The 57,671-nt window shown below is 50.9% G+C and carries 53 protein-coding genes (1 of these 53 only partly in view); 32 read left to right on the top strand and 21 right to left on the bottom strand.

The annotated features are described in order from the left end of the window. Nucleotides 1-562: 562 nt before the first annotated feature. Complete coding sequence (locus P9L94_02090) at nt 563-2,701, top strand: hypothetical protein (protein MDP8242842.1); 2,139 nt, start codon at nt 563-565, stop codon at nt 2,699-2,701. Between the two features lie 240 nt (nt 2,702-2,941). Here P9L94_02090 and P9L94_02085 read toward each other — a convergent pair whose 3' ends face one another. After that, a complete protein-coding gene (locus tag P9L94_02085; protein MDP8242841.1) occupies nt 2,942-4,600 on the bottom strand; it encodes a glycosyltransferase family 39 protein in 1,659 nt (552 codons plus the stop codon). Between the two features lie 204 nt (nt 4,601-4,804). On the opposite strand from P9L94_02085, the gene P9L94_02080 reads away from it, so the two are divergent. Next, nucleotides 4,805-5,560: a YdcF family protein gene (locus tag P9L94_02080; GenBank protein MDP8242840.1), complete on the top strand. Its 756-nt coding sequence runs from the start codon at nt 4,805-4,807 to the stop codon at nt 5,558-5,560. A gap of 105 nt (nt 5,561-5,665) precedes the next feature. Here P9L94_02080 and P9L94_02075 read toward each other — a convergent pair whose 3' ends face one another. Both P9L94_02075 and P9L94_02070 read right to left on the bottom strand, forming a co-directional pair. Continuing rightward, nucleotides 5,666-6,076, bottom strand: a complete 411-nt coding sequence (locus P9L94_02075; protein ID MDP8242839.1) for a secondary thiamine-phosphate synthase enzyme YjbQ — start codon at nt 6,074-6,076, stop codon at nt 5,666-5,668. Between the two features lie 179 nt (nt 6,077-6,255). Continuing rightward, nucleotides 6,256-7,206: a hypothetical protein gene (locus P9L94_02070; protein ID MDP8242838.1), complete on the bottom strand. Its 951-nt coding sequence runs from the start codon at nt 7,204-7,206 to the stop codon at nt 6,256-6,258. A gap of 203 nt (nt 7,207-7,409) precedes the next feature. Between P9L94_02070 and P9L94_02065 the strand changes: the two genes are divergently transcribed. Continuing rightward, nucleotides 7,410-8,039 carry a prepilin-type N-terminal cleavage/methylation domain-containing protein gene (locus P9L94_02065; protein ID MDP8242837.1) on the top strand — a complete coding sequence of 210 codons (630 nt, stop codon included), beginning with the start codon at nt 7,410-7,412 and terminating at the stop codon, nt 8,037-8,039. Here P9L94_02065 and P9L94_02060 read toward each other — a convergent pair. Next, on the bottom strand, nt 8,036-8,398 hold the full coding sequence (locus tag P9L94_02060; protein ID MDP8242836.1) for a cupin domain-containing protein: 363 nt from the start codon (nt 8,396-8,398) through the stop codon (nt 8,036-8,038). The genes P9L94_02065 and P9L94_02060 overlap by 4 nt on opposite strands. Further along, nucleotides 8,395-9,339, bottom strand: a complete 945-nt coding sequence (locus P9L94_02055) for a cation diffusion facilitator family transporter (GenBank protein ID MDP8242835.1) — start codon at nt 9,337-9,339, stop codon at nt 8,395-8,397. The genes P9L94_02060 and P9L94_02055 overlap by 4 nt, the downstream gene beginning before the upstream one ends. 217 nt (nt 9,340-9,556) lie before the next feature. Between P9L94_02055 and P9L94_02050 the strand changes: the two genes are divergently transcribed. The 4 genes from P9L94_02050 (at nt 9,557) to yihA (ending at nt 12,665) form a co-directional block, all read left to right on the top strand. After that, nucleotides 9,557-10,174, top strand: a complete 618-nt coding sequence (locus P9L94_02050) for an adenylate kinase (GenBank protein ID MDP8242834.1) — start codon at nt 9,557-9,559, stop codon at nt 10,172-10,174. 72 nt (nt 10,175-10,246) lie between these two features. After that, on the top strand, nt 10,247-10,810 hold the full coding sequence (locus P9L94_02045; GenBank protein ID MDP8242833.1) for a hypothetical protein: 564 nt from the start codon (nt 10,247-10,249) through the stop codon (nt 10,808-10,810). Next, nucleotides 10,807-11,742 (top strand): UDP-N-acetylmuramate dehydrogenase, encoded by a 936-nt coding sequence (murB, locus tag P9L94_02040; GenBank protein MDP8242832.1) that lies wholly within the window; start codon nt 10,807-10,809, stop codon nt 11,740-11,742. The genes P9L94_02045 and murB overlap by 4 nt, the downstream gene beginning before the upstream one ends. A 278-nt stretch (nt 11,743-12,020) precedes the next feature. Next, nucleotides 12,021-12,665 (top strand): ribosome biogenesis GTP-binding protein YihA/YsxC, encoded by a 645-nt coding sequence (gene yihA, locus P9L94_02035; protein MDP8242831.1) that lies wholly within the window; start codon nt 12,021-12,023, stop codon nt 12,663-12,665. Here the strand turns inward: yihA and P9L94_02030 are convergent. Then, entirely contained in the window at nt 12,643-13,737 is a 1,095-nt protein-coding gene (locus tag P9L94_02030; protein MDP8242830.1) for a polyprenyl synthetase family protein, read from the bottom strand. The genes yihA and P9L94_02030 overlap by 23 nt on opposite strands. Before the next feature lie 155 nt (nt 13,738-13,892). On the opposite strand from P9L94_02030, the gene mutM reads away from it, so the two are divergent. Continuing rightward, entirely contained in the window at nt 13,893-14,708 is an 816-nt protein-coding gene (gene mutM, locus P9L94_02025) for a bifunctional DNA-formamidopyrimidine glycosylase/DNA-(apurinic or apyrimidinic site) lyase (protein MDP8242829.1), read from the top strand. 18 nt (nt 14,709-14,726) lie between these two features. Here mutM and P9L94_02020 read toward each other — a convergent pair whose 3' ends face one another. Further along, nucleotides 14,727-15,167, bottom strand: coding sequence for a hypothetical protein (locus P9L94_02020; GenBank protein MDP8242828.1), 441 nt, complete (start codon nt 15,165-15,167; stop codon nt 14,727-14,729). A 509-nt stretch (nt 15,168-15,676) separates the two neighbouring features. Between P9L94_02020 and ligA the strand changes: the two genes are divergently transcribed. The 3 genes from ligA to P9L94_02005 all read left to right on the top strand — a co-directional run bounded on the left by ligA (nt 15,677) and on the right by P9L94_02005 (nt 18,670). Further along, nucleotides 15,677-17,683 (top strand): NAD-dependent DNA ligase LigA, encoded by a 2,007-nt coding sequence (gene ligA / locus P9L94_02015; protein ID MDP8242827.1) that lies wholly within the window; start codon nt 15,677-15,679, stop codon nt 17,681-17,683. An 85-nt stretch (nt 17,684-17,768) separates the two neighbouring features. Next, nucleotides 17,769-18,068 (top strand): nucleotidyltransferase domain-containing protein, encoded by a 300-nt coding sequence (locus P9L94_02010; protein ID MDP8242826.1) that lies wholly within the window; start codon nt 17,769-17,771, stop codon nt 18,066-18,068. Nucleotides 18,069-18,463: 395 nt separating this feature from the next. Beyond that, nucleotides 18,464-18,670 carry a cold-shock protein gene (locus P9L94_02005; GenBank protein MDP8242825.1) on the top strand — a complete coding sequence of 69 codons (207 nt, stop codon included), beginning with the start codon at nt 18,464-18,466 and terminating at the stop codon, nt 18,668-18,670. A 164-nt stretch (nt 18,671-18,834) separates the two neighbouring features. On the opposite strand, the gene P9L94_02000 is transcribed toward P9L94_02005, so the two are convergent. The 4 genes from P9L94_02000 to P9L94_01985 form a co-directional block, all read right to left on the bottom strand. Next, nucleotides 18,835-19,212 (bottom strand): type II toxin-antitoxin system VapC family toxin, encoded by a 378-nt coding sequence (locus P9L94_02000; protein MDP8242824.1) that lies wholly within the window; start codon nt 19,210-19,212, stop codon nt 18,835-18,837. After that, entirely contained in the window at nt 19,206-19,448 is a 243-nt protein-coding gene (locus P9L94_01995; GenBank protein MDP8242823.1) for a type II toxin-antitoxin system prevent-host-death family antitoxin, read from the bottom strand. The genes P9L94_02000 and P9L94_01995 overlap by 7 nt, the downstream gene beginning before the upstream one ends. 298 nt (nt 19,449-19,746) lie before the next feature. Then, the gene (locus P9L94_01990) at nt 19,747-21,192 is read right to left on the bottom strand and encodes a Gfo/Idh/MocA family oxidoreductase (protein MDP8242822.1); all 1,446 of its coding nucleotides are present in this window, start codon (nt 21,190-21,192) and stop codon (nt 19,747-19,749) included. Nucleotides 21,193-21,322: 130 nt separating this feature from the next. Next, nucleotides 21,323-22,348, bottom strand: a complete 1,026-nt coding sequence (locus P9L94_01985; protein MDP8242821.1) for an aldo/keto reductase — start codon at nt 22,346-22,348, stop codon at nt 21,323-21,325. 686 nt (nt 22,349-23,034) lie between these two features. Between P9L94_01985 and murJ the strand changes: the two genes are divergently transcribed. The 4 genes from murJ to P9L94_01965 all read left to right on the top strand — a co-directional run bounded on the left by murJ (nt 23,035) and on the right by P9L94_01965 (nt 28,277). Then, a complete protein-coding gene (murJ, locus tag P9L94_01980) occupies nt 23,035-24,588 on the top strand; it encodes a murein biosynthesis integral membrane protein MurJ (GenBank protein MDP8242820.1) in 1,554 nt (517 codons plus the stop codon). A 132-nt stretch (nt 24,589-24,720) separates the two neighbouring features. Then, nucleotides 24,721-25,296: a thioredoxin family protein gene (locus P9L94_01975; GenBank protein ID MDP8242819.1), complete on the top strand. Its 576-nt coding sequence runs from the start codon at nt 24,721-24,723 to the stop codon at nt 25,294-25,296. Between the two features lie 17 nt (nt 25,297-25,313). Beyond that, the gene (locus P9L94_01970; protein ID MDP8242818.1) at nt 25,314-26,123 is read left to right on the top strand and encodes a hypothetical protein; all 810 of its coding nucleotides are present in this window, start codon (nt 25,314-25,316) and stop codon (nt 26,121-26,123) included. A gap of 120 nt (nt 26,124-26,243) precedes the next feature. Then, entirely contained in the window at nt 26,244-28,277 is a 2,034-nt protein-coding gene (locus P9L94_01965) for a thioredoxin-like domain-containing protein (protein ID MDP8242817.1), read from the top strand. Between the two features lie 105 nt (nt 28,278-28,382). Here P9L94_01965 and P9L94_01960 read toward each other — a convergent pair whose 3' ends face one another. Continuing rightward, nucleotides 28,383-29,801: a sulfatase gene (locus P9L94_01960; GenBank protein ID MDP8242816.1), complete on the bottom strand. Its 1,419-nt coding sequence runs from the start codon at nt 29,799-29,801 to the stop codon at nt 28,383-28,385. Between the two features lie 216 nt (nt 29,802-30,017). Between P9L94_01960 and P9L94_01955 the strand changes: the two genes are divergently transcribed. The 15 genes from P9L94_01955 (at nt 30,018) to P9L94_01885 (ending at nt 46,196) form a co-directional block, all read left to right on the top strand. After that, complete coding sequence (locus P9L94_01955) at nt 30,018-31,211, top strand: Re/Si-specific NAD(P)(+) transhydrogenase subunit alpha (GenBank protein ID MDP8242815.1); 1,194 nt, start codon at nt 30,018-30,020, stop codon at nt 31,209-31,211. Further along, complete coding sequence (locus P9L94_01950) at nt 31,212-31,490, top strand: NAD(P) transhydrogenase subunit alpha (GenBank protein ID MDP8242814.1); 279 nt, start codon at nt 31,212-31,214, stop codon at nt 31,488-31,490. 30 nt (nt 31,491-31,520) lie between these two features. Further along, nucleotides 31,521-32,906 (top strand): NAD(P)(+) transhydrogenase (Re/Si-specific) subunit beta, encoded by a 1,386-nt coding sequence (locus P9L94_01945; GenBank protein ID MDP8242813.1) that lies wholly within the window; start codon nt 31,521-31,523, stop codon nt 32,904-32,906. 206 nt (nt 32,907-33,112) lie between these two features. Next, nucleotides 33,113-34,069 carry an arsenosugar biosynthesis radical SAM protein ArsS gene (arsS, locus tag P9L94_01940; protein ID MDP8242812.1) on the top strand — a complete coding sequence of 319 codons (957 nt, stop codon included), beginning with the start codon at nt 33,113-33,115 and terminating at the stop codon, nt 34,067-34,069. 53 nt (nt 34,070-34,122) lie between these two features. Continuing rightward, nucleotides 34,123-34,968, top strand: coding sequence for a DUF547 domain-containing protein (locus P9L94_01935; GenBank protein ID MDP8242811.1), 846 nt, complete (start codon nt 34,123-34,125; stop codon nt 34,966-34,968). Nucleotides 34,969-34,977: 9 nt separating this feature from the next. After that, complete coding sequence (locus tag P9L94_01930) at nt 34,978-35,718, top strand: TVP38/TMEM64 family protein (GenBank protein ID MDP8242810.1); 741 nt, start codon at nt 34,978-34,980, stop codon at nt 35,716-35,718. A 70-nt stretch (nt 35,719-35,788) separates the two neighbouring features. After that, nucleotides 35,789-37,315 (top strand): mercuric reductase, encoded by a 1,527-nt coding sequence (locus tag P9L94_01925; protein ID MDP8242809.1) that lies wholly within the window; start codon nt 35,789-35,791, stop codon nt 37,313-37,315. Between the two features lie 271 nt (nt 37,316-37,586). Further along, nucleotides 37,587-38,786 (top strand): hypothetical protein, encoded by a 1,200-nt coding sequence (locus P9L94_01920; protein MDP8242808.1) that lies wholly within the window; start codon nt 37,587-37,589, stop codon nt 38,784-38,786. Between the two features lie 108 nt (nt 38,787-38,894). Next, nucleotides 38,895-40,226, top strand: a complete 1,332-nt coding sequence (aroA, locus tag P9L94_01915) for a 3-phosphoshikimate 1-carboxyvinyltransferase (protein MDP8242807.1) — start codon at nt 38,895-38,897, stop codon at nt 40,224-40,226. Then, nucleotides 40,223-40,918 carry a (d)CMP kinase gene (gene cmk, locus P9L94_01910; GenBank protein ID MDP8242806.1) on the top strand — a complete coding sequence of 232 codons (696 nt, stop codon included), beginning with the start codon at nt 40,223-40,225 and terminating at the stop codon, nt 40,916-40,918. Before aroA ends, cmk begins: the two co-directional genes overlap by 4 nt. Nucleotides 40,919-40,950: 32 nt before the next feature. Further along, nucleotides 40,951-41,331, top strand: coding sequence for a holo-ACP synthase (gene acpS, locus P9L94_01905; GenBank protein ID MDP8242805.1), 381 nt, complete (start codon nt 40,951-40,953; stop codon nt 41,329-41,331). Nucleotides 41,332-41,352: 21 nt separating this feature from the next. Further along, nucleotides 41,353-42,603 carry a dicarboxylate/amino acid:cation symporter gene (locus P9L94_01900; protein ID MDP8242804.1) on the top strand — a complete coding sequence of 417 codons (1,251 nt, stop codon included), beginning with the start codon at nt 41,353-41,355 and terminating at the stop codon, nt 42,601-42,603. 117 nt (nt 42,604-42,720) lie between these two features. Beyond that, complete coding sequence (locus tag P9L94_01895; GenBank protein MDP8242803.1) at nt 42,721-43,977, top strand: tetratricopeptide repeat protein; 1,257 nt, start codon at nt 42,721-42,723, stop codon at nt 43,975-43,977. 21 nt (nt 43,978-43,998) lie between these two features. After that, nucleotides 43,999-45,474 (top strand): radical SAM protein, encoded by a 1,476-nt coding sequence (locus P9L94_01890; protein MDP8242802.1) that lies wholly within the window; start codon nt 43,999-44,001, stop codon nt 45,472-45,474. 20 nt (nt 45,475-45,494) lie between these two features. Next, complete coding sequence (locus P9L94_01885; GenBank protein MDP8242801.1) at nt 45,495-46,196, top strand: flavodoxin-dependent (E)-4-hydroxy-3-methylbut-2-enyl-diphosphate synthase; 702 nt, start codon at nt 45,495-45,497, stop codon at nt 46,194-46,196. A gap of 218 nt (nt 46,197-46,414) precedes the next feature. Here the strand turns inward: P9L94_01885 and P9L94_01880 are convergent, their stop codons facing one another. From P9L94_01880 to P9L94_01860, 5 genes are all read right to left on the bottom strand, one after another. After that, on the bottom strand, nt 46,415-46,849 hold the full coding sequence (locus tag P9L94_01880; protein MDP8242800.1) for a VOC family protein: 435 nt from the start codon (nt 46,847-46,849) through the stop codon (nt 46,415-46,417). Between the two features lie 128 nt (nt 46,850-46,977). Next, on the bottom strand, nt 46,978-47,190 hold the full coding sequence (locus tag P9L94_01875; protein MDP8242799.1) for a hypothetical protein: 213 nt from the start codon (nt 47,188-47,190) through the stop codon (nt 46,978-46,980). Between the two features lie 243 nt (nt 47,191-47,433). After that, nucleotides 47,434-48,510 (bottom strand): radical SAM protein, encoded by a 1,077-nt coding sequence (locus P9L94_01870; protein ID MDP8242798.1) that lies wholly within the window; start codon nt 48,508-48,510, stop codon nt 47,434-47,436. A gap of 116 nt (nt 48,511-48,626) precedes the next feature. Beyond that, nucleotides 48,627-50,459 carry a LysM peptidoglycan-binding domain-containing protein gene (locus tag P9L94_01865; protein MDP8242797.1) on the bottom strand — a complete coding sequence of 611 codons (1,833 nt, stop codon included), beginning with the start codon at nt 50,457-50,459 and terminating at the stop codon, nt 48,627-48,629. Between the two features lie 366 nt (nt 50,460-50,825). After that, nucleotides 50,826-51,269, bottom strand: a complete 444-nt coding sequence (locus tag P9L94_01860; GenBank protein MDP8242796.1) for a hypothetical protein — start codon at nt 51,267-51,269, stop codon at nt 50,826-50,828. 147 nt (nt 51,270-51,416) lie between these two features. Here P9L94_01860 and P9L94_01855 point away from each other — a divergent pair, with 147 nt between their 5' ends. After that, complete coding sequence (locus P9L94_01855) at nt 51,417-52,391, top strand: glycosyltransferase family 2 protein (GenBank protein ID MDP8242795.1); 975 nt, start codon at nt 51,417-51,419, stop codon at nt 52,389-52,391. 328 nt (nt 52,392-52,719) lie between these two features. Here the strand turns inward: P9L94_01855 and P9L94_01850 are convergent, their stop codons facing one another. From P9L94_01850 to P9L94_01835, 4 genes are all read right to left on the bottom strand, one after another. Next, complete coding sequence (locus P9L94_01850) at nt 52,720-53,229, bottom strand: DinB family protein (GenBank protein ID MDP8242794.1); 510 nt, start codon at nt 53,227-53,229, stop codon at nt 52,720-52,722. Between the two features lie 9 nt (nt 53,230-53,238). Next, nucleotides 53,239-53,901: an isoprenoid biosynthesis glyoxalase ElbB gene (gene elbB, locus P9L94_01845; protein ID MDP8242793.1), complete on the bottom strand. Its 663-nt coding sequence runs from the start codon at nt 53,899-53,901 to the stop codon at nt 53,239-53,241. 23 nt (nt 53,902-53,924) lie between these two features. After that, nucleotides 53,925-55,544, bottom strand: coding sequence for a sodium:proton antiporter (locus tag P9L94_01840; protein ID MDP8242792.1), 1,620 nt, complete (start codon nt 55,542-55,544; stop codon nt 53,925-53,927). Nucleotides 55,545-55,958: 414 nt separating this feature from the next. After that, nucleotides 55,959-57,044, bottom strand: a complete 1,086-nt coding sequence (locus tag P9L94_01835; GenBank protein ID MDP8242791.1) for a 3-isopropylmalate dehydrogenase — start codon at nt 57,042-57,044, stop codon at nt 55,959-55,961. A gap of 173 nt (nt 57,045-57,217) precedes the next feature. Here P9L94_01835 and P9L94_01830 point away from each other — a divergent pair, with 173 nt between their 5' ends. After that, on the top strand, nt 57,218-57,671 hold the 5' portion of the coding sequence (locus P9L94_01830; protein MDP8242790.1) for a chemotaxis protein CheD. 68 nt of this gene lie beyond the right edge of the window; only the first 454 of its 522 coding nucleotides appear in the window; its start codon is at nt 57,218-57,220; its stop codon lies off the right edge, out of view.

Raw genomic sequence — 57,671 nt, 5'->3', positions numbered from 1 at the left:
GAGTAGAAAAGTGAGAAAGCCGCCAAGATCCCCATACATAAAATAATACAGACATGAAAAAATTACAAAAAAAACACGCCAAAGTCAATGGGGACAACCTGTTCATCGAATGAATCCCTGTATAGCCACGTCCGTAGAATTATCCCTGCGATCTTTTGGGTTAATTCACGCTACATTTGGTCAAATGTTCAAAAAAAATCGCTAGATGGATTTTTTAGATCAATCGGTTTTGTATCTGCGTATTGGGGGAAAATAATTCATTCGGTTAAATGGTTACTTGACTTATTTGCGCATTTTATATTAAAATGTGCTAAGTTTCCTACTAATGAATATTTCTATGGTTGTTGATGTGATCGGGAGGTGATGAATATCGGGGAGAATTAATCTTTGAATTTTTTTGTGGGTAGGATGAGTCATAGTCCATAATCTATTGTTTAAATGCAAGCATTTTAAGAATTTCATCTATGCAAACCCAACATGTCTATCTGTGCTCATAGACATCATCCTTATTTCTATTGTTCACCAGAATAATTTAATGTGGAAAACACATTGGGAGGCATTTATGTTACAAAGAAAATCTAGTTTTTTAGTTTTTGCATTTGCTCTATTGATTGCCACGCCTGCGTTTGCTCAATTAGGCGCTTTCGATGTTAGTACGGATATCGGTGATGTTGGCGCAGCCGGTTCGGCCGAAGCAGTTAACACTGGCCCCGGGGATTTCGATGCGGCGGTTTATGAGTATGAGATCCAAGCCAGCGGCGCGGATATCTGGGGAACGGCTGACGAATTTCATTATGTCTACATGGAAGCCGAAGGCGATTTCAAGATTTTCGGTCGCGTCGATCTTAACAATGGTCCTGGCGCATCAGATTGGGCGAAAGCGGGTCTTATGGTTCGTAATAACCTGACCCCTGGTTCCGCCTTTGCCTTTGGTCTGATACGGACGAACTTGGACTACATGGCGCAGTGGCGTGATGAGCAGGACACTGATGCTAATTCGAGCGGCGACGATTTAATTCTTCCAGCCGCTCAAATGCAAGAATTTTTTGCTGAAGGCGCTACCTATACCATGGCGTTAGAACGCCGTGGCAACACCTTCAACTATTATTATATTTCCGCAGAAACAGGAGAAGAAATTCTCCACGAAACCCACGTTGTTCCCGACATGCAAGACCCTGTATATGTTGGTATGGCCGTTACTTCACACGAAGATGGTCAAATTGCAACGGGTTACTTCCAAAATGTGGGTATTGCCTTCCGTTCCTTCAATACCTATGAAACATTCTCCTATCTAGATGAATCTGAAGGTACGGGTCTGGATGCGATTGCTGTTGGCGGCGGCCCCGGTTGGGCCAGTGAATGGACAGCTTCCGGCGCGAATTCACCCAGTGCATTGAGTACCACGATCCTCGAAGCGGGTCTTGTTGTGAATCAACCCTCGCCAGAGTTAAACACAGGCGGTTATTCTGTCGAAATCGCTGGTGATGCAGGTGATGGCGTTAGTCGGATGTTAGGAGAAGTTGAAAACGCTGGCGATATTTGGATCTCGTTCGTCTACCAAGAAACAGGCCCTGCGGCCGACCATTGGTCTGGTATGACCCTTTACGATTCAGAAGGCGGCGAATCCAGTTTCATTGGTAAACCCTTCAATTCAGAGTTCTGTGGAATCGGCAATTTATCCGATGCTGACAGCCTAACGGATATCGATTATACCGTACCGAACCACTTCCTGGTTCGTATCGATATGGATCCGACGCCTGGTCAAAACGACAGCGTCTATCTCTGGGTCAATCCAGATGAAACCGACCGTTTGGATACATATTTAGCAGGCGGTCCGGGTAATGACGATATTCTTGATATTGCCGAACTTCGCTTGCGTCGTGGTGGAGCCGCTGGCTCTTCCTTCTTCGACAACATCTGGATCAGTTCAGACGCCGCACTGCCGCCTGCTGGCGCTGGTCGCGTCGATTTGACCTTTAACAATCCAGATCGTGATCCTGCAATACCCGTTTGGGACGTTATTTCCCTCGATAAGTATGAAGATGGTATAACAGGCGTCGTTGGTTTTGGTCATGACCAAGGCAACGACCACTATCTCGTCGTTTCTGGTTATATTTATGACGACAACACCAATATCTTTGTTGCTAACGGTTTGCCGCCAGATCGCATGAGCGGTTTGAACGGTCACGTCTTTGGTCCTTACAACAATGCCGCTCTTGAACAAGGATTAAAGAACTCCGTCAAGTTCATGTTAAACGATACACAGCGCGGTCCCTTCACGTTTGATGTGGTCCCTCCAGGGAACTACAGAGAACTGCGTATGTCCGCGACCGTTGGTAATGGGTTTGGTGAGTTAATCACTACACTCAACTTCGATGACGGCAGTTCAGAAGAGACTGCACTTCACGCTGACGACTGGTTCCGTGATCCAGCAGATAGTTCCTGGCAGTATGCTGATGTACGTCAGTTGATCGATGGCATGGATCGTCTTGGCGGCGGCGAAAGCAACTTCCAAAACTCCAATGACCCATCTGTGAATGAAGACAAGGCTCCTGTCAATCCAGACAAAGTTCTTGTTTCCGTTACATTGGAATTGGCTGACCCACCACGAAGCGCTAGCAACCCAGGCTTCAACTTGTATGACATCTGGGCATTGCCAGCAGATAGCGGTACTCCAGTCATGGATTGGGCGTTGTACTAAACCCAAACCAACTGGATTCTTTATTGTGTTAAACAACTTCCCCCAGGGCGCTCGCTCTGGGGGATTTCTTTTGTCAGGTTTAGGAAAAATAATTCTCGCTCTAAGGCGAAGGCTGTAGTTTGATAATCCTGGTTGTGTCATCGCGAGCGCAGCGAAGCGATCTCGTTTTTCGAATAATGAGATTGCTTCGCTCGTTTCACTCACTCGCAATGACACCTCGGTTGAGTCGTCAAACCAGCGCTATGGCTCAACCGAACCATCAATCTTGAATAACAGAAACTCGTTGCGTTTCGTGCGCCAGCGGTTCATTAAGGGATAATCGTGCACGGCATCGAGCGGCATCTTTTTTTGGGTGATTAACAGATAGCGACCTTCCAGTTTGTTATCCTGCTCAAGCGCTTTAAATTCTTCCCAGGCGCTCACATGCTGAAATGGATGCTTGATTGGATATTGTACAAACGCGCGATAGATGCCAACGCTAACCAGCGGCTCGCCCTCGTTGAGATACTCGGCGATCTCATGGCCCATTTTGGCGTAAGGATAACTGTGTTGCCGTTCATTCATATAGGACTCGCTCCAGAAGCCTTTGAAGCCGAGCAGCGTTATGAATAAAGCGAATAGCAGCCAACGGGGACGGTTGCGCCGGACGGCGACGCCGATGTTCATCACGCCAATGATGAGTAAGCCATAAAATAGATACGCGATGGCGTAGGTGGTTGCGGGGTGAAAAATGAGCATGACGATCAGTGCGCCTACGTAGACGATCGCGGGCAGCATCCATTGGGCGGCAAAATCCATGGTGTTTCGATAGGCGTTCGGCCAACCTTCCGCCGGCAGGGCTGACCAACCCCACGCCAAGAGAAGCGCCCAGGCGGGGTAGGTGGAAATCAGGTAACGGGTTTCTTTACCGGAAAAAAAACTAAACAATAACGCTGAACCAATCGCCCAACCAACGATCATGCAAAAAAACGCCCGGCCTTGTTGCGACCGCCACGGCAGAAAATACAACCCCGGCGCGAGTAGGCTCCAGGGGAACAAGCCTTTGGCCAATGATTTGATGTAATACCAAAACGGCTCTTGAATAATTTCGCGCTCGCTGACGGTGCGCTCGAAAATTTCCCAATACAAGGTTTCGTACAGTTGCTCCCAACCGAAGCGCGATAACAGCGCCAGCCCCCACGGAGCCAGACAGAGCAGGGAGACGATAACGGCTAGCGCTCCGCTGAGCGCCGCTTGTTTTCGATTGCTTGTCCCGACCATCAAGCCCGCCCAAGCGGTCGCAAAAATCAACCAGGGAACCGGCCCTTTGATGAGCGCGGCGCATCCAAGCGCGAGGCCGGACGCAAGCGTCCAACGCATCCATGATGATTGAGAGGCTTTCCACAAACAGAAGACAGCGGCTGCGACGGCGACGGTGAGCGGCGCTTCGAGTTCTGCGCGGGGGCCTTTTTCAAAAATAAGCGGAGACAGCGCAAAGATCACGCAGGCGAAAAAGGCGATGCGGGCGTTGAGTTGCGCCTTGGCTAAATGAAAGAGCAGCCAGACCGTAAACAGAATAGAAAGCGCAGACAGGCTCCGCGCGATGAAGGTCGTCACTTCGCCCCAGGGCAGCGCAAGCAGACAGATCACCCAATATTGCAGGGGCGGTTTCGCCAGATACGATTCACCGTTTAATGTAGGAACCACCCAGTCGCCGCTATGCAGCATTTCCCACGAGGCTTGCACCCGGTTCGCTTCGATGTGGGTCCGCAACGGCTCCGCGTTCAGCCAGGTGAAATACAAAACGCCGCATAAAATAAACAGGCAAATCGCTGGGCGTTTTTCTGAGCAGAAATGAAATGCGGACTGAGAGGCGCTTTGTTGAGAATTCACGTTTTCGTTTGCGGTCGAATTTTTCATGTTGTATTTAACGTATTTCCGTTATAATAAACGTCTTAGCAACAGAATTGCTTTAAATTCATTATCGGCTCTGCGGCGTTGAAAACCAACCCCATTCAGTTATTGCGCCGCAAATATCAAGTCGCTTTTGGCGATGTCTTTGAAAAATAGTCATTCTATTTTTTTGAACTCATACATTTTTTCTCGTTAATTTTGGGCTGAATAATGAATGCGCGGTTAAAACTTCCAAAACAGACGCCATCCGCTAAACGCGGTCGCTATCGCGTCCCGTTGCCTCCCTTTGCGTGGTATCGCAAAGGAACGCCCGCATCTCATTCGAAATCGCGCCTCAAATTTTTTCTGTGGATGCTATTGGTTGTCGCGGCAATCACGGTTGTATTATACGCCTTTCGCAAGCCCATACTCATCACCTTGGGTGAAGCGATCGTCTATGAAACAGAGATTCAGCCCGCCGATGTGATTATCGTTTTGGGGGGCGGAAATACCTTCCGCGCCGAACAGGCGTCGAAACTATACCGGGAAAATTATGCGCCGCGCATTTTGGTTATGCTTCCGCAATCAATTTCTGACGGTACGCCCTATCGTGATTTGTTTTTGATGGAGCAACGCTTGGTCAAAGCGGTGTTTGATTATCACAACGTGCCGCAGCGCGTCATCGCCTGGACCGAACGGCCCGTGTTTAGCACGTATGAAGAAACCCAAATCATGAAGCAATGGATGCAATCCAATTCCGCCAAATCCGCCCTGGTTGTGTCGGGCTATTTTCAATCCAGCCGGGCGCAATGGGTGTTCGACCGGGCGTTAGTGGATACGGACATTCGCGTACAAGTTGTCCCTGCGCCTGAACCCGGATTAAGCGCGGGCAATTGGTGGACGGACGTGGATGGGATTCTAGACGTTCAAAACGAGTATATTAAATACGCCTACTACCGCTTAAGAGGCCTCTTGGGCCGGGAATAATCGAGAAGCCGTCTCAAAAACATTGAGTCTGAAAATTACGGCCTAAAAGCCCGCACGGAAGCGAGCAGAGTTGTACCCATGCTGCTTGCAGCGAAAGGATGGCTTCTACTCGCCAATGACTTTTACAATGACGCGCTTGCGGCGGCGCCCGTCAAATTCCGCATAATAAATCTGCTGCCAGGGGCCGAAGTCGAGCGCGCCTTCGGTGATGGGCGCCAGCACCTGATGGTGCATCAGCAAGCTTTTCAGGTGGGCGTCTCCGTTGTCTTCGCCTGTGTGGTGATGGCGGTAGTCGGCGAACGGCGCGAGTTTCTCCAACCATTCGTCGATATCTTCGATCAGCCCGCTCTCAGCGTCGTTGACGTAAACCGACGCCGTAATGTGCATAGCGGACACCATGACGAAGCCCTCTTGCACGCCGCTCTTTGTCACAATTTCAGAAACCGTATGAGTGATATTGATATAGTCGCGTCGTTTTTGCGTACTAAAATAAAGATATTCGGTATGTGATTTCATGGCTGCCCCTTCTTCGAAGTTTCTATAACTTAACACATGATAAAGTGAAGTGAAAAGCGCCGTTGTAAGATGGAGGTTCATAATGGCTCGTCGGAGACTCGCCCTCCCCAAATTGAGATGTAATAAAAAAACGCCGTTGTTAGACGGCGCTTACTAGCAGTATTGCTGAAAAGAGTTGTTTATGCCCGCGCGTGCATCCATGGCTTCGATGACGCATAACGGCGGCTCGAACGGCTGCTGGTTTCCGTCGCTTGCGCGAATTGTGGTTGATCGGGCTGCTTGGCGTTCATGCTGTTGGTTACGCTGTTGGCAATGCTGGTCGGCGTATCAACAATCAATGACTTGGGCGCATCCCACAATAATTTTTTGAATGGATACGCTGCGCGCATCAATCCGCTTGGCGCTGGCTCGTTATTCGGGCGGTAGAATCCCAGCGTCGCAAAACTGGCGACGTTTTTAAAGAAGCCGAAGAACGATTCACTCACGCCTTTTTCATTTCCTGTCGCGCTGGTTTGCGCTTGGCTGGCTTGCGTCGTGATAGAAGCCGAATCCTCTGACCACATCACGCGGCTGGGCGCTGTTGTATTCGAGTTGAGCAAAGGATTATCGTTTCGGGCCGGTTCGATCACGGGTTGTAATTGGCCTTGCATCGGCTGGGAATAGAGCGTCTCCGCAGGCAAAGGCGACGACCCAATCGGCGCAGCGGAGAACGATTGCCCAAACGCGGAATTAAACGCGGAGGTCGGGCCGCTGGCGATCTGCTGCGGCGCGGTTGGTTGTTGTGTTGCTGGCTGCGGCTCAGATTTCGCGGCCTTCATGCTTTGGTATTCGCGTTGGCTTTGTAGAATTTTGTCTTGAAAATTCTCTCCCGGCTGCATCCGGTGCGGCATGTTTTCCATCAGTTCCAGCGTTTCTTTTTGAAACTGAGGCGGCAGTGCGCTGGAGATGGGGGCGGATGACTGTGCGATCGTTGATGTCGGGGCGCTGTTTGTCGGTTGCTGTTGCTGGCTCAATATCGACTGAAACGAAGCCGCCTGAGAATTAATTTGGGCTCTGGTCGCCCGCGCCGGATACGAGCTATAACTTCCCGCAGGAACATTTTGCCCGATTGGATAGCTTGAATCACCCATTTTTACCGCTCCTCATATCAATAAAGGTACTGTCGAGAGGATAAAAAGCAGATTCTGTGCCAAAAAATCAATCGAAAGTTTATATTTTTTGTAGAATTTATTTGTGATTCATTGTAATGTAGGCCTAACAAAAGTTCTTTATAGTTTCTCCTCATCATGAATTTTCCAAAACAAATCAAACCGGTTTCTAATGTGAGGGTGAAATGAAAACACGTGGATTTACATTAATTGAACTGTTGATCGTTGTTGCAATCATTGGAATTTTGGCGGCGATTGCCGTGCCGAATTTCCTCAATGCTCAAGTCCGGGCCAAGATTGCACGTTCTCAATCCGACATACGTTCATTGCGTGATGTGGTGCGAATGAGGAACCTCGATACCAACTTATGGCTGGTTGATGGCAATGACTGCGGCGGCGAAGACGAATGTTGTTTTGAAGGCTCATTCTTCGGGAAAAAGCCAATTGACGCCGGGCTGTCTGTATTGAAAGGCGATAACCACTTCAATGGACAAATATATCTGCCATTGACAACGCCAGTCAATTATATGGGATCAATACCTATTGATCCATTCGGCAATGGCGTTTTTTATTCGTATGAAGATTGGGGATGCGCCAATTCTCCCAATGGCGTGTTTGGACTCTTAGCCGCAGCGGGACCGGATTTTGACAGCGGCGACTGGCACCCTGACCTATTGTCGATTGCGTATAATGCGTCTAACGGGGTCGCCAGCAATGGCGACATGTGGCATGTCTGGAAGTTCCGCGATTCGAGCAACAGCCAGGGCGAAAAATACTACGACCAGTATTTCCGCGACAATCCTTGGGGATTTTAAGAGGCGTCGTCCGTAAAGAAGATATCATCCTCAGCGATGTCAGGAATGCCGATTACCAGCACTTCATGGTCGCCTTCGGATGAATGGACGCAACCCGGATCAATTTGAATCAACATCCCTTTTTTTAATGGAAACGAGGCCCCATCCAATGTGATGGAGCCTTCGCCATTTAACACATAATAGAATTCAGTCGCCCGATTGTGGTAATGCGCCTTTGAGCCATTAATATGAACGGTGTGTAGGTACGCTGGCGTTTTATCTTCTCGTGAAACCAGTCGCTTTCGCCAGCCGCAGGTGCTTTTTTCGGTTTCGACTTCTTCTTCATATCGAACCATAAATCGCTTATTTTCCGTTGTCATGACGGCGTCTCCTTGATTTCGGCGTGCGGGTCTTTATCGGCTTCTTTGCCTTCTGGCTCGAGGTGCGTTGTTACCGTAACGGGTTGGTCGAGTGCTTGGCGAAGTTCATCTTCTAAATGGCTGGCTTCGTCGTGCGCCTCATCAAGCGAGACATCCGGCTTGAAGACGAGATGCAACTCTACCCAATGTTTGTCGCCTTCTGAGCGGTGCCGCAGCGCGTGGTAATCCCAACTGTGTTCTTCCGACTCGACTTTAAGAACTTTGCGTACGATGCGGTCAACATCTGAATCAGCCTCATCAAGCAGGCCGCCGACCGATTGACGTACAAGCTTTAGCCCGACGGTCAGGATATACGCGCCTGCAAGAATCGCGGCCAACGTGTCTAGGACGATCCATCCCGTCAGCCAGGCGCAGACGGCGCCAGTGAGCGTGGCGGCGGTGGTAACGAAATCGGAGAGAATATGCTTGCCGTCAGCAATCAGAATGAAGGAATTCACCCGCTTGCCGGTACGGATCAAATACCACCCGACAAAGCCATTCAAGCCTGCCGCGATGATAGAAAACACGGCTGCGAGCTTCATGTCGTCTAATTCATAGCCGTGCGCGATGGCTACTCCTGTTTCATACCAGATTAACATCGCCGCCGCAATGACGAGTCCGCCTTCAAGCGCGGCCGATATAAATTGAATTTTTCCATGGCCGTACAAGTGGTTTTCATCCGGCGGGCGGTGTTTTAATGAGAGTGAATAAGCGGCGAATACGATAACGGGGAGTTGGATGGCGGATTCGATGAAATCCGAAAAAATGGCGAGCGATCCTGATTGGAAGTAAGCCGCGCCTTTGATAAAAATAATTATCACCGCCATAAATAAAGACAGCAACATGGCGCGGCCTTCGACTGACCCGGTATAAGAAAACTCAGACTGCGAATGCTGGTCCATACAAAAAATCTCCCGGCAAATACTGTATCGTTTTCGACTGCGCCTACGAAGCCTTTAATTTCAATTCAAAAAATGATGAACGAATCCCTTTGAAAATTGGCCCAAATTCTTACAATGTGTAGGCTTATAATAGAATAATGCATAATAGCGATTTTCTGACTCGATCAAAGAAAATCGTAATCAATCATCGTGACATTCCACGAAAGGACGAACACCCATGACAGATACATCCCAATCTATTCCGACATTTTCCATCCTTGGACCTCCGGGGTGCGGTAAAGGCACTCAGGCTGAATTCATCAAATCCGATTTGGGGTTTTTGCATGTGAGTTCGGGCGACATTTTTCGTCATGCGCTGGCCCGCGGCGACGAGAACGCCGCCGCCGCCCAAGATTTGATGCAACGCGGCGAACTGGTTCCTGATGAAATGATTAAAACGATGGTTCACGATGAGTTGCAAGATGTTCTTCGTGAAGCGGGCAAACCCAAGGGCGTCTTGTTAGACGGGTTCCCCCGTACGGTTGGCCAGGCGGAAATGATGGACGATCTACTTTCAGACCTTGGTTTGTATTTCGTCGGCATGTTAAACCTGGAAGTTCCCGAATCATTGCTCATCGAACGCTTGCTCAAGCGCGGACAAGGCGCCGAAAAACGCCCCGACGACAACGAAGACGTGATCCGTGAACGTATGCGCGTGTGGAAAGAAAAAACCTTCCCGCTAGAAGATTACTACAAAAAACACGGCAACCTGTTTTCATTTGACGGCGTTGGATCACCGGAAGACGTATTCGGCCGCTTGAAACCAATCATGGTGGAAAACGCCAAGTTAGCCTAACGCCATGCGCGGCGTTTGATTTCGTCTATAATAAGTAATTCCCGTAACGATTCGAATAGAACGCAGGCGCTTATGAAGATTCGCTTTTGGCTTTGTCTCGTCGTATTTTGCACTAGTTCATTTATTGCTGCGGCGCAGGAAACCCCTACGTCGCAGCTTCTCGTTTCATTTGAAGAAATCAACTCGGCTTCGCCTATTGTGTCTCACGCCACGATGACGGTTGCTCTCGCCAAAGCCTTTGTCAACGCAATGCCCGATAAATGGAGCGCGGAAATCAAAGACAGCGGATTCGATTTGGCGACGATTACAACTTTGGTCGAGTCGCTTCGCGTTGATGATTCCATTGAAAACGAATCTGAAAAATACCGGCTCGAAGTTGTGAAAAAAAATCTTCCTAAAGATGCGAACGCCGCGCCTGGGTACTTGGTGATCCACTCCAATAAACTCCGACTGCCGGTTCCGTTGTTGGTGACCTCTGTAGCTGTGGGCGCGATTCAACTGGCGTTTCGCGACTTCAAAGACAAACAGGCTGAGCTGACGGCGCTGGTCGAAGAAATAAAGCAGTCGCCGAAAGGGATGCTGTATGACCAGCACGACGTCTATGACGGCTCGTGGCTGCGCTTGAGTTTAGAATGACCGATTGCGTTTCTTCTATCGAACAAACATTACGCGACGCGTTGGGAGACGGCCTGCGAACCCAGGTTCCGCTCGCCCCGTACACGACGTTGCAAATTGGCGGCCCGGCGGAGTTCTTTTTGGAAGCGACTTCGCAAGACCAACTGATCGCGGCCTATCGGGCGGCGAATGAGTTAGGGCTTCGCTTTATTTTTCTGGCGGGCTGTTCCAACGTGTTGATTGATGACGCAGGGCTCAAGGGCCTGGTCGTCGTGAATAAGACGCAAGAAATTCATTGGCATGATGATTTCACCGTCCATGTAGACGGTGGCTACAATCTCGACCAGTTTGTCACCGACGCATCGCAGCGCGGTTGGGCGGATATTACATTTGCGGCGGGCATCCCCGGTTCGATCGGCGGCGCCATTGTCGGCGGCGCGGGCGCGTTTGGAAACCTGGTACATGAATTTGTGCTGGAAGCCCGCGTACTTCGTAAGGACGGCGGCATTGAGAATGTCCCCGTTGAGTCGTTGGGAATTACCTATCGTAACAGTGAAGCGCGCAAACGCGGCGATATTTTGCTCGGGGCTTATTTGGGGAAATTTGAATCCGGCGACGATGAGGCGCTGCTTGAAAACATTAAGAAAATCAAAGAGCAGCGCGAAGTCAAACACCCTGGCGTCGATGAGCCGTCCGCTGGGTCGTTTTTTAAGAACTTACCGCCCGCCGAACCCGGCGGATGGAGAACCCCCGCAGGCAAGTATTTAGATGAAGCGGGCGTGAAGGGAATGCGCGTCGGCAATGCGGGCGTGTTCGACAAACACGCCAATATCATCATCAATTTAGGCGGGGCGACCTGTGACGACGTGAACCAACTGGCGCAGCAAATGGCTGAGCGGGTCAACGAAAAATTTAACATCAAACTCGAACGCGAAGTTCAATACCTAAAGTAAGGTTCATCCGGTAAGTGAGTACTTACATTGATGGATGGGCATAATATTGATTCAGAAACAGGCTCCGGCATTTCATAAATTGACAAACCAATCAGGCGTGGGTGGAACTCTGGGAGCGCCTGTGCATAAGGGCCTGAAAGCCCGCACTGAAGCGAGCAGAGTTGTACCCATGCCTGATACAGCGAAAGATCAAGGATTTACGAAAAAGCGTCAAAAAAACGCAATTCAATTTGTGATAAAGTATCCAAATACCGGAAGAACCTAAAGTAAACCTAATTATGAGCTATCGAATTGTTGAAGCATCCTTTGTAACCACGGCGCCGACGATGAAATTTTGTCCGCCCGCCGACCGCGTCGAAATCGCGGTTGCGGGGCGTTCAAACGTCGGGAAATCCAGTTTGATTAACGCGCTGTGCAACCACAAGTCGCTGGCTAAAACCTCCGGCACTCCAGGCAAGACGCGCGCCATCAATTATTTTAGTCTGCGCATAGAGCCTGGCTCGATGAAATTCTATCTGGTTGATCTGCCTGGATACGGCTATGCGAAAGTCTCCAAAAGCGAGCAGGGTGAATGGGGGAAATCCATGGCGGATTTCCTGCACCGCCGCGAACCATTGGTTTCCGTCATCCATCTGATTGATTGCCGACACGACCCATCCAAACAGGACGTGCAAATGAGAGATTGGATTCTCACGACTGGTTTGGTTCCGATAACGGTTTTCACAAAAGCGGACAAACTCAAACGCGGCGCGTTGAATCAACAGATCAAACGTATGGAAAAGTTATTGTTGTTTGGGGAGAATGAACGCTGGATCACAACATCCGCCGTCAAAAAAGACGGACTTAAAGAGCTCAGCGTGATGATTGGCGAATTGGTTGAGTCCGTACCCGAGGGCCGTATTAGCAATCCCGACGAAGAATAAAGTCAATTAACATCTGCAATGATTGTATGCATTCCGGTGATTTAACGTGCGGCGCAACTGCGTTTAAATGTTCTGACGCCAAGTCGCCGTATTTGCGTCCAACGGAATAAGCATACTCAATTGAACCCAACTCGTTCATTAAACCCAACAGCGCTTCGCGTTTTTCTTCGACGCTGGCGTCGCCATCCAGGATGGCTTCCGCTTTTTGGCTTTCACGTTCGAAGAGGTGAATTAATGGCAACGTCGCCTTGCCGTTGCGAACATCAACGCCTTGTTCTTTGCCAAGGGTCGAGAGATGGGCGGTATAATCCAGCACGTCGTCCGTGATCTGAAACGCCATGCCGATGCAGTGGCCGTAGCCGTGCATGTGTTCGACGGTCTCTTCGTCCAGTTCGGCTAACTCCGCGCCGGAGGCGGTCGCCGCTGCCATCAGCGAAGCCGTTTTGCAGGAAATCATTTCTAAATAATCGGCTTCATTGACGCCGTTATGGTAGGAATATTCTAACTCGCGAATCTCGCCTAAACACATCTGCCCGGTGGCATGAGTCAACATGGTTTGCGCCTGGATGCACTTGCTGGCGAGCAGCAACTTGAATGCTTTGCAAAATAAAAAGTCGCCGAGAAGCACGGCAATTGAGTTGCCCCAATTATTTGAAACTGTTTCAACGCCGCGCCGCATGGGGGCTTCGTCGATAATATCGTCATGTACAAGAGTCGCGAGGTGTACCAGTTCGACGCCGGTTGCGATCTGCCGGGCGGATTCATTTTCAATGCCGAACGAGCTCGCGCTCAATAACGCCATTGCGGCCCGCACCCATTTGCCTTCGCCTTTGAGCAAGTGTTCAGAAATTGCATCTACCACCGAAACGCGAAACGGTTCAGGAATAAATAAACGCCCGTCACCACTGACCAGTTTTTCTAACAAATTTCGTTCAGAGGTCGCGAGTATCGTGTTTTCGTATAAATTCTTGGTCAGGTCTAATTCGGATTGAATCGGCGAACAAATCTGTTGAATCGAAATTTCGGTCGATTGGGACGTCCCATCCGAATAAGCAGGAATGGTCGAACTCATAAAATTGGTCGGCCCTTACTCAAAAATGATCTTCGATATCCTCAGTTGGAACGGTGGAATCGAAATGCGTTATGATGCTATATCATAGGGTGTTATAACATTCTCGCTGCTTTCGTTAGAGAGTCAAGGAAAAGGGAAGGAACTTCTACGTTGTTATGCCTGAATTACCCGAAATCGAAACGGTGCGTCTCGCTGTCGAACGCCTTGCGTTGGGGCGTACCATCGCATATTACAAAGTCATGCGGGCAGATTATTTTCAGCAGGGCGCGGAGTTTGCATCAAAACTCAAAGGCGCAAAGATTACCGCCGTTGTGCGCCGGGGAAAATTTCTATCAATTGTATTGGACAGAGGTTATGTGTTGATGCACCATTTGGGGATGAGCGGGCGTTTTCTCCATGTTCCAACTAAAACACCGATTGAGACGCACACCCATTTGCGCATAGGGCTTGATGATGGGGGCTCTGAGTTCCGGCAGCGCGACCCGCGCCGGTTCGGGTTTGCAGCGATTTTTCAGCCGGGGCAGTTAGAGATGTTTGATTCCTGGAGCTGTCTTGGTCCGGATGCGCTGGAAATCCGCCTCAATATATTTCAGAAAATTCTGCATGGACGAACAGCGCCAATCAAAAACGTATTGCTAAACCAGCGGCGAATTGCCGGGCTGGGCAATATCTATGTTGATGAGGGGTTGTTTCGCGCAAACATTTTACCGACCCGGAGGGCTGGTGATGTTAGCGAAACCGAAAGCAAATTGCTTTTACGTTCGCTCAAGCAGGTATTAAAAGAGTCGATCCGTGCAGGAGGATCAACAACCAATGATTTTCAACAATTGGATGGGCGCTTCGGCGAGTTCCAACATGCGCATCGCGTTTATGGAAGGCAAGGCCAGCCGTGTTTGAACTGTAGAAAGGAGATACATAAAGTCGTTTTAGGTGGTCGCGGAACGCACTTCTGCCCCTCTTGTCAAAAATAGATTGAAAAAAGGGGGAGATTATGACCAGGTGTCGTCTTGCGGAGTGCTTGCGCCGTTGTTGATTCCCTGAACATGCGCTTCACCAAAGATGAGACGGTGCATGTGCCGTTGATAGCGTTCCATCTCTTCATGGTTGGTGGAGCGGATGGCAAGACGAAATTCAAACCGTTCTGAGCGGGACCAACTCCAAAAGCCCTTTTTCATTTCCGCCCGGGAAACAATATCAACAGGAATCTCAAGCGGGTCTTCGCTGCCGCGCAAAATGAAAATCAACTTGCCGCGCGCAGGAATGGGGATTCTGCGGTCGCATTCAAAATGCAACATATTCAGGCTGAAATTAATTATCCGCCCTTGCACGTCGATTGGTGGAATCTGTGTGCCATTGATGTGGATTGATGCGTTGATTGCTGCATCAAACCGATACACGACATTAGTTCCGTTGCCCGATGCGCCGATCATGGTTTACCTCCATGTTACCGATGCAGACTGAACGACAATGTCTGACGGCAAGAATGGCTTTTAAAATGTTCAACCCTGGGCAATAGTAAGAGAATTCAGCACGCATGTCCATAGCATATATAGGTCTATGTTACATTGCCTAATATTATATATCAATACTTTTTTTGTAAAATTTTCTTCTGAGTGTTAAGATTTTTTTTACTCTTGTTGAATTCGATACACATTGAATATATTGCTCTGCCTCTATAAAAATGAAAAAAAGGGAAAAATCCCTATAATAATCAAGGTTTTTGCAATTTTATTCGAAACAAAATGTCTTACAACAACTATTTTAACTTTCGTTTATCAGTTTACTATAGATAAATAATTTTCTATTTCAACCTTACGATTACGTCATGCTTTACTTTTTCACAGACTGTGGAAGAAAAAGTGAGAGGTGAAAGCGCTGCTTGTGCGGTGGGGCAATCGGCGCAAAAATCTGTCTCATACCAAAAGAGAGGTCGTCTTGTATGTCAGCCAGCGTCAAACGCGAGATAGAAACCTTGCGCGCGAACATTCGTCGCCACGAGTATTTATACTACATCACGGCTCAGCCTGAGATTAGCGACCAGGAATTCGATGCGCTGATGAAACAACTGGAGACGCTGGAGGCGGAGCATCCACAATATGCGTCGCCTGATTCTCCTACTCAACAAGTCGGCGGGGAACCGCTAAGCGAATTTGAAACAATTGCCCATCGCGTGCCGATGCTGTCAATCAGCAATACCTATTCGGAAGAAGAACTGCGCGATTTTCATACGCGCTTGCTCAAGACTCTCGAAGTGGATGACATGGAATACGTCGTGCAACCCAAAGTCGACGGCGTCGCGATTTCGCTGATTTACCAGGAAGGCAAACTCGTACGCGCACTAACACGCGGCGACGGAAAACAAGGCGATGACGTAACCCAAAATGTGCGCACCATTCGTTCGCTACAGCAAACGCTCAACGGCGCACCTGCGTATTTAGATGTGCGTGGGGAAATTTTTCTACACGCCAAGGGGTTTGAGCGTATGAACTGTGAGCGTGAAGAGTCAGGCGAGGCGCCGTTTGCAAACCCTCGCAACGCCACCGCCGGGACGCTGAAAATGCTCGATTCGAGCATCGTTCGGAAACGCCCGCTCGATTTGTTCGTCCATACGCTGGGAGAACTCGACGGGACGACATTCGATACTGATGCCGATTTCATGCGAGACTGCGAGTCGTGGGGATTTAACCTGGTTCCTAATTGGAGCGTGAAGCAGGGAATCGAAGCCTTGCTCCAAGCCGTCCAAGAGTGGGACCAAAGACGCCATGAACTCGACTTTGAAGTTGACGGTCTCGTTATCAAAGCCAATTCATTTAAACATCGCCATCAGGCGGGATTTACGTCAAAGAGTCCGCGTTGGGCGATTGCCTACAAATTCACCGCCGAAGAAGCCGAGACGAAATTGTTAAGCATCGACCTCAATGTCGGGCGAACCGGCGCCATTACTCCTAGGGCGAATTTAGGCCCGGTATTGCTCGCGGGAACGACCATTAGCCATGCGACCTTACACAACTTCGATGAAATCAAGCGAAAAGATATCCGCATTGGCGACCAAGTCATCATTCAAAAAGGCGGAGAGATTATCCCCAAAGTGGTTCGCGTTTTGACCGAAAAGCGGGATGGCTCGCAACTGGAATATAAGCCAGAGTTGAAATGCCCGTCATGCGGCGACGAGATTCAAAAGAGCAAAGACGATGACGTCGTCTATCGCTGCATTAACTTGAACTGCCCCGATCAGTTGAAACGCCGTATTGAACATTTTGTGCAGCGTAACGCGATGGACATAGACGGCGTGGGGAAAAAATTGATTGAAGCGCTTTGCGATTTGAATATGACAACCTGCCTGTCTGATTTATATCACCTCGATAAAGACGCGCTGGCGAACCTTGAGCGCATGGGCGAAAAGTCAGCGCAAAATGTGATCGACGGGTTGGAGCGCAGCAAACAGCGCCCGGTAGACCGGTTTCTTTTCGCGATTGGAGTGCGCCATGTTGGTAGTCATGTCGCGGAGGTCTTGATGCGCGGGCGTTCAAACCTATGGGACCTGAAAGAGTTGAACGAAGACGAATTGGCGGCCATTCATGAAGTCGGCCCGACGGTTGCTGAAAGCGTGTATCAGTTTTTTCAACAACCACACAATATTGATGAACTCAAACGACTTCAAGAATACGGGTTGAAATTTGAGCAGGAGCCTAGCGAGTCTGCGGCGCCTGTTGATTCACCGTTCAATGATAAGACCTTTGTTTTGACGGGGACGTTAGAAAACTATACCCGCAACCAAGCCGCAGAAATGGTGCGCGCGCGCGGCGGGCGCGTTACGGGTTCGGTCAGCAAGAGCACCGATTATGTGATCTGCGGTGAAAACCCTGGCTCAAAGCGCGACAAAGCCGAAAAACTGGGCGTGACCATCCTCACCGAAACAGAATTTGCTTCATGGTTGGAGCCTTAACATCTAAACTATGAATAGGCCTTCTTTTTATTGAACCCATGCTGGTACAGTAAAAGCCTGTTCTGTTGACATGCGAGGTCATTCGATGAATCTTACAATTGATCAAGACAAAATTAAACATTTCTGCGATAAGTGGCATATCAAATCGCTCTATTTATTCGGCTCCGTTCTTCGTGATGACTTTCATTCTGACAGCGATGTCGATGTGCTGGTCAAAATGAGAGACTATGAAGGCATCGGACTGTATGAATGGCAGGACATGACTGACGAGTTAGAAAACCTATTCGGTCGCCCGGTCGATCTGGTATCAGCTGATGGAGTTCGAAATCCATTCGTGCGACGCGCCATTGCGCAGAACCGGAGGCTGATTCATGCCTCCGAATAAAGACGACCGGGCTTTTCTATTTGATATGTTAACCGCCGTCAGAGATTCCTGATATAGAACTCTAATGGAACTACGCCAATCCAAAACAGCCATCATCTTGTAGGGCATTACTTGGGGATTTTTTTGTAAATGCTTTATAAAGAGAAACTTAATTAAGGATAGTACCAATATTATCATTCATCTGAATCCGAATATCGGACTCGCGTTTTTTTTACATTTTCTATAGGCGCCGCCCAAAAATAGTGTAATATATGCCGGAAGAGGCAGGACCGAAGTACCTGATTACGCCGGATTCGCATTTCCCCAAACAACCTGCATGGTCTGGAAAAGCGCCGGAGAGACAGGATCTGAGGGCGCCCCAAAATCAGACAGTTTGTTTGAAAGGAGACCGTGCAATGGTGACCGGTCGAGTCAAGTGGTTTAACGAGCAAAAAGGGTATGGGTTTATTGAGCATGATGGCGGAAAAGACCTTTTCGTTCATCACACCGGAATATCAGGGGATGGTTTTAAAAACCTGTATGAAGGCCAAACCGTAGAGTTTGAAATCGAAGATGGAGACAAAGGCCCCAAGGCGGTAAACGTCTCCATCACTGGCGAGTAACCTACTACTTTTCTTCCATTGCATATTTAGCCGCCCGCTCTAATCGAACGGGCGGTTTTTGTTTTATAGTGGTTGCCAGAATCCTGTGCGGGTTGAGTTTTCATAACTGTATCTATCGCTGAGCCCTACGGGTGCGCTTAACGCACAGTATTTTATCAAACGCTCTAAGCGGGAATCGTATTGATTTTGAACTTGGCGAGTTTTGTGTTGTGAGAAACCAGCGTTAAGTTTTCGCATTGGGCTTGCGCAACCAGCATCCGTTCAAACTGGGCGTTGTCCATGCCCGAAATCGCTCCCGCCGCAACCGCGTGTTCCGAGGTGACGGGCAACGGCAAAAATTGTTCAGCTTCGATATCCGAATAACTGTCAGGAATCTTGATCTTGCCCGTCTTGCGATTGATGGAAATCTCCCAGATGGTCGCCGCGCTGATAAAGACGACGTTATGGCTTTTGCGAATTTCCGCCTTGGCTTGATCTGACAATTGCGGGTCGTCCATTAACCACCAGAGATACACTTGCGTGTCGAGTAACAGTTTCACCATTCGATCCCCTGAAATACGTTTTGGCGTTCATCTTCGGGTTCATCGCGGTTGTCTTTAATCACGATTTTCCCTTTTAAGCGTCCGGGCTTGCGAGGTTCGGTTGGGCCGTCAGAGTAGGGAACCAATTTGGCGACGGGTTTTCCGGCTTTTGCAATGATAATTTCTTCGCCGTTTTCAACATCGACAAGTAGTTTCGATAAGTGCGTTTTCGCCGCGTGAATATTTGAAATTTTCATCCATCTCTCCCTTAAGACCAACTTAGTCTACCCAGTAGAGTCTTGAAAATGAAGGTGTTAAGAGAAAATAAGGCCCATTTTTCTGTGTTTATTGAATCAGAATAGTTTAACTAAGTTTAGTTGTTATGTTTGAACACAAAGAAAAACCGACTGCATTCATATAGAACACAGTCGGCTGAGATTCTTACTTATGTGTATTACTTTTACGCCTTTACATCTGATCGGTTCAGCGCGCCCGAAGTGGCTCAGCGATAAATACGATTAATGTCTGAGTCAGGACAGGTCGCTACGTTACACACTAAACGTCTTTGATCTTCATGTTGGCTTTGTCCCACTCCACGCGGCGTCCGGTGGTAAATGAGACGGTGCCCATGTTTGAGATGACCGCGCCGTCGAAGCCGTGCTGCACGGTGCAGTTCGGGGTTTCGCGGGTTTGCATGCACTCGACCCAGTTTTGCATGTGGGTACGGACGGCGAGGTTGACTGCGTCGCCGACGTTGCGGCCAAATTTCATTTCCTTATAGGTCAATTCGTTATCAGGCCAGATATGCGTTGGTTCGGGCCAGACGTGCAGGCGGTGATGAGTGATGACTTCGATGGCGCCCTTTACGCCGCAGAAGCGAACGCCGTAGTCGTCAATAGGTTCACCTAACAACTTCATTTCGTCCATAATGTCGAGCGCGTCGAGGGCGTCGCCCTGGTCGTCTTCGTCAAGATTATCAATGCGGTAGTTCATGGCCATCTTGAGGTCGTGGCGGCCAATGTTGCTGAAGCGCGAGTTGTAGTTCAACTGGAAGCCTTCCTCGAATTCCATGACGGAACTCCAGGTGTCAGGCGTGGTGCGCCCATCGTCCCAGCGGTAGATGCCGCCAGACGCGACCAATGTTTTGGGGATGCCAACGTCCATGGTGCAGCAGATGGCGTCGACTTGGTGAACCATCAAGTCGCTGCCGATGCCGTTCGAGTAATCGAAGTAGCAGCGCCATTGGAAGTAGCGTTCTTTGTCGAAGTCGTGTTTCTTGGCGTCATAGTGGAACTCGTCCCAGTTGATCGAGTCGGGCGAGGCGTCTTCGGGGATCGCATAGCGCCAGGCGTGACCGACTTGGTCGGGGCGGAAGTTGCGGTGCCACCAGCCTTCACAGTACGTGACGTCGCCAATGTCGCCGTTTTTAATCATATCGCGGGCGTCATAAAACAGAGGCACGCTGCGGCGTTGGGTGCCAACCTGGACGACTTGTTTGCTGCCTTTGCAGGCGTTCAAAACTTTTACGCCTTGGGCGATGTTCTGCACCATCGGCTTTTCGCAATAAACGTCTTTACCCGCTTGGACGGCGTCAATCAATTGCACCGCGTGTTGGTGTTCGGGGGTGGCGATGATGACCGCGTCGACGTTCTTATCTTCTAATAATTTTTTGTGGTGGTCGTATTGAGCGACTTTGCCTGCGCGATCAAAGGCGTCTTCATTCATTTGTTCGCCCTTGAGTGCAGCGCGTTCGCGCCAGCCTTTAAAAATATCCGCCGCTGCAGTGTATTGGATGGGCAGTTCTTCGCGCATGGCGACTTCTGTCAGCATCTGCATTAAGTAACTGCCGCGCTGGCCGGGGCCGATCACGCCGATGCGGATGACGTCGTTGGCGCCCATCACATTGATGGCGGGGCCGGCAATCGCCGCAGCGCTGGCGACGGCTGAAATCTTACCGGATTTGTTGAAAAATTCGCGCCGGGTTAAATTCGAGTCAGACATTCTATTTCTCCCAATAAATTTCGTATGATGTTTCCCTACGGAGAGTATCGTAAGGCAAGTCGTATGAGCTGAAACCAATTATACAGAAGCGGCTACTTGTGAGTAAGGTAGGCGAACCGCTTCCACACGCCTAATCGCAATGGTTTTGCCAATCGGCGCTGGTTTGCAAGCCGTCGGCTTTGTAGAATTCGACGCCGCTGTCAGGCGTTAGATCAACGACCTTGTCGATCAGTTGCTGACGCTCGTCTTCGCTCATTCCGGTATAGGAACGGGCGAGGTCAATTTTCTCCTGCATTTGTTCTACCGAATTCGGCCCGGTTACTAACACGCTGACCGGCATTGACCACACAAAATGGATCGCCTCTTGAACACTCATGCGCGTCGGGCATATCTTGGGTTTCGGCCCGTTTTGGAACCAGGTGGTTCCACCAAAAAAGCCGCCGCAGGCCAGCGTCTTCATGGCGATGACGCCAAAATCGCGGGGGACCAGTTCGGGCAGGACGCTTCGGATAAAACTACCGTAACTCGGGTCGGCGCAATTGATCGGCATTTGGCAGGTTTGAAATATGTCGGTCTCACCGAGTACGCGCAGGTGGGCGGCGGGATCTCGGTGTCCAGTAAATCCGATGTATCGAACCTTGCCTTCATCTTTCGCTTTAACGAATTCCTCTAACACGCCGTGAGCGATGCGGTCGTCGGCGTCGTCGGCGGACATCACCTGGTGCATCTGCCACAGATCGAGGTAGTCGGTATTCAGCCGCCGAAGCGTGTCTTCGAGTTGTTGGCGTACTTTGGCGGCGGTATTGAGTTCGGCCTTTGACATGATGAAGACGTGTTCGCGGTATTTCGGAGTGAGGAAGCGTCCGTATCGTTCTTCGCTTCTGCCACCGCCATAGGAATGGGCGGTGTCAAAGAAGCGTACGCCGCCCGCCAGGCTTGTCTCGATAATCTCTTGGGCGCCGCTTTCATTAAATTGCGAGTCAACGTGGGCGCCGCCCAGCCCCAACATGGTGACGTATTCATCGGTCTTGCCCAGGCGCCGTTGAGGCAGAAGGTCGCCCAGTATGTCAGAATCTTGAGCATTTGCCTTTTGGGGCAATGAAAGCGCTGATGTCATTGCTGTAAGTGAATGTAGAAATGAGCGTCGATTGAACATGGTGATTTTCTCCTCCAACCATAGTAGAGGATTCAAACAGGAATTCATATATCAGTTATGTAGGGGCGCAACGCGTTGCGCCCGAATCCCCCCGGCGCCAAAGACGCCACCCCCTTAATGTAAAGGGGGGCATAAACTTCATTGGTCATGGGGAGGGCGAACCTCCTGGTGAGCCGGATAATACCGAAAGTTTGCTCCCTCTCCCCACTGGGAGAGGGTTGGGGTGAGGGCTTGGATATCGTTTTTATAATGCAAAAATTAAACCCTCATCCTAGCCTTCTCCCAGAGGGAGAAGGGATATGTTGCGGCGCATTGTGGACGGCTCGGCGGGAGCCTCGCCCTCCCCGCCCGCGCCGAGATTTTCTTGTCTCGAATCCCCCCGGCGTCTTTGACGCCTCCCCCCTTAATAAGGGGGGCGTTTACCTCGACGGCATTGGTTTCATAATCACCTGGGGGGATCACGGCAGCCCTATAGTTTGGCTCGCGCCAGCAGCCCACCGAATTGTTGTCTGAATCTGGATTTTCAGGATGAAAGGATATTCAAAATATAATGCCGTGTTAATGGAACGCCGTTGTCCACAACGGCAATGTATGCGCGTATGGACGCGCGCGCTCCGAAGGCGCTTTGGAATAACAAGCCGTGAGCATACAAACCCAGCCGCAACTCGCCTACAATTCCAACCAGAATGAAACAAGACTCCTTACTCCGCTCAACCAGTTTATTTAGTATCGCGACCTTTATCAGCCGCATTCTCGGTTTGGTTCGCGATGCGTGTATTTCAAATTTTTTCCCGCTTTCAGTACAGGCCGCGTTTTGGATTGGGTTTCGCATCCCCAGCACGTTTCGCCAATTGTTCGCCGAAGGGGCGCTTTCTGCTGCGTTTATTCCACTGCTGACCCGCGTTCGAGAGAGAGAAGGCGAAGAAAAAGCCCGGGAAGTGAGTTTTGCCGTATTTAACTTGCTCTCGATGGTGGTTACGTTGGTGACGTTGGCGTGCATCGTTCTTGCGCCCTATTTTGTTCCGTTGTTTCTCGATTTTCCTGGGCAAGACCCGTCAAAAGATGCGCAGGCGGTGCAGGCGACGCGCATTATGTTTCCGTTTCTGATTTTTATTGCGATGTCTGCGTGGTCGATGGGCGTGTTAAACACGTATCGCGTTTTTTTTGTCCCTGCGTTGGCGTCGGCGTTTTTTAATATCAGTGTAATAACTGGCGCGTTGATCGCGTGGCGATATCATGGACAGGTAAATACGATTGCCGTGCTTGGCGGTTCCGTTATCATCGGAGGGTTTTTGCAGTACGCAGTACAAATGGGCCCCTGTTGGAAACTCGGTTATTTTCCGCCGAGGGGTATCTCGCCGTTTCATCCTGCCGTGCTGCAATTTTTAAGAAACTTGGCGCCGAGCATTTTTGGTTTGGCGATTTATCAATTTAACGCCTTGATTACGCAAACCTATTTTGCTTCAAAGTACGGCGATGTCGGGATTAGTTCCATCACCTATGCGCACCGCTTGATTCAATTTCCGCTAGGTCTTGTCGGCGTTGCATTGGCGACGGCTTCGTTTCCGCGCATTGCCCAATATCTCGAACAGGACCGAAGCGAAGACGCGGCGCGGACGTTAACAGATGTGTTGAAATATTTGCTATTATTGATGCTTCCAGCGGCGGCGGGGTTGATCGTGATGGGACAAGATATTATCGGCGTGATCTTTAACCGCATCGAATTTTTATCCAATGGCTTATTGACGCCAACCTACGAACTGTTGATTTTTTATTGCAGCGGATTGTTTTTTTACGCGACCTTCGGCGTGATGGTTCGCACCTTTCAAGCGCACCACGATTTTCGCACGCCAGTGATAACCGGTTCGATCGGCGTGGCGGCGAACATTGCCCTGTGCGCCTATTTTTCGACGTTTCTTGGGTTGTGGTCGATGGCGCTGGCGTCATCATTGGCGAGTATGATTAACGTGACCTTGCTGCTGATTTTGATTCGGCGCAAAATGCCGACCTTGCGTTATACGCCGCTTGTTTTCTTCGGTATGAAGTCGCTTACGGCTTCGATTGGCATGGCAGGGGTTTGTTGGCTCTTTTGCCAGATGTTTCCTCCCGCTGAAGCCAAATTTTTGATGTATCTTGTGCGTACGCTCATTGGTTGCGGGTTGGGCGTCATCACGTTCTTTGGCTTGGGGTGGCTGCTGTTCCATGATGAACTTCTCAAACTGGTTCGAAGAAAACGATAAGCCGCCTTCGATAAGTTCAACTTGCATGTTTCATAAATAAATTGTAAGAAAAACATATAGAATCCGACACATAATAGATTCCAAATCTTTGCGAATTAAACGATTGCATTGAATTTGGAAGGAGGTTGAAAGATGGCGCTTAAAAATTCGACGATGCTGCCTTTGGGGACGCTGATGCCCGACTTTTCGCTGCAAGACACCGACGGCGAATATGTCTCGGCGGGTGATTTTCTCGATGCGAAAGCCGTGCTGGTGATGTTTATCTGCAATCATTGCCCCTATGTGGTTCATGTCCGCGATGAGATCAAGCAAATTGCGGAACAATACCAAGCGAAGGGCGTCGCGGTCGTTGGCGTTTCAGCGAACAGCATCCAGACCCATCCGCAAGACGGGCCGGACAAGATGAACGAAGAAAAAGCGGCGGTGGGCTACACGTTCCCGTATTTATATGACGAAACCCAAGACGTCGCCAAAGTATTTCGCGCTGCGTGTACTCCTGATTTTTATGTGTTCGACGGCGGTCAGAAATTGACGTACCGTGGTCAACTCGACGATAGCCGACCCGGCAACGACCAGGCTGTCACCGGCGCCGATTTGCGCGCTGCGTTAGATGCTGCCTTGGCGGGTAACGAACCGCTGGTCGATCAGCGCCCCAGCGCAGGCTGCAACATCAAGTGGCATCCCGGCAACGAGCCGGACTATTTTTAAGTAAACTTAAAAGGTGAATGATGAACCTGCATATAAAGTATTGTATTCTCCCACTCGCATTCATGCTGTCCGGCGCCGTTTATGTCGATGGCCTTGAGAACCTGATTCATGCGCATTCGCATAATGATTATGTACATGAGCGCCCCTTGCTGGATGCGCTGGACAGTCAATTCTACAGCGTCGAGGCGGATATTTATCTGGTGGATGGCGAAATCATCGTGACACATGATCTGCCCGATTTCGAAGCCACGCTGAAGAAGGATTATCTCGACGTATTGCAAAAGCGCGTTGATGAAAACGGCTCCGTGCACGGCGACGGCAAGACCTTTCTCTTGTGGCTTGACGTGAAGCGCGGCGGCGATGCGTTTCAAACCGCGCTGCAAAAAATGTTGGAACCGTATTCAATGCTCTCGTCCTACACGGACAACGGCGCCAAGCAAGGCCCGGTCACGATTGTCTTGACCGGCGATGCGAAATTCAAAGAAAAATATGTGACGTTGCCTTCGCGCAAAGCCTGCCGAGACAGCAATTACTACAGCGTTGATGATCCGATAGCGGATAACGGTTGGATGTGGTATGCGGTGTCGTGGGGGCGTCTTTTCAAATGGACAGGCAACGGGCCTATCCCTGCGGATGAGCGCGAAAAACTTCAAACCGTTGTCGATGACATGCACGCGAAGGGACGAAAAGTGCGTTTTTACGGCGTCCCTGACAAACCGGTGTATTGGCGCCTCGCGATGGAAGCGGGCGTTGATTTAATCAACACCGATCATATTCCAGAACTGCATGACTTTTTGAAAGCATATAAGGCAAATAAGGCAAAATAGTTTGACCGCATCCTGAATTCGCATCTCGCATAGTTGGCGCCGCAGCTATTTTTTTGCCAATTGAACATCTTCGATACAATGCAGGAATCCGCCCCGACAGGGGCTTTCGAGGTGAGTGTTATGGCGTCTTCAACGCCGCGTTGGATGCGAATTGGGCTTTTTATGTTGCTGAGTGTTGCGGTTCTATACGCCAGCGCGACCCTGATGAATCGCTGGCTATTTAACATGGGGTTTGGCGGCGTCGCCATGGCGGGCGCAATGGACTTGAGCGGAAAACTTGACGCGCCCGAACTCGACGGCGGCCTGGGTTGGCTCAATGTTGACAAACCCGTCAGCATCAATGACCTCAAGGGCAAAGTGGTCTTGATCGACTTTTGGACGTACTGCTGCATCAACTGTTTGCACGTAATCCCCGACCTGCAAAAACTCGAAAAAAAATACCCCAACGAACTGGTCGTGGTCGGCGTCCATTCCGCTAAATTCAAAAATGAACAAGATTCAGAAAACATCCGTCAGGCGGTTTTACGCTATGGCATCGAACACCCCGTCGTCAACGACGCGCAGTTCAAAATCTGGACGAAGTACGGTGCGCGCGGTTGGCCCCATCTTACTGTCGTCGATCCCGAAGGCAAAATCGTCGGTACGCTGTCCGGCGAAGGGCATTACGATTTGCTGGATGAAATTATCAGTGGACTGATTCGCAATCATAAAGACATTATTAATACTCAGCCGTTTCCCGTCTCGCTCGAAAAAGATAAAAAAGCGCCGACGGTGTTGGAGTTCCCCGGTAAGGTGTTGGCGGACGAACAGAGCCAACGCTTGTTTATTTCCGACTCGAACCACAATCGCATCGTGGTTTCAACTCTCGCAGGAAAAGTGCTTGATATCGTCGGCGGCGGCGAACCCGGTTTGAAAGACGGCGGGTTTCAAGATGCGCAGTTTAATCATCCACAAGGCATGGCGCTGGACGGCAACGCGCTGTACGTCGCCGATACGGAAAATCACGCCATACGAAAAATCGACTTTGATGCGCGAACAGTGGAAACCGTTGCGGGCGTTGGCAAGCAGGTTTATGCGCGACGCGGCGGCGATGCGTTAAAGACGGGCTTGAATTCACCCTGGGCGCTGGTGCAGCGCAAACCCGGCGGGCCGATTTATATTGCGATGGCGGGGCCGCATCAGCTGTGGGTGCTCGATCTCGCCAAGCAAACGGTGAATCCATTCGCAGGGACCGGACGCGAGGGCATTGTCGACGGCGTGATATCCAGCAGCGAACTGGCGCAGCCCAGCGGCATGACCACTGACGGCGTCAATCTCTATTTCGCCGACAGCGAGGTTAGCGCGTTGCGCAAAGTGAACATGCAAACCGCGCCGCCGCGCGTCGAGACGCTCATTGGGACCGGGCTGTTTGACTTTGGCGACATCGACGGACCATTTAGCAAAGCCCGCTTGCAGCATGTGTTGGGCGTCGCTTACAAAGACGGCAAGGTCTACGTCGCCGATACATATAATCATAAAATCAAAGTCGCCGACCTCGCGTCCAAGCGCTTAGACACATTTGCTGGAACCGGCGTTCCCGGCGTGGGTGACATCAACCAGCCGCAGTTTTATGAGCCCAGCGGCGTTAGCATCGCCGGCGACAAACTGTTCGTCGCTGATACCAACAATCATTCCGTGCGCGTGGTCGATTTAAACACGCGGCAGGTCGCGACGCTGAACCTCAATCTTTCCGATTGGATGAGCAAGCAGGTCAAGCCCGAATTTGAAGTATTTGGCAAACCCGAAGTGGTTGTCTATGACGCGAAGACCTTGGGCAAAGACGGGCGCGTTGAAATTGCGTTTGAGTTTCCTGAGAAATTCCATTTCAATTCTCTCGCCAAGCCGATGGTGCAACTGCGGGTCACGGGCCGCAATAGCGAATGGGTCAGCCCTTCGATGGAAGCGAACGTTCGTGGAGATTCGCTCGAGTTTATTGTGGATTACGCCAACGTAGACGGCGCCGAGCTGCTGGAGGCCGCTGTCACGTTTTTCTATTGCCGCGACGACAACCAGGGGCAGTGCCTGATCGGTTCGTTTGTGCTGCAAGGCCCGATCTCGTCCCGCCAGGGCGGAGAATTAAAACTCGAATATAAACCCCGCCCGCCACGGTCGTGAGTCAAAATGTAAAGACGTAACATCACAACCGCATTGGTCATCCAACATTGAAAACGGTGGGTTAAGAACCCACCCTACAACTCCGCGCTTTTGGAATTAATTCCCTCACGCCGGGTCTTGCCATTGATACCCAGGGTCGTGGCGCCAGTCGGTAAGGGCGTCGGTCCATTGCTGGGTGCGCTTGCGTCCTGCTTTTAACAGAAGCGTATCGTTCTTTAATGCAAGGTTGTGAGACTCTTGTGGATCCCTGCTGAGGTCAAATACTTCTTCATATTCATCTGAAACGTATCGGGTGTATTTCCAGTTATTAAACCGAACGCCCATCGTATCCGCGATGCGTCCTTTGTGGGTGTATGCGTGTTCATAAAACCAATCCTTGCGCCAGGGCGATTTGGGATTATGAACCAACTGCTTCAAACTACGCCCTTGAACGAACGACGGTATCTCAACGCCAGCGTAATCCAACAGCGTTGGCATAATGTCGATGTTCAGCGACATGGCTTCGATGCGCTGTTGCTTTGGCTTGCGCGGATCAAAGATCAACAGCGGCGTTCGGATCGACTCCTCGTACATTAACCATTTGCCTGCAAGCCCTTTTTCGCCAAGAAAGAACCCATTATCAGACGTGAAGATAATGACCGTGTTGTCTGCCAGTCCTTGTTTTTTCAATGCCTCCATTACGCGTCCCACTGTGCGGTCGACGCCGGTAATGAGGCGATAATAGTCTTTGACATTTTCTTGATACAGTGCATTGGTCGAGAAGCGCCGCTTCCACCGCATAACGCCTTCGGTGTGTTCCGCCTGCAAAAATTTCGGCAACTTTTTAAAATGATCGGGCGTCCCTGTTTCAGGCTTTAAGATCACATCGTATTTATATAAATCGTCATAGGCCGGGTCGGAGCGAAACGGGTTCGGTTGGCTGTCTAACACATGCGGCGCTTTGGTGCTGATCGCGAGACACAGCGGTTTTTCTTGCGACGCGTTGCTGATGAAATCGACCGCATCGTCGCCGATCATACTGGTCAGATGGCGCGGTTTTCCATCGACAACGTGTTCATATTTTCCTTGCCCGGGAAATCCATTGAAGAAATCAAACTCGCTTTCAGGCAAGGCGCCGCCGAGTCCCCACTTGCCGATGAACGCCGTGTAGTAACCGCTCTTGCGCAACAGGGCGGGGTAAGACCAACGGAATTTCTCATTCGGCATGGGTTTGCTGAAGTCGGTAATGGCGTGCGAGCGTTCGTACAGCCCTGTCAGAATCGACGCCCGGCTGCTCATACAAATCGAGGTGGTGCAAAAGTTATTGGTGAACAATGCACCGCGTGAAGCCAGTGCATCAATGGTAGGCGTCTGAATGACCGGGTTGCCCATGCAGCCCAGCATATCAAAGCGCTGGTCGTCTGTGAGAATGAAAACCAGATTAGGGCGCTTGGTTTCTGCGGCGAAAAGTGCGGGAGAACAAAGAGCGGCGGACGCCGCCAAACTTTGCTTGATAAAGGTTCTGCGCATTTGGTTGATTGCCATACAAAGGTCTCCCTAATCGTGATGGTATATTCATAACAAGAATTGAATTGAACCGAAAGGCTATTTGAGAATAAAAAATGCGACGATGCATGGATAAATTTTTAGCGATCTATTTTTTGCCTATTTTGCTCGCTTTCGCTTCCGTCATTCAATCGAGTTTGCATAATAGATAAAATCATCGTTCGTAACTCACCTGTACCGTAGGGGGTGCTTTGTATGAATGAGTCAAACGCCAGCGTCGTCATCGGCGTTGTGCACGAAACCTTCCCCGAAGAAAAGCGCGTTGCGCTTACGCCTGACGTTTTGCCTTCTCTCATTAAATCCGGCGCGTCTATTTTGATTGAATCCGGCGCGGGGACCGCAGCGGGATTCTCCGACGCTGAATTTGAAGAAAAAGGCGCGAAGATCGCCGCGAACCGCGACGACGTGTTCGCCCAAGCGGATGTGATCGCGCAGGTGCGTTCTTTGGGCGCGAATTTAGAAGCGGGCCGCAGCGACTTGGATAAAATGCGCAGCGGACAAACTATCATCGGAATGATGGACCCGCTGTCTGAACCCAACGCCGCAAAAGATTTGGCGGGCAAAGGCGTCAACGCGTTTGCATTGGAACTTATGCCGCGCATTACCCGCGCCCAAAGCATGGACATCCTTTCGTCGATGGCGACGGTCGCAGGATACAAAGCGGTGTTGATGGCGGCCAACCATCTGCCCAAAATGTTTCCCATGATGATGACCGCCGCCGGAACCGTTACGCCCGCCAAGGTGTTTATTGTCGGCGTCGGCGTGGCGGGGTTGCAGGCGATTGCAACCGCCAAGCGTTTAGGCGCGGTGGTTGAAGCGTACGACGTTCGCCCGGCGGTCAAAGATCAAGTCAAAAGCCTCGGCGCTACCTTTGTGGAGTTTGACCTTGAAACCGAAGGCTCCGAAGACAAGGGCGGCTACGCCAAAGCGCAGAGCGAAGAATTTTATCAGAAACAACAGCAGATGATGAAAGACGTCGTGGTGCGTAATGACGTGGTGATTACCACGGCGGCGATTCCCGGACGCAAGGCGCCGATTCTCGTCACTCGCGATATGATTGAGGGCATGGCGCCTGGTTCAGTGATTATCGACTTGGCGGCGGAACGCGGCGGCAACTGCGAAGGCGCCGAGCCGGGACAGACGGTTGATATTAACGGCGTTTCGTTGATGGGGCCGCTCAATCTTTCATCAACCATTCCATACCACGCCAGCAAGATGTTTGGAAAAAACGTCGCGACGTTCTTAAAGCACTTAATCAAAGACGGCGCGTTGCAACTCGATCTCGAAGATGAAATTACCCGCGAAACCTTAATCGCGCAAAACGGCGACGTGCCTCATGCGCGGCTTCGTGAATTGCTGGGCCTTTCCACAGAAGGGAGCGAAACCTAAATGGAAATTCTCGTAACTGGACTCACCATTTTCGTTTTAGCCATTTTTATTGGATTTGAAATTATCACCAAAGTGCCTCCAACGCTGCATACGCCGCTCATGTCAGGCTCAAACGCCATTTCAGGAATCACATTGATCGGCGCCATTTTGGCGTCCGGCGGCGAGCATGAGTTATTGACGACGGTGCTTGGTTTTTTTGCTGTTGTGTTCGCGACCATCAACGTGGTCGGCGGATTTTGGGTCACCCACCGTATGCTCGAGATGTTTAAACGAAAATAATCAGCGTCGAACTACCATAGGATAATTACTATGCGCGAATCAATCATCAATCTTGCCTATTTGCTGGCATCCATTCTTTTTATTATGGGCCTGAAAGGGCTGACCCACCCCCGCACCGCCGTACGCGGCAACATTCTTGGCTCGTTGGGAATGTTACTCGCAATTGTGGTTACGTTATTTGACCGCAGCGTGGTGAATTTTGAAGTCATCATCGCTGGCGTGATCGTTGGCAGCGTCATTGGCGCTGTGCTCGCAGTTAAAATTCAGATGACGGCCATGCCGCAATTAGTGGCGTTATTCAATGGCTTCGGAGGCGGCGCGTCCGTGTTTGTGGCGGGCGGCGCACTGATGATGCTGGGCGCGACCAGTATGCAGATGACGGTTTCTACAGCGTTGTCAGGAACCATTGGCGCCGTGACTTTTACTGGGAGCCTGATTGCGTTCGCTAAATTGCAGGAACTTTTGCCGGGCAAGCCGATCCGTTTTCCCGGCGTTCAATTTGTGAACCTCGCTTTACTGGTCCTCTGTATCGCTTTGACCGTCTTGATGGCGATGCCGAATGCGGAATCAGTTTTTCAGTATTATTGGATTGTTGTTATTGCCGCATCGATATTGGGCGTCTTGTTCGTTTTGCCGGTTGGCGGCGCCGACATGCCAGTTATTATTGCGTTTTTGAATTCCTGCTCCGGCCTTGCGGCTGCGGCGACCGGGTTTGTGCTCAACAATAATGTGTTGATTGTCTCCGGTTCGCTGGTTGGCGCGTCCGGCGTGATTCTGACCGCGATTATGTGCAAGGCGATGAACCGCTCGCTGGCGAATGTCTTCTTCGTTGGTATGGGCGACGGCGGCGGACAGACGATGGACCGCGATGAATATTATGAAGGCAAAGTCAAAGCGACCTCGGCGGACGAAGTCGCGATGTTGATGGAAACCGCCCAGCGCGTGGTGATCGTTCCCGGCTACGGCATGGCGGTGGCGCAAGCGCAACACGCGGTGCGAGACATCACCAACCTGCTCGAAGCGCGCGGCGCGGTCGTCGAGTTTGCTATTCACCCGGTCGCGGGGCGTATGCCGGGCCACATGAACGTCCTCTTGGCTGAAGCGGATATTCCGTATGACAAACTGAAAGAGATGGACGAGATCAACCCCAGTTTCGCCAACACCGACGTGACGCTCGTCATCGGCGCCAACGACGTTGTCAATCCGTTGGCTCGTACGGACCCTGATAGTCCAATCGCGGGCATGCCGATTTTAGACGTCGATAAATCGCGCACCGTGGTTGTCGTGAAACGCAGCCTCAGTCCAGGCTTCGCGGGATTGCATAATCCATTATTCAAGATGGACAACTGCCTGATGCTCTTCGGCGACGGCAAAAAAGCCATGCTCGATCTGGCGACGGCGTTGAAAGAAGGATAAGCATCTCATTAATGCGTATTGTTTGATAAAAGATAAAGTACCATCAGGCGGGCGATTTCGTCCGCCTGATTTTGTTCACGGGCCGAGGGGCAAAAATAATTGAATTATTATTTCTTTCCTCGCGTCCTTTTTGTACAATGGGTTTGTAAGTTATTTTTTGACGTATATTAATATTTGAACAATTGAATGTTTAGGAGAATGCAGGCATGAATTTGTTTGACCAGAAAATTATTGAGCTGTTTGGTCAGCCGATGCACGGCGCCAGCATCGACGTGTTTCAAGTCAATGTTGGTTTAAAGTGCAATCAGGCCTGCGTTCATTGCCATGTCAAATCATCGCCCAGCCGCAAAGAAATGATGACGTGGGAAACCATGCGACAAGTCATTGATGCGGCGCGTCGCGCCAATTCACGTTTGGTGGATATCACAGGCGGCGCACCGGAAATCCATCCTCATTTAAAACGCTTTATTCAGTCGCTTCGCAGTCACGGTTTTGAAGTGCAAGTACGCACCAATCTGACCATTCTTCTTGAAGACGGCTATACCGACTTTCCCGAATTTTTCAAAGAACAGAATGTTCATTTGGTGGCGTCGCTGCCGTGTTATTTGCAAGAGAATGTCGATAAGCAGCGCGGCGACGGCGTCTATGAAGGCAGCGTCAAAGCATTGCAACGATTGAACGAAATCGGCTATGGCGTCGGGCCGGACATGCAACTCAATCTGGTTTATAACCCGCTGGGGCCGTATCTGCCGCCCAACCAAGCGACGCTGGAACAAGACTATCGGCGGGAACTCCGCGACCGCTTCGGCGTATCATTCACCCAACTGCTGACCATTACCAACATGCCCATCGGACGCTTTCAAACCGACCTGCGCCGTCAAAAGAAAGACAAAGATTATATGGACATGCTCGTCGGCGCGTTTAACAACGCCACGGTCGATGGCTTGATGTGTCGTCATCAAGTCAACGTCGATTGGGACGGCGTGTTGTATGACTGCGATTTTAATCTCGCTCTAAAAATTCCTGTGAATCACGGCGCGCCCAACCATATCAAAAACTTTGATCCTGCCGTATTGGCGACGCGGCGCATCGAAACCGGCGAGCATTGTTTTGGTTGCACCGCCGGGTGCGGGTCTTCTTGCAGCGGCGCCGTATTGCCTTAATTTCACGCCTCTGATTTGATACAAACACATTTTGATTTTGAAGGGACTGGGCCATGCTGCGCTCCAGAAAGAGGAAGATTTGCGTAATCGTTGTTGTTGCATTGTCCGTTTTGGGGCCGTTATATGCGATGGAGGAATCTGTCTCTACGTTTGATTATGTGGATTATCAGTCAGTATTGGCGCGATCTGTTTCTGACCAGGGGCTGGTTGATTACGCCGGGTTGAAACAGGACGCAGGGACGCTCAATTCGTTTCTCGATGCGGTTGCTTCGTTAGATGCATCGCAATACGAAAAATGGGCGGAGCCGGACCGCATTGCGTTTCTCATTAACGTCTACAACGCTTGTACTCTCAAAGCCCTCATTGACCATTATCCAATTCAATCATCGCTATTTGGCCGATTGCGTTTTCCCGCGAACAGCATTCGCCAAATTAGCGGCGTGTGGGACAAACTACAATGGAATCTCATGGGTAAAATGGAAACGCTCGACGGGATCGAGCATGGCATGTTGCGTAAGCATTTCAATGAGCCGCGCATCCATTTCGCGGTGAATTGCGCTTCGATGGGGTGTCCCGTTTTGTTGAACGAACCATATCTGGGCGAGCGCTTGGATGAACAGTTAGACGCGCAGGTGCGTCGCTTTGTCGCTCGTCCATTTGATTTTCAATATGATTCCAACACGGGCGTTGTCAAACTGTCGATGATATTGAAATGGTATGCAGGCGACTTCGTTCAATACGAAGAACCGCGCGAAGAATTGAAATTGCTGAACCCGGAACAACGCGGCGTGATAAATTTTCTGTGGCCGTATTTGAATGAACCGCAGCAGGCCTCAATGAAAGCCAAACCAATATCCGTCTCGTTTCTCGAATATGACTGGTCGTTGAACGAACAATAAGGAAAAACAATGGATACCAATGAACCAACGCCTGATGTCATAGAGAAACCCTCTCAACTCAAAAAGAAATCCATAGCCGCGCTGATCAAACCCATTGGATTATTGATTGCAGTCATTGCCGCTACCTGGGCGCTAAAAGCCTTGGGGGTCGGCGAGTGGCTCGAATCAGCCCGAGGGTGGATCGAAGGCCTGGGCGCTTGGGGGCCGGTTGTTTATGTCTTGCTCTACATTGGCGCCACTGTCGCCTGTTTGCCAGGCACAATCATGACCTTCATGGGCGGCGCATTATTCGGCTCTGTTTTAGGGACAATTCTCGTCAGCATCGGATCAACGATCGGCGCTTCAATCTGTTTTCTCATCGCCCGTTATCTTGCCCGCGATTCAATTAAAGGGTGGTTAGAAGGAAACGAGCGCTTTCAAAAACTAGATAAACTCACCGAAAAAGAAGGCGACATCATTGTGATGATTACACGTTTGATTCCGATATTTCCTTTTAACGTTTTGAATTATGGATTCGGGCTCACGCGGGTGGATTTCAAAACGTATGTATTGTGGTCATGGCTGTGCATGTTACCGTTTACTGTGGTGTACGTTGTTGGCTCAGATGCAATTGTTCAGGCGATTCAAGATGGAACTGTACCCTGGGCGTTGCTATTCGTGGTCGCCGCAGTGCTGGTCATCATGACCGCTATCATCCGCAAAGCCAAAAAACGATTAGCGAAAACAGGCGACGCCGATTCAGCGAGTTAAGCGATGTTGTCTTTGATCCCCCCTGGCAGAGTGGATTTGCAGTCCATCTTAATTCAAATCGGAGAAAACCATGGCGAACTTTTTTCATGAATGGCCACAAGATGAACACAACCAAAAGTGGATTGAAAACGTAAAGCCCGCTGATTGGGTGAATCCAACGCCGTCGGGCCGCTACAACATGGTTGTGATTGGCGCGGGAACGGCGGGGCTTGTCACTGCCGCCGCCTGCGCTGGCCTGGGCGCGAAAGTCGCGTTGATCGAAAAAAATATGCTGGGCGGCGATTGTCTAAACGTCGGCTGCGTCCCATCCAAGGCGCTGCTGCGCGCCGCTCATGCCGTACAGGATATTGAAGCCGCAAAAACGCTGGGCGTTCGCATCGAAGGGAATATTGATGTGGATTTCGGCGCGGTTATGCAACGGATGCGCCGGGTGCGCAGCGACATTAGCCCGCATGATTCCGCCGCGCGGTTTCGGGATTTGGGCGTCGATGTATTTTTGGGCGAGGCGTCTTTTAGCGGTTCCGATACGGTTTCCGTTGGCGGACAGACCCTGCGGTTTAAGAAAGCAGTCATCGCTTCCGGTGCGCGCGCGTTTGTCCCGCCGCTCCCTGGTTTAGAGGAAACCGGCTATCTCACCAACGAGACCGTGTTTAACTTGACCGAACGTCCCCGCCGCATGTTAGTGGTCGGCGGCGGCCCGATTGGCTGTGAATTGGCGCAGGCGTTTCATGCGCTCGGTTCAGAGATCACCCTCGTTGAGGCGTCATCTAATTTATTGGGACGCGAAGACCCGGACGCCGCCGCCGTCTTGACCCAGGCGATGCAAAACAGCGGCGTCGACATTCGTTTTGGAAGTAAGTTTTCTAAAGCATGGAACGACAACGGCGCCAAAATGGTCGAACTTGAAAAAGATGGCCAGAAAGAAACCATCGAAGTCGATGCGATCTTGCTCGCGGTCGGTCGGCGCCCCAACGTCGAAGGCCTCAACCTCGAAAGCGTAGGAGTTGAGTATGACCGTCGCGGCGTCAAAGTCGATGAAACCCTGCGCACGACCAACCCGTCGATTTACGCTTGCGGCGATATTTGCTTGCCCTATCAGTTTACTCACACCGCCGATTTTGCGGCGCGAATCGTGATTCGCAACGGGCTGTTTTCTTTCTTGCCGACCAAACAAAAATGGACAGACCTGATTATCCCCTGGTGCACCTACACGCGGCCTGAAATTGCGCATGTGGGTCTGGGTGAAAATGAGGCGATAGAGAAGGGAATTGAATACGATGTCTATCAAAAATCGTTCAAAGACGTCGACCGCGCTCTGGCGGACGGTGAAACCGAAGGCTTTGTGAAAATCATCACGCAAAAAGGTTCAGACAAAATTCTTGGCGGCGTTATCGTTGCGAACCATGCAGGCGACATGATTAACGAAATTACCCTGGCGATGAAAAAGAAGATCAGCCTGGGATCAATCGCTGGCGTCATCCACCCCTATCCAACCAAGGCTGAGGCGATTCGGCAGTGCGGCGATTTGTATAACAAAACCAAACTAACGCCGGGCAAAAAACGAATGCTGTCAAAAATTTGGCGCTGGATGCGTTAGAATTTCATCTTTTTTCAACCTCCGTCACGCGGTCACGCCCACACCGTCTCTTTCTGCTCGCACCGATATCAATGGAGACGGGCGCGTGGATGCGCAAGACCTATTATGGATGCAGTTATACTGGCAAGCCTCTATCAACGGATTAGGTTTTTTTATACAAAACAGATACAATACTAGAGAAATGTGTGAAAAGCTTCATTCCCGCGCGTCTTACATAGTAGAAACCGGAAACATTCCGGCTGACTCGGCGTCTCTAGATGGGAACCCGACTATGATTTTAAGACGCAGCGCTGTTCTTCGATTGCTTTGTTTTGGTTTGGGTCTGACCGCAAGCCGACGGGCGCTCTCTGCGACGACCTGTCATTTTTGTAGCGAAGAAATCCAAGGCCGCTACATGGTATATAAGTCGTCGAGTAAGCGTTTAGTGGTTTGCTCGGATTGCGATAAAAAATATCCCAAGTGCGAAGCCTGCAAACTGCCTCATGTTCATAAAGACATTCTGTTGCAACGCGGTGAACGCCTGTGTCGCCCCTGCGCCGCCGAAGCCAAATATTGCACAATCTGTCAAAAGCGCATCCAAGGCCGGTATTATACGTTCGCGGAACCCACGAAAGAGGGCGAAGCCAACAAGCCGAACGCAGAGCAGTTTTATTGCGCCAGCTGCTATTCCCGCGCACCCAAATGCAAAGTTTGCAACCGGCCTACCCCGCGCAGCCGCATCGACTTGGCGTCGGGCGCCTGTATTGATTGCCTGCCGAAACTACATCATTGCGATTCGTGCGGCGTGGCGATCACGGGGCGCTATTTTGAAATTGAACACGCCGAAGGGCGCTTCTGCGAAAAATGTAAACGCACCAAACCCGCTTGTTATACTTGCGGCGTTCCCGTCGGTTCGACCTATTGGAAATTCGACGATGGTCGCGCAATCTGTAATACCTGCCATGAACGCGCCGTCACCGATGAAGAAACCATCCGCAAAATTTGGCGTGAAGTGACCGAACACTTGCAGCGGAGGTTGGGCATGAACGTGACGCATCCGCTGACGCTGAATATCAAGCCGCTGAATGCAAATTCGTTTGCGTCTGCGCGGCGCGCCAAAGAGGGCTTGAACCAAGCCAGTCCGTTAAGCGGTTCTGAGTTGGGTTTATATCGCTACAAAGCCGGTAAGGCGGATGTGTTTTTGTTGTACGGCATTCCCATTGAGATGATTTACGAAACTGCCGCGCATGAGTACGCCCACGCCTGGCAGACTGAAAACTGTCCGCCCAAGCAGTCCATTGAGTTAAAAGAAGGCTTCGCCCAGTGGGTCGCCGCGCAATTGTTGAAGGACAAAGGCTTCTCGATGTCGTTAGAAAAATTAGAAGACCGCCGCGACCGTCCCTATGGAACCGGTTACAACCGCTTCAAAAAAGTCGAAGAATCAATGGGCAAGAAATTCGTATTTGAATACGCCAAAAAACAATTGAAGTAACGTCTCTCAAACCGAAACGCTCTCCCGGTCGCGATTCTTCGTTTTTCTGCTCCTTCCTGCTAGAGTCAACCAACGAATTAACCTATTTTCCAGGCATGTACGGACCGAATGAAATCAAACCATTCTCTTGAACACGGCGTATGTATCGTACGCCCCAGCGGCGCGTTGAACGGCGTAATCCGCGTCCCCGGCGATAAATCCATTTCTCATCGCGCCGTGATGTTGGGCGGCTTGGCGCATGGCAAGACGACGATCCACGGTTTTCTCGAAAGCGAAGATTGCATCGCGACGCTGAAGGCCTTTGAACGCATGGGTGTTCTTGCGGCGCGCGACGGCGGCGATTTTCTCATTCAGGGCGCTGGCGCTGCGGGGCTGCAAGAACCCGACAACGTGCTCGATATGGGAAATTCCGGCACAGGGTCGCGTTTGTTGCTGGGTGTTCTCGCCGGGCAGCCGTTTACCGCAGTGTTGACGGGCGACTCTTCATTGCGCTCTCGCCCAATGGCGCGGGTGACCAATCCATTGAGTGAAATGGGCGCCTGCTTTATGGGGCGGAAGAATGGAACTCTCCTGCCGCTGACCGTACAAGGCGGCAAGTTAAAGGGGATACAATACAAATCTCCCGTCGCCAGCGCACAGATTAAATCCGCGATCTTATTGGCGGGCTTGTTCGCGGAAGGCGAGACCGCCGTTCATGAACCCGGCCCCTCACGCGACCATACCGAGCGCATGTTACAATCGTTCGGCGTTGAAGTGAAATGTGAACCGGGTTTGGTTGCACTACAAGGCAACCAAATTTTAAAAGGTCATACCATTGATGTGCCCGGTGATATTTCGTCTGCGGCGTTCTTTATGGTCGCCGCCGCGATATTGCCCGATTCTGATTTATTGATCGAGGGCGTCGGCGTGAACCCGACCCGGACGGGAATTCTTGAAGTGCTGCAAGAAATGGGCGCGGATATCTCAATTCAAAACGAACGCATGATGGGCGCCGAACCGGTTGCGGATATTCGCGTCCGTCATTCCGAACTACGCGGCGTACGCGTTTCCGGCGAAACCGTGGTCCGCATGATTGACGAGTTCCCCATCTTCGCGGTTGCGGCGGCGTATGCGACATCTGAGTCGGTCGTAGAAGGCGCCGAAGAGTTGCGCGTGAAAGAGTCCGACCGCATCACGGCTGTCGTGAACCAACTCAAGCGCATGGGCGCCGACTTACAAGAAACACCCGATGGATTCACCGTCAAAGGCGGCGGCGGTTTGCGCGGCGCGGAAGTGATGTCGCTGGGCGATCATCGCATCGCCATGTCAGCGGTCGTCGCGGCGCTCGCGGCGCAGGGCGAGACCAAAATACAGGGTACGGCGCCGGTCGCGACTTCGTTCCCCAACTTTTTCGAATTGATGAATTCGCTGCAAGATGGCTGCGTCGAGGTGAAACAGTGAGCGCGCGCAAACCGATTGTCGCGATTGACGGCCCGGTGGGCGTCGGCAAAAGTTCCGTCGCGGCGTTGTTGGCGAAACGCTTAGGCTTTGTTTATATTGATACGGGCGCCATGTATCGCGCCGTGACCTTAAAGGCGTTGCGACAAAACATCAACCTTGAAAATCAAGAGGCCGTTGCCGCGTTGGCGCAGACCATTGAGTTGCGTTTTGTACGAGAGCAAAGCGACTTGCGAATTCTGTGCGACGGCGAAGACGTGTCCGAAGCGATCCGCGCGCCGGAAGTCAGTCGCGGAACTTCACCTGTCGCAGACAACGTGAAAGTGCGCGAATGCCTGGTCGCCATGCAGCAAGCGTTGGGGCGCGAAGGCGGCGTTGTGATGGAAGGCCGCGATATCGGCACGGTTGTATTTCCCGACGCAGAGATCAAAATTTATCTCAACGCCGATCCAAAAGTCCGCGCGGACCGCCGCTATCGACAGTTGGTCGAAAAAGGCAAACCCGCTGATTTTGAATCCACCTATCAGGATTTAATCGAGCGCGACCGCCGCGACGCGATGCGGCCTGTGGGCGCGTTAAAAATGGCGGACGGCGCCATTGAGTTTGATTCAAGCAAATTGAACCAGGAACAAGTAATCGAACAACTCTACAATGTAGTGATTTCACATCCCAGCGCATCATCACATTTTTGCTGACGGCATCCAGGCGCTTTGATCTGTAGGATGATATGTCAATTATTGGCTTAGGCATGGATTTGATCCAAATTTCACGGATCGAACAGACATTAATTCGTCACGGTGAGCGCTTTACCCGCCGCGTATTTCACGATTATGAGGTACGGCTCGCCAATACGCGTAAGAAAAACGCCGAATATCTCGCTGGATGTTTCGCTGTCAAAGAGGCCGCTCTCAAAGCCTTTGGTGATTTTCCTGGACGCGGCATCCCCTGGTCAGAAATTTTTATTACCCACGAACGTACGGGCAAGCCCGTCTTGCATTTCGAAGGCCGCGCCAAAGCGCTGGCGGACGAAAAGGGAGCAAACCGCTATCATGTGACCATTACCCATGACGGCGATGTGGCTGCCGCTGTAGTGATTTTAGAAGATTAACTAGAGGTTTAAGGAGACGCCATGTCGGGGACGAACCGTTTTTCAGAAAACCTATTATTGATTGGCATCGTGATCGGCGTTGTGTTGGGCATCGTCTGCGGCGCCGTGTTCGGCGAAAAAATGTTAGCCGTTGCATTCATCGGCGATATGTTTATGAACGCGCTCAAAGCGGTAATGATTCCCCTCATCATGGCGTCGATGATCGTTGGCGTGGCCAGCCTGGGCGACTTGAGAAAGTTGGGCCGGCTCGGCGGCGTAACGGTGCTCTACTATTTGACGACAACCACCATCGCAGTTGTTCTCGGCGTGATTATGATAAAAATTTTTAACCCCGGCGAAGGCATCCAGTTCGGCGCGATGGAACTGCCCGAGGCCATTCGCGGCAAGGAATTTAGTTTCATCGACCTCATTATGGGGTTCGTTCCGTCGAATATTTTCCAAAGCATGGCAGAAGGACAAATTCTTCCATTGATTATTAGTACGCTGCTGTTCGGCGGCGTGTTGACCACGCTCGGCGAAAAGGGCAAACCTGTCCTCGCTTTTTTTGAGGGCCTTGACGCCGCCATGATGAAGATCGTGGTCATCATAATGTGGTTTGCGCCCATTGGCGTTTTCGCGCTCATCGCGGCGACGCTGGGCAAGTACGGCGGCGGCGAGGCGGTGTGGACGGTTCTCAAAAGCCTGGGCTGGTTTGTCGCCACAGTTTTGACGGGGCTGTTTGTACATGCCTTTGTTGTGATCCCGACGTTGTTGTATGTGTTTGCAAAACGAAATCCAATCACCTACTTCATGAATATGCTCAGTGCGGTGATGACGGCGTTTTCGACGGCGTCCAGCGCGGCGACCTTGCCGCTGACCATGCGATGCGTGGAAGAAAATAATAATGTGAATCCCCAGGTTTCAGGATTTGTCTTGCCCTTAGGCGCAACCATCAACATGGACGGTACCGCGTTCTACGAAGCGGCGGGCGTATTGTTTATCGCCAGCGCGTATGGATTTGATTTGGCGTTTGGTCAACAAATGGTCTTGATTTTGACGGCGGTTTTGGCGTCAATCGGCGCCGCCGCCATCCCTCACGCGGGGCTGATTACGATGGTGTTGGTTTTGAGCGCATTAGGGCTGCCGATTGAAGGCATCGCGTTGATTTTTCCGGTCGATTGGTTCTTGGACCGCTTCCGTACGGCGGTGAATATCTGGGGCGACTCCGTCGGCGCGGCGGTTGTCGAACATCAAACTGCTGGATATATAGATATGCCGGAAACTCAATCGTGACAACTTTTTACATTACGGTAGTCGCGTGTTCACTTCCGTTTCCGTTAAAATAAGCAATAATCTTTCGGCTGGCTGGTTCGGCGAAGCCAAAGAAAATACGAGTTGAGATCGAGTCAAATGGTTCAAAAAATGCGATTTGCCAATCTTTGTTTGATAATCGGCGTCATTATTGCCGGTGCGATGGGGTGTTCTCAGAATACGCCGGAAGCAGTGTTTAACCGGGGAGTCAAACACTATCAGGAAGGCGATATGATCGCCGCTTCCATCTACCTGGATGATTTCATTACCAAGTTTCCCGAAGACGAACGCACACTCGACGCCTATGGCCTCTTGGCGAATTCCTACTTGCAAATGCGCGACTTCGGCAGTGCGCGCGGCGTGTTTCAAGATATTGCGGCGAACTACGCCGAAGCGGACATTATTTATAATTGCTCGATGCAGATCGGAACCACCTACGCAAGCGAGGGCAACCTGCCGATGGCGGTGGCGGCCTTTCAAGGCGTGATTGATGCAACAGACAACGTCAGCTGGCGCGTGAATGCAAACTGGCGCACTGCCGAAGCCTATGGCAGCGCCAAAGAAACCGATGCGGCGAAAGAGTATTTTGAGAAGATTGTTACAATCGCCGATACGGAAGTCGAAGATGTGACCCAAGCCTATGGCCTCAAAATATCAGCCTATGAGCGGTCGGGCCTTATCTATCAAGCGAGCCAGCAATTTGAAGAAGCGCGCGGTGCGTATCGTAAAAGCCTTGATGTGGCGAAGTCGGCGACCGGGATTCCCGGCGTGACCGAAGCGCGCCAATCGGCAGTATTAAAATGGGCGCATACTTATGCGTTCGCCAATGACTTCATTACCGCCGCGACCATTTATGATCATTTGCAAAACAATGAGTACATTCAAGACTCGATCAAACCGCAGTTGGTTGTCTGGAAAATCGAAAGCCTACGCAGCATGTTAGGCAATAAATCCGAATACGAGCCCGAAGAAATTGCGGTGTTGGTGCACGAACATCAACGCTTAATTGATAACTACGACAACACCGATTACGGCACCAGCGCGCGGGTGGAGATTGCCCGTTTAGTCAAAGATTCAACGCCGGAAGTCGCGAACCAATATCTCAATGAAGCCGTTGAGCGCTTTGAAAAAATCATCGCCGAACCGCCCTCGGTTGAACGCCCTGTTCTGGCGATGTTTCAAATCGTCGACGCCTATATCAAGATGGAACGCTGGGACGACGCCAATCAGACGCTCGACCGAATCAAACTGACATACTCCGACGTCCCGCAAGCCATGCAGGAAGTGCAGCGGCTGGTACAATTAGTCGAGAGCAAAAAAGCCCAGGCCGAACAACCTGCTGAAAAAGAAGAATGAGGCGAATTGCTCAACAAAAATATGAAGCGTATTTTATTATTCAATCCGCCGTCGGGGCTGTACCGGCGCGATAATCGCTGCCAAAACAAGGTGGAAGATCAGACGGTCAACGTGGTCTTCCCCCCGATGGAATTGCTGTATAACGCTTCAATTTTAGAAAACGCGGGCTGCGAAGTTCGCGTACGCGACTACCCCGCTATGAACGCGGACTTTCATCATCTCGAAAATGATGTCCGCGAATTTCAGCCCGACTATGCGATATTCACCGCGACAATCGCTACTCTCGACAATGACCTGCAAGCCGCGCGTTTAATCAAAGAACTGTGTCCGAACGCCGTCACCGCCGCCAAGGGCGAACCGCTGCATTACATGGATGAAGAGATCATCAAGCGCAACCCCGAACTCGATGCGGTTCTACGCGGCGAGGTCGAGGCGTATATCGAGCGCTTTGTCGATGGAAGCGATTGGGCGTCATTGCCTGGATTGACCTTCTTGCGCGACGGCGAGGTTGTCCGTACCTCATCAGAAAACGCCGTCTTGAATTTAGACGAACTTCCGTTTCCCGCGCGCCATCTGACGGACGTGACTTTGTATCGCAGCCCGGAATCCAGAAACCAACTGACGACGGTCGTTACCTCGTTGGGCTGCCCGTTCAAGTGTATTTTCTGCTCGGTTCCCGCCATGACCGGGACAAACGTCCGCTACCGAACGCCGGAGAGCGTGGTCGCGGAGTTAGAGCATTGTATGAGCGAGCACGGCATTCACGAATTTCTCTTTCACGCCGACACCTTTACGCTCAACAAAAATTGGGTGATCCGCTTGTGCCAATTGATTGTCCAGAAAAAATTGGATATCCGTTGGGGATGCAACAGCCGCGTTGATACCCTCGACGAAGAGCGCCTTATCTGGATGAAACGCGCTGGCTGTTGGGTGATTGGCTTCGGCGTCGAAACCGGCAATGACGAGCATCTCAAGTCGATCAAAAAAAGCGCGACTGGCGCCCAGGCCCGTGAAGCAGTGGCCCTGTGCCGAAAATTGAATGTGCGCTCTCATGCGTTTTTGACGTTCGGCTATCCGTGGGACACCGACGAGACCATTCGCGAACTCATTCAGTTCGCCTCAGAACTCGACCCGGACTTCTTTGATTTTAATATGGTGTTCCCGCTTCCAGGGACGGAACTCGATAAGATCGTCGGCGAGAAGAATCTGGTGATCCGTGAGCGCCTCAGCAACGGCGGGTATGCGGTGGGTGCGGTATCGACCGAATCGCTCTCGCCCGACCAGTTAGAGCGCTGGCGCCGTAAAGCGCTCTGGACGATGTACCTGAGACCGCACTATATTATACGTACGCTTCGCAACGCTGGTTCGCCCGGCAAAGCGTTGAATTACCTGAGCGCCGCCATGCAACGTGCGCGAAATCTGCTAAGTCTTACTTGGCGCTCGGGTTCAAAATCTGAAACCAAATCAAATGTTGAGCCAGCGTCGAAAGCGGCTTAACCATTCAAAGCGAGGACGCTATGTCGCTGTATTCTGTAAATCTGAAAGTTGCTGCGGAAGACGAACGCGCCAACCAAATGCGCAATGAGGTGTCGCCGACGCTGTGCGACGGCTATGAATCATTGCCGGACCCCATGGCGCTGCCCATCAACGAGCTGCGCGTTTTATCATTCCAAGACGTATTAAAACTGATGGAAACGGTAGGCGACATTTCCGCCAAGCGCATCCTGCTTGACCTGCGTGGATTCACCGAACGCGAGTTACCGCGTTTGTTGGTGTATCTTTCCCCGGTGCTTTACCGCTGGACGGGAGAAGACCTAGTGGTGATTTTGCCTGACCAGGTAGACGCCAAAGATTACTTGCCATCGTTCGCCGATTTACTGCGTTCGCTGGAACTGCGTTCACGCGGCATTCGCATCATCTCCTGCCCGACCTGTGCGCGATGTCGCACTGATTTTCCTGAAATGGTTCGTTCGATTGAAGGCCGCTTAGAGCAAATGGAAGCGCCGCTCGATGTCGCCGTGATGGGCTGCGAGGTCAACGGCCCCGGTGAAGCCAAGGCGGCTGACATCGGCATCGCCTTCGGCGACCAGAAGGGAATGCTCTTCAAAAAAGGCGAGAAAGTCCGCGTGGTCTCCATCGAAGAAGCCGCCGACGTGTTGCTCAAAGAAATTGATATTCTGAAAGCAGAAATGGAAGCCGAAAAAGCGACTGCTTCTTAGCCTGAGGTAGAGTGGGCTCAAATTGCAAAGCAATTTAGCCCACCATGCAATGTGATCAAAATTTCCGGTGGGCTGCTTCGCGAGCCCACCCTACCGACCTCAATCCGCACATAATTCTGGTAACCACTATAGAAGGCATTCAAAACGGCCTGAAAGCCCGCACCAAAGCGAAGAGAGATGTACCCGCGCTGTGTAGAACGATGTTTTTGATAAGAGGACTAGGTTTGGCTTGATGACGGCGCACCGGAAGAACTGAGCGCCTTAAACACTTCCTGCCCATAAGAAAATTCAACGCCGTTGCCGTCCGGGTCGCGAACGATGCACAGATACCCTGCTACGGGGCCGTGGTCGGCGGGGTCTTCGATCAGGATGCCGTCTTGTTTGGCCGTTTGCGCGATGGCGTCAACTTCTTCTTTGCTTTCAACCTGCAAGCCCAAGTGGTGAAAGCTCGGCGATTCAGATTGCTGGTGCTCCATCTCGAGCAACACAATAATAAACGTAGAATTGACTGCGGGGTTACCCAGCCAGGCGACCCGCATTTCGTTTTCTTGCCGTTGAGAAATAACGTCTAAATCGACGTAGCGTTTATAAAACGCCGCCGAGGTTTCAATGTTTTCAACGCAGAGTCCAATATGGGTGAGTTTGGGTTTCACGCAGAATTATCCTTCCCAATATGCTGGCGCTATATGCTAGCCTACTGCATTTAGCGGGCAAAGTGGGCTGGAAAGCGGCGCCGCGTATTCGACCAAGACGAGACTCCCTCATCGCCGTCAGGGTCGTCTTATGCCGGGACGCACCAGTCGTCATGAGACAGTCCAGCCGCGTAGCCTCCCGGCCAATAGGATGCTGCGGTCTGATAGATTAAGTCAATCGAAAATCCTTTGAAGCGGGCGGAACTAATAAACGACGTTTCCGCCAACCCGGCCATGGTAAATGCTTTTTGAAACTGATCGGCCATACGTTGTAACTTTTTTCGTTGCAAAGAACGCGGCATTTTCTGCGTACCTCCGTGTATAAATACTGCAAATTCTGCCGCAAGTAATACGGCAGTCCACGCAGCGTCGCCACACAACATGCAGAAAAGTCTCGATTTGCCCTCAGAACGAACGCGACATAAAAAAAATCAGTATTTTCCTTAAGCGCAAACGCTATGCCGTTTGTGTCTGTAATAAGAAAATAGGGGCGCAACGTGCTGCGCCCGAATGGGGGGGAGACTGGAGCCGCCAATAATCTTTACTTACTTAGAAACGGCTAGTTTGAGCCATTCTCCGGCGAGGCGGGGGTAGTTTTTTGGGTTGAATAGAATGCTGGCGGTCAAAAAGCACTCATGGCTGCATGAGCAATTGGTTGCTTTGATCCACTGGCGGCAGCGTTCGGCGTTTTCTGAATGCCAGATTCGGTAGAAATCATGGTCAACGTCGCGAATGTTGCCCAATGCGGAATTCGGGGTAGGGATGCCTTCGACTGCTTCCAATTCGCCCTCTAACATCTCACAGACGTTGACTTCGCCGTCGGAATACAAAACCCCGATGGCTGAACCCGCCAAACACGAGACGCGTGAGTTATCTCCGCCGACCACTTCAGCGATGGCGTTTTGCGCCACGCGGTTTTTGGCGCGTTGTACGCTGGCTTTCCAGCTGCGGTCATGTTCAAGGTGGTAGTTTTCACAGCGCTGGGCGAATTCTTGATAGCGCTCAAATGAGACTTCAAGCAGCGAGGTTTCATGCACCTTTCCCCGCACGTGATTGACCGAAAGGCGGTCCACGCCCCAAGACGAAACCTCATCATAAAATTCGTCCAGCGAGTTTTCGTTTTTCGAAGTGACCGTCATCACCAGGGACGTAAGCAAATTGGGAAATTCATCGCGCAGCCGGACTAAGGTTTCTGCGGTTTGCTTGGCGTTTGCGTAAGAGCCTTTCAATCCGCGAATTTCATCGTGGTCTGGTTCGAGTCCGTCGACGGAGATGCCAACATCGAGGGTGACGTCGGGGTTAAGTTCAAACGTGCGCCGTACGGCCTTTTCCGCCCACTCAGGGCGTGTTCCATTGCTGATTAACCCCATGCGGCGTACGCCTGCCTGTTCATAAAACGCATGGACGACTTCCGGCAGGTCTTTTCGCAGAAACGGCTCCCCGCCAGTCATGCGGACAAAATTGAGCGGATAAAGGCTTTTGGCGACCTTTTCGATCTCTTCCAACGACATTTCGTCGTGCTTGTTCAATTCGTCCAGGTAAAAACAGTGTTTGCAGCGCAAGTTGCAGCGCGAGGTTACATAAAACAGTAAGTAGCGAAGTTTTGGTTTCGTAATATACATTTGGATTTCACAATTTAGATTTGAGTCGGGAGAAACTATAGCATCAGCGCTAGGCTTTTGGGAGCAAACAACGCTGGTGCTCAGACGGTCAAACAACGCTGGGTCGTTTGTCCGCCTTATTTGGGGATGGTAATCAATTGGCCTGCGTGAATGGTGTTGCTTCTCAGGTTGTTGTATCTCTTGATGGATAGATGCGAGACGCCGTGCGCTTCGGCAATGTCATACAAGGTGTCTCCTGAGCGAACCTTGTAACGTACCGGGCTTGAAGCCGCATAACTGATGCGCTGTGCGCCTGGTTGGATTTTCAATGTTTGACCGGGATAAATCAATGACCCGCGAAGGTTATTCAAACTTCGGATCGCTGTAATAGATGTGTTATAGCGGTTGGCTATTTTATCGAGCGAGTCGCCGCGCTTGACTACATAACTAATCTGAGCGCCGGACGAGGGCGCACTGGAGCCGGTGTTCGATGAAGAGGGAACGGTAAGTTTCTGGCCCGCATAAATACGGTCGCGGCTGCCAATGACGCCTTTGTTCATTGAACGGAGCTGTGAGGCGCTCGTTCCAAACTTCTTGGCAATGGTTGATACCGTGTCGCCGGAACGTACGCGATACGTTGTTGTTTTATAGACCGGGGCGGACGTTTTTTTGGGGGCGCTTGGTTCGATGCTGGCTTTGACTAGATCGTCATAACTATATTCGACGGATTGGTCTACGGCGAAGAAGTAGTCGCGAACGCCTTTGTAGGTGGCCTCGGCCAATTTAGAGCGGTTGCTTGATGATTTCACCCATTCATGCTCTTTGGGGTTGGTGATAAACATATACTCGATCAACGCCGAGGGCATGTTGAGTTGAGAAATGACTTTGAAACGGTTTGATTTCAAATACGGGTCGCGCAGCGCCACCAAGCCTTTCATTTGTTGGGCGATTGACGCTGCCAGTTCTTTGCTGCGCTGTGGAATCCAATCTTTCATCACGGTCGAGAGAAACGCGTTGTCGTCGTTGCTGCGGTCGATGCCAAGCGTTTCTAATTCTTCAATATCTTTGTTGACATTGTTGTAGAGCGATTCGGCGTGTTGTTCGCCAAAATAATAAATCTCGAATCCATGCGATCGCTTCTGTTGGCTGACGCGGGGCGGCGCATTCAGGTGAAGCGAGAGGTAGATATCGCCGTGATATTCTTTCGCCAGTTTGACCCGGTGCAAGAGAGACGCGCGGCGTAAGTGTTCGCGCGTTTTCATGTCTTTGTCAAATTCAAACGGCGCTGGCAGATAGTCGCCCTGGCGCGTTAAGACGGCGATAAACTGAGGGTCTTTATCAAACAAGGCTTTCAGACGCAGCGCTAAATCAAAGGTTACGTCTTTCTCTTTTTGCCGCTGGTTGGTTGCGCCGGTATAGCGCCCGCCTGTGCCGCCGTGGTTGAAGCCGCCGTGGCCTGGATCAATAACAACCACTTTGCCGCCGGGTTGGTTTCCTTTTGGCGCCCGAAAATCGCGTAGAAATTCATCGGAGGGCGCATGGTCGTAATTGGGGCGCATGAGCGGGAGGCTCACCGTTAACATCGTGCTCCAGTTATGCCAACGGATGCCGCTTATATCGACGTCTTCATGAAGGGGGATGGTAATTTGCACCCAGCCCGCCGCCGCTTTGGTAAAGGACGCCTTGGGGCAATATTTGCTATCAAGTTGGTAGTTTGAGCCAAATTGCGCAGCGTTAACGTCTTTGAGTTTGATCTCCAGCATTTTGGCGCCGCCGACATCGCTGGGGATGACCTGGCTGCGGTAGGAACTGCGGGACAGTTCAAACACGATTTGGGTATAGTTTACGTAGTCTGCGGTCCGAATTGCTTCAATTGCATGGGAATGCAACGCACTGGCAGCAATGAGAATGCAAACAATGAGTTTCAGCGTGTTTCTTATAAAGAGTAGGTAGAATGAACCGAATTTCACTCGTCGGCCTCCATCTTTCAATATGAATTCGATCCAACCCTTACAGTAGAAAATAACATAATAGGCAATTTAAGAGTTACCCTAGCACCTTTTTTGGGCTCGCGCAATACTAAAATGCTACCGAATCGACGCTTATGTCTTGCCGATTGATAAACAGCCTAATACTTGGCTCTATAAAACTATATCGGTAAGCGCTAACAAAATATTAGCACATTCTAATCATGGCGATGCTTTCGTAGATATAAAACTCTTCGGCTCCATATAAGAAATAAACCGCACATTTATATCTATGCTAAGAATTACCTTAAAAAACAAAAAAAAGACCAGCGGCCGCCGGTCTTTTTAGAAGTGCAATCAGTGTGTGAATTATAGTTCTTTAACGTGTTCTCTAACTTCATCCAAATCATCTTGCAGCGCTTTGGGGATAAAATCGAGCGATTCGACGGCGTCAACATATTTCTGAAAATACTCTTTGGCTTGCGCTGCGCGTTCTTCTTCTTCGTGAATCACGGCGATGTTGTAGTAGAGTTCTGCGCGGTCGCATTTCAGCGATTCTGATTTTTCAAACAACTTAAGCGCTTCGGCGTAGCGGCCTTCGAGCGCTTCGACGGTGCCTTGGTTATAATAATCTAAAGCCTCTTCGCCTTTCCAGCCCATTTCGGTTTTCATTTTGAATGTATCTTCGGGCGGCAGGCTATAGAACAGCGTCAGGCCGTAGCGGCGGTAGGCGTAGTTTGAGTCTTCAGCCAATAGGCTTTGAAAGCGGTCGATTTCAAATTCATACAGATCGACGGATTCTTCGGTATTCATAATTGACCTCAGTGAGTAATTTGTCCAATCAGACTGTACATCATATCGGGCTTCAGCTTGTGGTAAAGTGCTTCTTGTCCTTAGGTTGGATTGACCGCCTGATTTTCGCGCCCTAGAGTACGGGAAAGAAAATGGGAATGGACTCTGATGAACCAACCTTCGCTTGACCTGTCTGTCATAATGCCCGTCTATAACGAGGCCGAGAGCCTGCCGTCGCTGTTGGAAGAACTCGCGGTCGTATTGGAACAGATTGAATGCTCGTATGAGATCGTGTTATGCGACGACGGCAGCCAGGACGGGACCCGCGACATGATTCGCGAATGGGCCAGCCGCGATCCGCGCATCAAGGGCGTGTTATTACGCCGCAATTTTGGCCAAACCGCCGCCATTACGGCGGGGGTCGATCATGCCAGCGGCGACGTGGTGGTCTTGATGGACGCTGACGGCCAAAACGATCCTCACGATATCCCCGCATTGATAGAAAAACTCAATGAGGGCTATGACATTGTCAGCGGATGGCGCCGCAGCCGCAAAGACCCGTTCTTCACCAAAGTGCTTCCATCCAAATTGGCGAATTGGCTGATTGCCTTCGCCACAGGATTAAAACTGCATGACCACGGCTGCACCCTCAAGGCGTACCGCCGGACGATTTTGAACGAACTATCGCTCTATGGAGAGATGCACCGTTTTATCACCATCTATGGTCATTGGGTGGGCGCCAAAGTGGGTGAGGCCGAGGTTTCGCATCATGCCCGCAAGCATGGGAAGTCAAAATATTCGATCGCGAAAACATTCAAAGTCATACTGGATTTGCCCGTGTTGATTTTGCTGGGCAGTTATCTGACCCGCCCCATGCATTTATTCGGAGGCGCGGGGCTGGTTTCGATTTTACTCGGCGTATTTTGCTGGCTGCTGGTGATATACGACAAACTGCAAGACGTCGTCAACAATAAAGTCCACCGCAACCCACTTTTTTTGGTGGGAATCTTAATGGGGCTGGTTGGAATCCAAATGTTGATGTTGGGCCTGCTCGCTGAACTTCTTACCCGCGTTTATCACGAAAGCCAGCGCAAGAAGACCTACGCCGTTGAAGAAGCGTTTAATGTGGAATCAAGCGTTTAATTAGAAACCATCTCAAAAAAATACTGATTGTTTCGCTGCGTCTGGCGTTTGGCATGGGTACAACTCTGCTTGCTTCAGTGCGGGCTTTCAGGCCCTTTTGCACAGGCGCTCCCAGAGTTGCACCCATGCCAGAATTGGTTTGAGGTTTTTGAAATGTCTGGGTACTTTTTCGTGATGAGATATTGTTGAGCGGAGAGGGCGAACCCTGCCTGCCGCAGGCTGGCTCCTGGTGAGCCGCGGAAATCAGGAAACGTTTTGATGCAACGCGGCTCGTCGGGAGACTCGCCCTCCCCACGTTCTCTCGTGGAGGCCGCTGGCAATCAAGCGCTCAAGAATTCGTCGAGTATCCGTCATCCCCAATGTTGAAGAATCCCAAATCAACCGCCTGGTAGGCTTTGGTGATATAGGCGATCTGCCCTAAGTGGTAGGAAAAGTGTTCGACGATATGATAGACCGCTGTGAGCGTGGTTTCATCATAGCCTTGTATTTTGCGCGGCTCGGTTAAGGTGTTTGGATCAAGTTGAGCCAGCACGGCATCGACTTCGTTGAGGGTCTGCTCCATTTTGGCGAGTAACTCTGCTTTGGGGATGGGACTGCGTTCATCGAATTCCGATTGGCGTTTTCGATTATCGGTCTCGCCGCCGAGTCCATGTACGACCCACTGGCGTACGTTGCCGCATAAATGCAACAGGATGTTACCGACGCTGTTGCTGGCGTCATTGGGGCGGCGCCACATTTCATCTTCCGAAAGCAAGGCCGCGCATTTTTGGATGCGCGGCCAGTAGTCGTCTTTCAGGCGCCAGCGGGAATGCTGAATAAATAATTCGTTTGCGTTCATCGAATTTTCCTAAGCCATCTCCAATACTTTGTTGATCAGTTTTTCGATGCCTTCCGATACATGCGCAATCGACGGTCCCAGCATGTAGGCGGGCGTACTGACGATTTTGTTTTGTTCATCCACCGTGATTTCGCTGACGGATTTTGGCTCATTGACGGCGCCCATTGCGCGTAACGACCCCGCTATCGCGGCGTCTGTTCCGATGGTGAGAGTCGGAGTTACCCCCGTTCCGCTGAATGCGCGGGCGACTATGACGGGCGCGATGCACATCGCGCCAATCGGCTTGCCTTGCGAGTGGGCGTCGCGAATGACGCGGGTTGCGGCGGGATCGTTTTTGCAATCGTCGCCGTCAAAGGCGTAGGTGCAGATGTTTTTCGCTGCGCCGAATCCGCCCGGGAAAAATACCGCATCGAAATTTTCCATCTTTAGTTCAACCAAGGGTTTTACGTCGCCGCGCGCAATGCGGGCTGATTCAACCAACACATTGCGCGACTCGCCTTCGGCGGGTTGTTGGGTGTTGTGGTTGATGACGTGCGCCTGGTCTTTATCCGGGGCGAAGCACTGAACCTGCGCCCCGGCTTTATCGAGATACAACAGCGTCAAGACGGACTCGTGTATTTCCGCTCCGTCAAAGACGCCGCAACCCGATAGAACCACTGCTATGCGTTTCATTTTGTTTCTCCTTCACTTTTCGTTTAGACAAACCAGAAGAAGACGAAGGTGACCAGTATGTACACCGGAATTAAGTAAACAAACGCGTACTTAAACATATAGCCAAAGAAACTCGGCATCGGCGTGCCAGCGTCTTCGGCGATGGAGCGCACCATGAAGTTGGGCGCGTTGCCGATGTAGGTCACCGCGCCAAAGAACACCGCGCCCGCTGAAATCGCTTTCAAGAAAATTTCATTCTCAGCAATCAATAATGGAACGGCCTGCGCTTCAGGCATACCCGGATAGAAGCGGCCCAGGGCAGTGGTGAAGAAGGTCAAGTACGTCGGAGCGTTATCCAAGAAACTCGACAGGATGCCGGTGATCCAGAAGAAGTGGAACGGCTCTTTCACATTGGTCACCAACGCCGCCGCTGCGCCTTCGCTGCCCGCTTTGAGAATCAACAGGCAAGGGATCATGGTCATAAAGATGCCCGCGAATAGGTAGGCGACTTCTTTAATGGGAAACCAGGTGAATTCATTATCGTCGCGCAGTTTCCACGGCGTGAAGTAGAGGGAACACCCGCCCATCACAATCAGAATCACGTCGCGAAGTAAACTTTGAACGGTGGTGTGGATTCCTAAGATGGTGACTTCGCCAAAATCAGCCAGCCCGCTCATTAAGACGGCGCAAACAACGCCGCCAAGGAACAAGAAGTTGTATGCGCCGTACAAGCGAAGCGGATGGACGGTTTCGGAAATCGGGTGTGCGCCTTCTGCGGCGTAGGCGCGGCTATCAAGAAAGAAGTACATAATCAATAAAATCGCCGCGACCATAATCATGTGAGGCGCCAGGTTAAAGGTCCAGAAAAATGGAACTTTATGCAAGAACCCCAGGAACAAGGGCGGGTCACCCAACGGCGTCAATGAACCACCGACATTGGCGACTAAGAAGATAAAGAACACCACCATAAAGGTACGGTCTTTACGGTGGCGGTTGGCGCGCAAGAACGGGCGAATCATCAACATCGCTGCGCCAGTGGTTCCCATCCATGACGCGAGGATCGTGCCGATCAATAATAATCCGGTGTTAATAATCGGTGTGCCGACTAATGTTCCGCTCAGCAGAATGCCGCCGGAAATGGTGTACAGCGCCCAGAGAAGAATAATGAACGGGATGTAGTCCAGAATATAAATGTGCAAAATCTCATACACTGCTGCGCCTTGAAACGCGAATAAAAACGGAACGGCTAACAACAGCGCCCAGAAGGCTGAAATTTTGGCGAAATGATGGTGCCAGAAATGAGGAGCGAATAGTGGAAACAAAGCGATTGATAATAAGATGCCGAGGAACGGGATGCACGTCCACAAGGGAAGATCAGAACCTAAATTGGGGCCGTGTCCGCCGCCATGTCCATCGCTGTGCGCTCCAGCGACAGCGGCGTGGTCGTCGCCTGCCGCGCCATCATGGCCTTCGCCGTGGTCTTCACCTTCGGCGGCGTGGTCAGCGACTTCTTCTTGCTCTCCCTCGGCATGTTCACCTTCTGAATGTTCATTGGTTTCAGCCTGAGCAATCAGTACATTAGAATCAGTCATCGTGTCTGACCATGTTGAATTCAAGGCAAACAACGCGCAGCAAATCAGTAAAATCGGCAGTAAACGGTTCATTCCCAATCACCTTTGTTGATATCAGATAGAAATTCCAAACCCTTATAGGGTAAAATCCAGCCAGTAAAAAGGCAAGGATTACGTGAAACAAACAATATTTTGTGATAATTCATTCCAGCGTGACAAAAGAAGCGCCTTGAGGATTCCCCAAGACGCTTTCGGGTTTTTCTAGTGGTAATCATCTCAGGCAAACTGCCCACCAAGCAATCTTTTTGCCCTTAGAAACGGCGGGTTTTATCTTATTTTCCTTTGATATTTATTATGGGAGGGCGAGTCTCCCGACGAGCCGCATCGTATCGAAATGTTTTCTTTTATCGCGGCTCACCAGGAGGTTCGCCCTCCCCTGATTTAATCAACCAATGCACGGAAGCGAAGATAGGCGTACCCACCTAAGCAATTTTTGGAGAATCCAATCTACATATCTTGAACGAGTTGGGCGATGGCGTCGCCGATTTTCGTTGTTGACATGCCCGCTTTTTTGATGTCGCTGACGCTCAGGCCCGGCAAAACGCCGCTGCCCAGAAACTGGCTGATGGCGGTATCGAGCATTTTCGCCGCTTTGTCTTCGCCCAAGTGTTCGAGCATCATCTGGCCCGCCGCGATGCAGGCGATGGGATTGATGACGTTTTGGCCGGTATATTTCGGCGCGGAACCGCCAATCGGTTCAAACATCGAGCAACCGCCTTCGTCGGGATTAATGTTTCCGCCCGCCGCAACGCCCATGCCGCCCTGAACCATCGCGCCCAGGTCGGTGATGATGTCGCCGAACATGTTACTGGTGACGATGACGTCAAACCATTCGGGGTTTTTGACCATCCACATGGTGGTGGCGTCAATGTGAGCGTAATCGCATTTAAGATCGGAATACTCTTTCTCACCCATTTCGAGAAATGCGCGTTCCCACAGGTCAAAGACGTAGGTCAATACGTTGGTTTTTCCACAAAGAGTGAGAGTTTTATTTTTGTTGCGTTTGCGGGTGTAATCGAAGGCGTATTTCAAGCAGCGGTCCACTTCAAAACGCGTATAGACCATTTCCTGAATCGCGACTTCGTTCGGCGTGTTTTTTTTAATGATTCCGCCGCCGCCGGTGTAGATGCCGCCGCTGTTTTCGCGAATGACGACGAAATCAATTTCTTCCGGCCCTTTGTCTTTAATTGGCGTCCAAACGCCGGGGTAAAGTTTGACGGGACGTAAATTGATATATTGGTCGAGTTCAAACCGGACTTTTAATAAGATGCCTTTTTCGAGAATGCCGGGTTTGACGTCCGGGTGGCCAATGGCGCCTAAATAGATGGCGTCATTCTGCGCGAGGTCGGCGCAGGCGCTTTCGGGCAAGACTTCGCCTGTTTTAATATAACGGTCGCCGCCGAAATCAAAATCCGTGTATTCGAGTTTAAAACCTGCTTTTTCTTGCAACACATTGAGAATCTTGACGCCTTCTTGAATGACTTCCGGCCCTGTGCCGTCGCCGCCCATAACGCCGATCTTGTAGGTCTTCATCGGTTCCTCCGAAATCATCTATGATCGATTTGTAAAGGGAAAGAGTGCTGCGAAACGTGACAAGAATCAAGATGTATGAGGTTTTGGGCATTCTCTTTTTTACTGGATTGTATATTGGCGCGATGGAGGTACGATTATAGTTTAACTACTTATTATGGAATGAGATGAATTGAATGACTCAAGCCTTGAACCAAACCTCGATGTTTCCCGACGCGAAGAAGCAATATGTCGTTGGTATCTCAGATTTAAAGGCCGTACGCGCTTTTGAGGGAACCATTGTTACGCATTCTTTGGGGTCATGTCTCGGGGTTACCGTGTTTGATATGGAAGCGAAAGTCGGCGGGATGCTGCATGCGCTGCTGCCCGATTCATCTCACAACCCCGCCCGCGCTCAGGCCAAACCCGGCATGTTTGTTGACAGCGGTTTTGAGTCTTTGATTCAGGCCGTTGTGCGTTTAGGCGCAAACCCGCAAAGGCTTATCATTAAACTTGCCGGCGCAGGCAACTTCTTAGATAAACAAGGCCATTTTCAGATTGGCAAAAAAAATTACGAGATGATTTGTGCAGTATTGCAGCATCGCCGTTTTGTCGCTCGCGGCGATGATTGCGGCGGCGCCAAGCCGCGAT

Source organism: Candidatus Hinthialibacter antarcticus, assembly GCA_030765645.1.
In the GTDB taxonomy this organism is placed as follows: domain Bacteria; phylum Hinthialibacterota; class Hinthialibacteria; order Hinthialibacterales; family Hinthialibacteraceae; genus Hinthialibacter; species Hinthialibacter antarcticus.
This window is presented reverse-complemented; position numbering and strand designations above follow the sequence as displayed.

Bases quoted from the DNA above. Each gene is read 5' to 3' on its own strand.
- P9L94_02060 (MDP8242836.1), bottom strand. From the start codon at position 8,398: ATGACAACGGAAAATAAGCGATTTATGGTTCGATATGAAGAAGAAGTC.
- P9L94_01895 (MDP8242803.1), top strand. From the start codon at position 42,721: ATGGTTCAAAAAATGCGATTTGCCAATCTTTGTTTGATAATCGGCGTC.
- P9L94_01835 (MDP8242791.1), bottom strand. From the start codon at position 57,044: ATGAAGACCTACAAGATCGGCGTTATGGGCGGCGACGGCACAGGGCCG.
- arsS (MDP8242812.1), top strand. From the start codon at position 33,113: ATGAATTTGTTTGACCAGAAAATTATTGAGCTGTTTGGTCAGCCGATG.
- P9L94_02020 (MDP8242828.1), bottom strand. From the start codon at position 15,167: ATGATCGGCGCATCGGGCAACGGAACTAATGTCGTGTATCGGTTTGAT.
- P9L94_01935 (MDP8242811.1), top strand. From the start codon at position 34,123: ATGCTGCGCTCCAGAAAGAGGAAGATTTGCGTAATCGTTGTTGTTGCA.
- P9L94_01885 (MDP8242801.1), top strand. From the start codon at position 45,495: ATGTCGCTGTATTCTGTAAATCTGAAAGTTGCTGCGGAAGACGAACGC.
- yihA (MDP8242831.1), top strand. From the start codon at position 12,021: ATGAGCTATCGAATTGTTGAAGCATCCTTTGTAACCACGGCGCCGACG.
- P9L94_01945 (MDP8242813.1), top strand. From the start codon at position 31,521: ATGCGCGAATCAATCATCAATCTTGCCTATTTGCTGGCATCCATTCTT.
- P9L94_01970 (MDP8242818.1), top strand. From the start codon at position 25,314: ATGATGAACCTGCATATAAAGTATTGTATTCTCCCACTCGCATTCATG.
- P9L94_02050 (MDP8242834.1), top strand. From the start codon at position 9,557: ATGACAGATACATCCCAATCTATTCCGACATTTTCCATCCTTGGACCT.
- P9L94_01860 (MDP8242796.1), bottom strand. From the start codon at position 51,269: ATGAATACCGAAGAATCCGTCGATCTGTATGAATTTGAAATCGACCGC.
- P9L94_01985 (MDP8242821.1), bottom strand. From the start codon at position 22,348: ATGTTCAATCGACGCTCATTTCTACATTCACTTACAGCAATGACATCA.
- murB (MDP8242832.1), top strand. From the start codon at position 10,807: ATGACCGATTGCGTTTCTTCTATCGAACAAACATTACGCGACGCGTTG.
- murJ (MDP8242820.1), top strand. From the start codon at position 23,035: ATGAAACAAGACTCCTTACTCCGCTCAACCAGTTTATTTAGTATCGCG.
- acpS (MDP8242805.1), top strand. From the start codon at position 40,951: ATGTCAATTATTGGCTTAGGCATGGATTTGATCCAAATTTCACGGATC.
- P9L94_02010 (MDP8242826.1), top strand. From the start codon at position 17,769: ATGAATCTTACAATTGATCAAGACAAAATTAAACATTTCTGCGATAAG.
- P9L94_01900 (MDP8242804.1), top strand. From the start codon at position 41,353: ATGTCGGGGACGAACCGTTTTTCAGAAAACCTATTATTGATTGGCATC.
- P9L94_02045 (MDP8242833.1), top strand. From the start codon at position 10,247: ATGAAGATTCGCTTTTGGCTTTGTCTCGTCGTATTTTGCACTAGTTCA.
- P9L94_01950 (MDP8242814.1), top strand. From the start codon at position 31,212: ATGGAAATTCTCGTAACTGGACTCACCATTTTCGTTTTAGCCATTTTT.
- P9L94_01930 (MDP8242810.1), top strand. From the start codon at position 34,978: ATGGATACCAATGAACCAACGCCTGATGTCATAGAGAAACCCTCTCAA.
- P9L94_01990 (MDP8242822.1), bottom strand. From the start codon at position 21,192: ATGTCTGACTCGAATTTAACCCGGCGCGAATTTTTCAACAAATCCGGT.
- aroA (MDP8242807.1), top strand. From the start codon at position 38,895: ATGAAATCAAACCATTCTCTTGAACACGGCGTATGTATCGTACGCCCC.
- P9L94_02030 (MDP8242830.1), bottom strand. From the start codon at position 13,737: ATGAGTTCGACCATTCCTGCTTATTCGGATGGGACGTCCCAATCGACC.
- P9L94_02080 (MDP8242840.1), top strand. From the start codon at position 4,805: ATGAATGCGCGGTTAAAACTTCCAAAACAGACGCCATCCGCTAAACGC.
- P9L94_01920 (MDP8242808.1), top strand. From the start codon at position 37,587: ATGATTTTAAGACGCAGCGCTGTTCTTCGATTGCTTTGTTTTGGTTTG.
- P9L94_02085 (MDP8242841.1), bottom strand. From the start codon at position 4,600: ATGAAAAATTCGACCGCAAACGAAAACGTGAATTCTCAACAAAGCGCC.
- P9L94_02055 (MDP8242835.1), bottom strand. From the start codon at position 9,339: ATGGACCAGCATTCGCAGTCTGAGTTTTCTTATACCGGGTCAGTCGAA.
- P9L94_01955 (MDP8242815.1), top strand. From the start codon at position 30,018: ATGAATGAGTCAAACGCCAGCGTCGTCATCGGCGTTGTGCACGAAACC.
- P9L94_02065 (MDP8242837.1), top strand. From the start codon at position 7,410: ATGAAAACACGTGGATTTACATTAATTGAACTGTTGATCGTTGTTGCA.
- P9L94_01890 (MDP8242802.1), top strand. From the start codon at position 43,999: ATGAAGCGTATTTTATTATTCAATCCGCCGTCGGGGCTGTACCGGCGC.
- P9L94_01960 (MDP8242816.1), bottom strand. From the start codon at position 29,801: ATGGCAATCAACCAAATGCGCAGAACCTTTATCAAGCAAAGTTTGGCG.
- P9L94_01975 (MDP8242819.1), top strand. From the start codon at position 24,721: ATGGCGCTTAAAAATTCGACGATGCTGCCTTTGGGGACGCTGATGCCC.
- mutM (MDP8242829.1), top strand. From the start codon at position 13,893: ATGCCTGAATTACCCGAAATCGAAACGGTGCGTCTCGCTGTCGAACGC.
- P9L94_01855 (MDP8242795.1), top strand. From the start codon at position 51,417: ATGAACCAACCTTCGCTTGACCTGTCTGTCATAATGCCCGTCTATAAC.
- P9L94_02075 (MDP8242839.1), bottom strand. From the start codon at position 6,076: ATGAAATCACATACCGAATATCTTTATTTTAGTACGCAAAAACGACGC.
- P9L94_02090 (MDP8242842.1), top strand. From the start codon at position 563: ATGTTACAAAGAAAATCTAGTTTTTTAGTTTTTGCATTTGCTCTATTG.
- P9L94_01965 (MDP8242817.1), top strand. From the start codon at position 26,244: ATGGCGTCTTCAACGCCGCGTTGGATGCGAATTGGGCTTTTTATGTTG.
- P9L94_01875 (MDP8242799.1), bottom strand. From the start codon at position 47,190: ATGCCGCGTTCTTTGCAACGAAAAAAGTTACAACGTATGGCCGATCAG.
- P9L94_01850 (MDP8242794.1), bottom strand. From the start codon at position 53,229: ATGAACGCAAACGAATTATTTATTCAGCATTCCCGCTGGCGCCTGAAA.
- ligA (MDP8242827.1), top strand. From the start codon at position 15,677: ATGTCAGCCAGCGTCAAACGCGAGATAGAAACCTTGCGCGCGAACATT.
- P9L94_01870 (MDP8242798.1), bottom strand. From the start codon at position 48,510: ATGTATATTACGAAACCAAAACTTCGCTACTTACTGTTTTATGTAACC.
- P9L94_02070 (MDP8242838.1), bottom strand. From the start codon at position 7,206: ATGGGTGATTCAAGCTATCCAATCGGGCAAAATGTTCCTGCGGGAAGT.
- elbB (MDP8242793.1), bottom strand. From the start codon at position 53,901: ATGAAACGCATAGCAGTGGTTCTATCGGGTTGCGGCGTCTTTGACGGA.
- P9L94_02005 (MDP8242825.1), top strand. From the start codon at position 18,464: ATGGTGACCGGTCGAGTCAAGTGGTTTAACGAGCAAAAAGGGTATGGG.
- P9L94_02000 (MDP8242824.1), bottom strand. From the start codon at position 19,212: ATGGTGAAACTGTTACTCGACACGCAAGTGTATCTCTGGTGGTTAATG.
- P9L94_01840 (MDP8242792.1), bottom strand. From the start codon at position 55,544: ATGAACCGTTTACTGCCGATTTTACTGATTTGCTGCGCGTTGTTTGCC.
- P9L94_01995 (MDP8242823.1), bottom strand. From the start codon at position 19,448: ATGAAAATTTCAAATATTCACGCGGCGAAAACGCACTTATCGAAACTA.
- P9L94_01925 (MDP8242809.1), top strand. From the start codon at position 35,789: ATGGCGAACTTTTTTCATGAATGGCCACAAGATGAACACAACCAAAAG.